This is a genomic window from Carnobacterium pleistocenium FTR1 (assembly GCF_000744285.1).
Lineage (GTDB): Bacteria > Bacillota > Bacilli > Lactobacillales > Carnobacteriaceae > Carnobacterium_B > Carnobacterium_B pleistocenium.
In genome coordinates this window covers 2018498-2076168 of sequence record NZ_JQLQ01000002.1, presented here as the reverse complement: position 1 = coordinate 2076168, position 57671 = coordinate 2018498, and the positions used below count along the sequence as shown (strand labels likewise).

General features: G+C 35.2%; 49 protein-coding genes, 3 rRNA genes, 2 pseudogenes and 1 other annotated feature (2 of these 55 running past the window's edge). Of the genes and pseudogenes, 43 read left to right on the top strand and 11 right to left on the bottom strand.

Annotated elements, in window-relative coordinates:
- The 6 genes from BP17_RS10120 to BP17_RS10095 all read left to right on the top strand — a co-directional run.
- Nucleotides 1-583, top strand: the 3' portion of a protein-coding gene (locus BP17_RS10120) for a DUF975 family protein (protein ID WP_035054070.1). 131 nt of this gene lie to the left of the window's left edge; the window shows 583 of its 714 coding nt (coding positions 132-714); the start codon falls outside the window, past its left edge; its stop codon occupies nt 581-583.
- Nucleotides 584-925: 342 nt separating this feature from the next.
- Nucleotides 926-1492 carry a DsbA family protein gene (locus BP17_RS10115; RefSeq protein WP_035054067.1) on the top strand — a complete coding sequence of 189 codons (567 nt, stop codon included), beginning with the start codon at nt 926-928 and terminating at the stop codon, nt 1490-1492.
- A gap of 636 nt (nt 1493-2128) precedes the next feature.
- Nucleotides 2129-3043: a PLP-dependent cysteine synthase family protein gene (locus BP17_RS10110; protein WP_035054065.1), complete on the top strand. Its 915-nt coding sequence runs from the start codon at nt 2129-2131 to the stop codon at nt 3041-3043.
- Between the two features lie 13 nt (nt 3044-3056).
- Nucleotides 3057-4214, top strand: coding sequence for a cystathionine gamma-synthase (locus BP17_RS10105; protein WP_035054063.1), 1158 nt, complete (start codon nt 3057-3059; stop codon nt 4212-4214).
- A 6-nt stretch (nt 4215-4220) separates the two neighbouring features.
- Entirely contained in the window at nt 4221-4865 is a 645-nt protein-coding gene (locus BP17_RS10100; RefSeq protein ID WP_035054060.1) for a class I SAM-dependent methyltransferase, read from the top strand.
- Nucleotides 4866-5107: 242 nt separating this feature from the next.
- Nucleotides 5108-5908 carry a formate/nitrite transporter family protein gene (locus BP17_RS10095; RefSeq protein WP_035054058.1) on the top strand — a complete coding sequence of 267 codons (801 nt, stop codon included), beginning with the start codon at nt 5108-5110 and terminating at the stop codon, nt 5906-5908.
- Between the two features lie 170 nt (nt 5909-6078).
- Here the strand turns inward: BP17_RS10095 and BP17_RS10090 are convergent, their stop codons facing one another.
- On the bottom strand, nt 6079-6678 hold the full coding sequence (locus tag BP17_RS10090) for a mechanosensitive ion channel domain-containing protein (protein WP_051910523.1): 600 nt from the start codon (nt 6676-6678) through the stop codon (nt 6079-6081).
- A 325-nt stretch (nt 6679-7003) separates the two neighbouring features.
- On the opposite strand from BP17_RS10090, the gene BP17_RS10085 reads away from it, so the two are divergent.
- Nucleotides 7004-8803 carry a DUF4153 domain-containing protein gene (locus BP17_RS10085; RefSeq protein WP_035054056.1) on the top strand — a complete coding sequence of 600 codons (1800 nt, stop codon included), beginning with the start codon at nt 7004-7006 and terminating at the stop codon, nt 8801-8803.
- A 49-nt stretch (nt 8804-8852) separates the two neighbouring features.
- Here BP17_RS10085 and rpoN read toward each other — a convergent pair whose 3' ends face one another.
- Nucleotides 8853-10202, bottom strand: coding sequence for an RNA polymerase factor sigma-54 (gene rpoN, locus BP17_RS10080; protein ID WP_035054054.1), 1350 nt, complete (start codon nt 10200-10202; stop codon nt 8853-8855).
- A gap of 187 nt (nt 10203-10389) precedes the next feature.
- Between rpoN and BP17_RS10075 the strand changes: the two genes are divergently transcribed.
- The 3 genes from BP17_RS10075 to BP17_RS10070 all read left to right on the top strand — a co-directional run bounded on the left by BP17_RS10075 (nt 10390) and on the right by BP17_RS10070 (nt 11893).
- Nucleotides 10390-10869 carry an LURP-one-related/scramblase family protein gene (locus BP17_RS10075; RefSeq protein ID WP_035055424.1) on the top strand — a complete coding sequence of 160 codons (480 nt, stop codon included), beginning with the start codon at nt 10390-10392 and terminating at the stop codon, nt 10867-10869.
- 103 nt (nt 10870-10972) lie between these two features.
- Complete coding sequence (locus tag BP17_RS13145; RefSeq protein ID WP_051910522.1) at nt 10973-11497, top strand: general stress protein; 525 nt, start codon at nt 10973-10975, stop codon at nt 11495-11497.
- 24 nt (nt 11498-11521) lie between these two features.
- Complete coding sequence (locus BP17_RS10070) at nt 11522-11893, top strand: YsnF/AvaK domain-containing protein (protein WP_051910521.1); 372 nt, start codon at nt 11522-11524, stop codon at nt 11891-11893.
- 50 nt (nt 11894-11943) lie between these two features.
- Here BP17_RS10070 and BP17_RS10065 read toward each other — a convergent pair whose 3' ends face one another.
- The 4 genes from BP17_RS10065 to BP17_RS10050 form a co-directional block, all read right to left on the bottom strand.
- Nucleotides 11944-12429, bottom strand: a complete 486-nt coding sequence (locus BP17_RS10065; protein WP_035054052.1) for a LapA family protein — start codon at nt 12427-12429, stop codon at nt 11944-11946.
- Nucleotides 12430-12878: 449 nt separating this feature from the next.
- On the bottom strand, nt 12879-14099 hold the full coding sequence (locus BP17_RS10060; RefSeq protein ID WP_035054050.1) for an MFS transporter: 1221 nt from the start codon (nt 14097-14099) through the stop codon (nt 12879-12881).
- 278 nt (nt 14100-14377) lie between these two features.
- A complete protein-coding gene (locus BP17_RS10055; RefSeq protein WP_035054048.1) occupies nt 14378-15193 on the bottom strand; it encodes an aldo/keto reductase in 816 nt (271 codons plus the stop codon).
- A gap of 479 nt (nt 15194-15672) precedes the next feature.
- Entirely contained in the window at nt 15673-16299 is a 627-nt protein-coding gene (locus BP17_RS10050) for a DapH/DapD/GlmU-related protein (protein ID WP_035054047.1), read from the bottom strand.
- A gap of 121 nt (nt 16300-16420) precedes the next feature.
- Between BP17_RS10050 and BP17_RS10045 the strand changes: the two genes are divergently transcribed.
- A complete protein-coding gene (locus tag BP17_RS10045; RefSeq protein ID WP_035054044.1) occupies nt 16421-17572 on the top strand; it encodes an NAD(P)-dependent oxidoreductase in 1152 nt (383 codons plus the stop codon).
- A gap of 312 nt (nt 17573-17884) precedes the next feature.
- Here BP17_RS10045 and BP17_RS10040 read toward each other — a convergent pair whose 3' ends face one another.
- Nucleotides 17885-18367, bottom strand: a complete 483-nt coding sequence (locus BP17_RS10040) for an ECF transporter S component (protein ID WP_035054043.1) — start codon at nt 18365-18367, stop codon at nt 17885-17887.
- A gap of 164 nt (nt 18368-18531) precedes the next feature.
- Between BP17_RS10040 and BP17_RS10035 the strand changes: the two genes are divergently transcribed.
- Both BP17_RS10035 and BP17_RS10030 read left to right on the top strand, forming a co-directional pair.
- Nucleotides 18532-19380, top strand: a complete 849-nt coding sequence (locus BP17_RS10035) for a pyridoxamine kinase (protein WP_051910520.1) — start codon at nt 18532-18534, stop codon at nt 19378-19380.
- Between the two features lie 164 nt (nt 19381-19544).
- The gene (locus BP17_RS10030; RefSeq protein WP_035054039.1) at nt 19545-20486 is read left to right on the top strand and encodes an NADP-dependent oxidoreductase; all 942 of its coding nucleotides are present in this window, start codon (nt 19545-19547) and stop codon (nt 20484-20486) included.
- A gap of 514 nt (nt 20487-21000) precedes the next feature.
- On the opposite strand, the gene BP17_RS10025 is transcribed toward BP17_RS10030, so the two are convergent.
- Complete coding sequence (locus BP17_RS10025; protein WP_035054037.1) at nt 21001-21852, bottom strand: DUF6544 family protein; 852 nt, start codon at nt 21850-21852, stop codon at nt 21001-21003.
- Nucleotides 21853-22431: 579 nt separating this feature from the next.
- Between BP17_RS10025 and BP17_RS10020 the strand changes: the two genes are divergently transcribed.
- The 10 genes from BP17_RS10020 to BP17_RS09975 all read left to right on the top strand — a co-directional run bounded on the left by BP17_RS10020 (nt 22432) and on the right by BP17_RS09975 (nt 37238).
- Nucleotides 22432-23766, top strand: a complete 1335-nt coding sequence (locus tag BP17_RS10020) for a murein hydrolase activator EnvC family protein (RefSeq protein WP_035054035.1) — start codon at nt 22432-22434, stop codon at nt 23764-23766.
- Between the two features lie 143 nt (nt 23767-23909).
- Nucleotides 23910-24674 (top strand): TrmH family RNA methyltransferase, encoded by a 765-nt coding sequence (locus BP17_RS10015; RefSeq protein ID WP_035054033.1) that lies wholly within the window; start codon nt 23910-23912, stop codon nt 24672-24674.
- A gap of 140 nt (nt 24675-24814) precedes the next feature.
- A complete protein-coding gene (locus tag BP17_RS10010; RefSeq protein WP_035054031.1) occupies nt 24815-25330 on the top strand; it encodes an HD domain-containing protein in 516 nt (171 codons plus the stop codon).
- 944 nt (nt 25331-26274) lie between these two features.
- Nucleotides 26275-27836, top strand: a 16S ribosomal RNA gene (locus BP17_RS10005).
- Nucleotides 27837-28060: 224 nt separating this feature from the next.
- A 23S ribosomal RNA gene (locus BP17_RS10000) occupies nt 28061-30981 on the top strand.
- 88 nt (nt 30982-31069) lie between these two features.
- Nucleotides 31070-31185 (top strand): 5S ribosomal RNA (gene rrf / locus BP17_RS09995).
- Together the 16S, 23S and 5S rRNA genes form the textbook arrangement of a ribosomal RNA operon.
- A gap of 366 nt (nt 31186-31551) precedes the next feature.
- Entirely contained in the window at nt 31552-31917 is a 366-nt protein-coding gene (locus BP17_RS09990) for a winged helix-turn-helix transcriptional regulator (RefSeq protein WP_051910519.1), read from the top strand.
- Nucleotides 31918-31988: 71 nt separating this feature from the next.
- Nucleotides 31989-32235 (top strand) — a binding site (T-box leader).
- Between the two features lie 79 nt (nt 32236-32314).
- Nucleotides 32315-33361 (top strand): phenylalanine--tRNA ligase subunit alpha, encoded by a 1047-nt coding sequence (pheS, locus tag BP17_RS09985; RefSeq protein WP_035054028.1) that lies wholly within the window; start codon nt 32315-32317, stop codon nt 33359-33361.
- A 4-nt stretch (nt 33362-33365) separates the two neighbouring features.
- Nucleotides 33366-35783 (top strand): phenylalanine--tRNA ligase subunit beta, encoded by a 2418-nt coding sequence (gene pheT / locus BP17_RS09980; protein ID WP_035054026.1) that lies wholly within the window; start codon nt 33366-33368, stop codon nt 35781-35783.
- 123 nt (nt 35784-35906) lie between these two features.
- Nucleotides 35907-37238: an APC family permease gene (locus tag BP17_RS09975; protein WP_035054024.1), complete on the top strand. Its 1332-nt coding sequence runs from the start codon at nt 35907-35909 to the stop codon at nt 37236-37238.
- Between the two features lie 69 nt (nt 37239-37307).
- On the opposite strand, the gene rnhC is transcribed toward BP17_RS09975, so the two are convergent.
- Entirely contained in the window at nt 37308-38246 is a 939-nt protein-coding gene (gene rnhC / locus BP17_RS09970; protein WP_035054021.1) for a ribonuclease HIII, read from the bottom strand.
- A gap of 156 nt (nt 38247-38402) precedes the next feature.
- Here rnhC and BP17_RS09965 point away from each other — a divergent pair, with 156 nt between their 5' ends.
- The 4 genes from BP17_RS09965 (at nt 38403) to trxA (ending at nt 42175) form a co-directional block, all read left to right on the top strand.
- Entirely contained in the window at nt 38403-38711 is a 309-nt protein-coding gene (locus tag BP17_RS09965) for a cell division protein ZapA (protein WP_035054019.1), read from the top strand.
- Between the two features lie 17 nt (nt 38712-38728).
- Entirely contained in the window at nt 38729-39274 is a 546-nt protein-coding gene (locus BP17_RS09960) for a CvpA family protein (RefSeq protein WP_232219616.1), read from the top strand.
- 124 nt (nt 39275-39398) lie between these two features.
- Nucleotides 39399-41765, top strand: a complete 2367-nt coding sequence (locus BP17_RS09955) for an endonuclease MutS2 (protein WP_035054014.1) — start codon at nt 39399-39401, stop codon at nt 41763-41765.
- A gap of 98 nt (nt 41766-41863) precedes the next feature.
- Entirely contained in the window at nt 41864-42175 is a 312-nt protein-coding gene (trxA, locus tag BP17_RS09950) for a thioredoxin (RefSeq protein WP_035054011.1), read from the top strand.
- A gap of 88 nt (nt 42176-42263) precedes the next feature.
- Here trxA and BP17_RS09945 read toward each other — a convergent pair whose 3' ends face one another.
- Nucleotides 42264-43151 (bottom strand): helix-turn-helix domain-containing protein, encoded by an 888-nt coding sequence (locus BP17_RS09945; RefSeq protein WP_035054008.1) that lies wholly within the window; start codon nt 43149-43151, stop codon nt 42264-42266.
- Nucleotides 43152-43459: 308 nt separating this feature from the next.
- Between BP17_RS09945 and BP17_RS09940 the strand changes: the two genes are divergently transcribed.
- The 10 genes and pseudogenes from BP17_RS09940 (at nt 43460) to BP17_RS09900 (ending at nt 52011) form a co-directional block, all read left to right on the top strand.
- Nucleotides 43460-43726 carry a hypothetical protein gene (locus tag BP17_RS09940; RefSeq protein ID WP_035054006.1) on the top strand — a complete coding sequence of 89 codons (267 nt, stop codon included), beginning with the start codon at nt 43460-43462 and terminating at the stop codon, nt 43724-43726.
- A 144-nt stretch (nt 43727-43870) separates the two neighbouring features.
- The gene (locus BP17_RS09935) at nt 43871-44593 is read left to right on the top strand and encodes an alpha/beta fold hydrolase (protein ID WP_035054004.1); all 723 of its coding nucleotides are present in this window, start codon (nt 43871-43873) and stop codon (nt 44591-44593) included.
- 306 nt (nt 44594-44899) lie between these two features.
- Nucleotides 44900-45547 carry a PAQR family membrane homeostasis protein TrhA gene (gene trhA, locus BP17_RS09930; RefSeq protein WP_035054002.1) on the top strand — a complete coding sequence of 216 codons (648 nt, stop codon included), beginning with the start codon at nt 44900-44902 and terminating at the stop codon, nt 45545-45547.
- Nucleotides 45548-45703: 156 nt separating this feature from the next.
- Entirely contained in the window at nt 45704-46960 is a 1257-nt protein-coding gene (gene uvsE, locus BP17_RS09925) for a UV DNA damage repair endonuclease UvsE (RefSeq protein WP_035054000.1), read from the top strand.
- 106 nt (nt 46961-47066) lie between these two features.
- Nucleotides 47067-47228, top strand: coding sequence for a UV damage endonuclease UvsE (locus BP17_RS09920; RefSeq protein ID WP_035053998.1), 162 nt, complete (start codon nt 47067-47069; stop codon nt 47226-47228).
- A gap of 305 nt (nt 47229-47533) precedes the next feature.
- Entirely contained in the window at nt 47534-48325 is a 792-nt protein-coding gene (gene heR, locus BP17_RS09915) for a heliorhodopsin HeR (protein WP_035053996.1), read from the top strand.
- Between the two features lie 801 nt (nt 48326-49126).
- Nucleotides 49127-49699 carry a general stress protein gene (locus BP17_RS13140; RefSeq protein ID WP_051910518.1) on the top strand — a complete coding sequence of 191 codons (573 nt, stop codon included), beginning with the start codon at nt 49127-49129 and terminating at the stop codon, nt 49697-49699.
- Nucleotides 49700-49859: 160 nt separating this feature from the next.
- Nucleotides 49860-50550 (top strand): annotated as a pseudogene (locus BP17_RS09905) (ABC transporter ATP-binding protein); the annotation flags it as partial.
- A pseudogene (locus BP17_RS13845) lies at nt 50550-50759 on the top strand (DUF4162 domain-containing protein); the annotation flags it as partial. The pseudogenes BP17_RS09905 and BP17_RS13845, both read left to right, overlap by 1 nt.
- Nucleotides 50752-52011 carry an ABC transporter permease gene (locus BP17_RS09900; RefSeq protein ID WP_035053991.1) on the top strand — a complete coding sequence of 420 codons (1260 nt, stop codon included), beginning with the start codon at nt 50752-50754 and terminating at the stop codon, nt 52009-52011. The pseudogene BP17_RS13845 and the gene BP17_RS09900, both read left to right, overlap by 8 nt.
- 49 nt (nt 52012-52060) lie before the next feature.
- Here BP17_RS09900 and BP17_RS09895 read toward each other — a convergent pair whose 3' ends face one another.
- Complete coding sequence (locus BP17_RS09895; protein ID WP_232219615.1) at nt 52061-52624, bottom strand: YslB family protein; 564 nt, start codon at nt 52622-52624, stop codon at nt 52061-52063.
- A gap of 220 nt (nt 52625-52844) precedes the next feature.
- Between BP17_RS09895 and racE the strand changes: the two genes are divergently transcribed.
- From racE to BP17_RS09865, 6 genes are all read left to right on the top strand, one after another.
- Entirely contained in the window at nt 52845-53663 is an 819-nt protein-coding gene (racE, locus tag BP17_RS09890) for a glutamate racemase (RefSeq protein WP_035053988.1), read from the top strand.
- A 41-nt stretch (nt 53664-53704) separates the two neighbouring features.
- Nucleotides 53705-55069 carry a ribonuclease PH gene (gene rph, locus BP17_RS09885; protein WP_035053986.1) on the top strand — a complete coding sequence of 455 codons (1365 nt, stop codon included), beginning with the start codon at nt 53705-53707 and terminating at the stop codon, nt 55067-55069.
- 53 nt (nt 55070-55122) lie between these two features.
- Nucleotides 55123-55641 (top strand): metallophosphoesterase, encoded by a 519-nt coding sequence (locus BP17_RS09880; protein ID WP_035053984.1) that lies wholly within the window; start codon nt 55123-55125, stop codon nt 55639-55641.
- Nucleotides 55642-55767: 126 nt separating this feature from the next.
- A complete protein-coding gene (gene cbpB / locus BP17_RS09875; protein ID WP_035053981.1) occupies nt 55768-56247 on the top strand; it encodes a cyclic-di-AMP-binding protein CbpB in 480 nt (159 codons plus the stop codon).
- Nucleotides 56248-56276: 29 nt separating this feature from the next.
- Nucleotides 56277-56978, top strand: coding sequence for a 2,3,4,5-tetrahydropyridine-2,6-dicarboxylate N-acetyltransferase (dapD, locus tag BP17_RS09870; protein WP_035053977.1), 702 nt, complete (start codon nt 56277-56279; stop codon nt 56976-56978).
- Nucleotides 56979-57067: 89 nt separating this feature from the next.
- Nucleotides 57068-57671, top strand: partial view of an N-acetyldiaminopimelate deacetylase gene (locus BP17_RS09865; protein ID WP_035053974.1) — the 5' portion only. 536 nt of this gene lie beyond the right edge of the window; only the first 604 of its 1140 coding nucleotides appear in the window; the start codon lies at nt 57068-57070; its stop codon lies beyond the right edge, outside the window.

Genomic DNA, 57671 nt, shown 5'->3' with positions numbered 1-57671 from the left:
GGGTTTAGTGTATATTTTGGCTAATAATGTAGATGCAAACTTTTGGGATTGGTTAATTAATTCTATGTCATCTGAAAATGGAAATGGAAACGGAACAAGTAATATTGGCGGTGGGATTTTATCGACTCTTTTTACAGTAGGTATTTCATTTACATTTCTAGATTGGTTTAGAAATCCTGAGATGGAAATTCGCCCCATAAAAAATGGATTACAAGCATTCTCAAAAAGATATTTTCTTAGAGTAGTTCTGATTTATATCTTATCCAGTATCTTCACTACATTGTGGGCTTTATTATTCATTATACCCGGTATTATAAAATATTATGCTTATTCACAAGCCTATTTAATTTATAAAGATCAATCAAGTCTAGTACCTAATGAAAAAGTTTCTTCTCTAGATTGTATCACAGAGAGTAAAAATAAAATGAAAGGCCACAAATGGCGACTTTTTGTTTTAGAGATAAGCTTTATTGGTTGGGGCATATTGTCTGTTTTATCTTTAGGAATCGGATTTATATGGTTAATGCCGTATCAAAATGCAACAAAGGTGGCTTTCTATGAAGACTTGATTCTATCTAAATAAATTTAAAAGTAAGGATGGATATCCAAGATTAACACCCTCGAGAAGTTAGAGTGAAATCTAATGTTTTTTGGGGTTTTTTTTAAATAATAGAAACGAATGTGTAGAAATGATGGAAATAAAGTAGTGCTTGAAGCAACTCAGCGGCTGCTTGTATTCTATTGGTACCCTTCTTAAACACGATGTCTATTTTGTAATAATATTGGAAGTTTTTAATTCAGTAGAAGTTTGAAATGATAGTCCCATTCCTTTTTTTATATAGTAATGAGCAAATAATTTTTTGTGCAAGCTAATTACTGTTATGGTGTAGATATAAGTTGATATGGAATTGAGGGGAATCACTTTATGGTAGAGGGAACTAAACAAGTTGAAATTTTTTTATTTATTAATCCAATCAGTAAAGCTTCACTGAAGATGGAAGAAGAAGTACTTAAGTTCATGGATGTTTATGAAGAAAATACACGAATGACCATTTATTCTTATCATAACACTTATACGCTACACCAATATTTCAAAAAAAATAATCTTCTAGCAGAAACAGCTTTATGGAATGCTTTGAACAATGATAGTTTTCATTTATCGTTAGCCTTTATTGCTGCTACTATGCAAGGTAAAAAAAAGAGCAGAGCATTTTTACTAGCTGTTCAAAGGAAAATGTTCAATAAAAAAAAGAACCTTTCAAAAAAAATATTACTTGAGTCAGCAGAACAGGCTGATTTGGATATGGAGATGTTTCTATTAGATTTACATTCTCCATTTGTTCAACATTTATTCACTCTTGATCAAGAAGTCGCAAGTGCTATGGGTGTGAGAGATACACCATCCTGTTTATTGGTAACAACAGGTGAAGATGAAAAAGCAACTTTAATTGAAAATTACATTACAGCAGAAGATCTGTATGAAATGGTTTAAAATAAGGTTGATTAAGTTTTGCTTTAATGATCTTCATTGAAAATGGTAACCTTTTTATAAACAAGTGGCTCTAGGTCAAATAGTGTGGATGCATCAAGTTGGAAATTTATTCTGGAATGTACGAGTTTATAATTCTCATTGAATCCAGTGCACGGCCACAAGCAATCCTATTCCTCCAAAAATTATATAAACCAAATAAGTTTATTGAAGAAACATGTGATTGGTTTGGATTTTTTGCTTCTTTAAATTTTAGTTGACAAATAAAAAAGGGATTGATAAGATGTGTCTACGCAGATGTAAGAGTTCTCTTACACTGAATTAAAAAATAAATTAAGAAAGGAAGAAGCCCTAATGAAAAAAATGAACTGTTTAGACGTGTGTTGTTGTTTATGTTGTATAGGCCACTCATGTCGACAAGTTTCATCTTTTAATAGGCTTTCTTCTTTTTTGTGAACCTAACTATTTGTTATCCTCTATGGACTGCTACGAAAAAAGTAGTCAATGATTAGGTGTATCGAGAATGGTTTTGATTGGAAGAAACTAAATTAAATTAGATGATTTGTGCATGAGTGTAAAATCTCATGCACTTTTTTTGTCCATTTTTCAAAGTGAGAATGAAGATAAGGAGAAAATAATATGTTGTTTAGAAAAACGCAAGATTTGATAGGAGATACACCCTTACTAGAAATACAGGGATTTGAATTGCCAAAAAATAGCAAAATATATGCAAAATTAGAAATGTTCAATCCTGGAGGAAGCATCAAAGATCGATTAGGAGTCAAATTAATAAAATCAGCTTTTGATGAAGGTCTAATTAATCAAAATACAACGATTATTGAACCTACTGCGGGAAATACGGGTATTGGTTTAGCCTTAGCGGCACAAGAGTTTGGTTTGAAAGTCATGTTTACAGTGCCAGAAAAATTTAGTCAAGAAAAACAAGAATTAATGAAGGCACTTGGAGCGCAGTTGATTTTTACACCGACTGAAAAAGGAATGATCGGTGCGATAGAAAAAGCTCGATTTTTGGCTGCAAGCATTACAAATAGTTACATCCCGATGCAGTTTGAAAATCAAGCAAATCCATTAACTTATTATGAAACCCTTGGACCAGAGATTATAAAAGATATACCTAGTCAGGCGATACACTCTTTTGTAGCTGGGGCAGGCAGTGGAGGAACCTTTATTGGAACTGCAGCTTATCTAAAAGAAAAAAATCCAGCAATTCGTACAACCATAGTAGAACCTGAGGGCTCAATTTTAGGTGGCGGAACGGCTCATGGACATAAAACGGAAGGGATAGGAATGGAATTTATACCCAAGTTTATAGATGAATCTTTAATCGATCATGTCTATACGATCTCTGATGAAGAAGCCTTTCACTATGTTAAACAATTAGCAGCAACAAATGGTTTGTTTGTGGGGAGTTCGAGTGGAGCAGCATTTGCAGCTTGTTTGAGAGAAGCACGTTTGTTACCAGAAGGAAGCACAATCGTTACAATTTTCCCAGATAGCAGTGAGCGTTATTTAAGTAAAAAAATATACCAATAGGAGAGTGTCAAAAATGAAAATGAAAACAAAGTTAATCCACGGTGGTATCAGTCATGACGAAGCAACTGGTTCGGTAAATGTACCCATTCATCAAACATCAACGTACAAACAAGAAAAAGTAGGCAAACACAAAGGGTATGAGTATTCTAGATCTGGAAATCCTACTCGCTTTGCAGTAGAAGAATTAATCAAAGAGTTAGAAGAAGGCGTAAAAGGATTTGCTTTTGGGTCAGGCTCAGCGGGTACTCATACTGTATTGTCTTTATTTTCTAAAGGAGACCACATTATTGTGGGAGATGATGTTTATGGCGGAACTTACCGCTTAATGAACAAAGTGCTTGTTCGTCTTGGCATAACTTTTACAGCGGTAGATACAAGTGATCTAAGCACGGTTGGGCCAGCTATTCGTCCAGAAACGAAAGCCATCTTTTTAGAAACACCAACTAATCCATTACTAAAGATAACCGATATTGAGGCTGTAGCTAGCATCGCAAAAGAATCTAACTTAATAGTTATTGTTGACAATACATTTGCTACACCTTATCACCAACGTCCACTTACGCTAGGAGCAGATATTGTCATTCATAGCGCTTCAAAATATTTAGGTGGACACAGCGATATTGTGGCTGGATTAGTGACAACAAATAATGAAAAACTAGCTGATGAAATTGGCTTCCTACAGAATGCGATTGGTGGAATTTTAGGGCCGCAAGATAGTTGGATTTTACAAAGAGGAATCAAAACTTTAGGCATTAGAATGGAAGAACATGAAAAAAATGCTCATGAGATCGTGCATTTTTTGGTCAATCATTCGAGTATTGAAAAAGTATATTACCCTGGATTAGAAAGTCATCCAGGACATGCAATTGCTAAAGAGCAAATGAGTGGGTTTGGTGGAATGATTTCATTTGAATTAAAAGAAGGGTTCTCAGCGAAAGACTTTGTCGAAAAATTAGACCTTATTACGCTAGCTGAAAGCTTGGGAGCAGTTGAAAGTTTGATTGAAATCCCTGCATTGATGACCCATGGTTCTATCCCGAAAGAAGTTCGTTTAAAATCAGGTATAAAAGATGAATTGGTTCGGTTGTCTGTAGGTTTAGAAGATGTAGAGGATTTAATAGAGGACTTGGATCAAGCCTTAACGTTTGTAATGAATAGCAAAGGAGAATAAAAAATCATGGGACGTGAATTTTTAGGTATTTTTACTGAATGGTCAAGTGATTACGATAATTTTGTTGAAGGAAACGATTCTGAATATAAAGCAGTTTTTGAAGGATACAGTAGTATTTTGGAAGAAATTGTTCAAAGAAGTGGAATGAACATTTTGGAATTTGGGATAGGGACTGGAAATTTGACTCAGCAATTGATTTTGGCAGGTAAATGGGTTTTTCCAATAGAACCTTCTAAAGAAATGCGTGAATTAGCTAAAAAGAAACTACCAAGTGGAGTTATTATTTATGACGGTGATTTACAACATTACCCAAAACCGACAAAATCGGTTGATACAATTGTTAGTTCCTATGTATTTCATCATTTGACAGACACCGAAAAGGAAACTTCTTTGAAAAAGTATGCTGATGAACTTGGAGAGGGCGGGAAGGTTGTTTTTGCAGATACCATGTTTGAATCGCAAGAAGCCCTTGAACAAAAAATTGAACAGGCTAAAGAAAAGAAGTTCTACGCATTAGCAGATGATTTAGAAAGAGAATACTATTCTCTTATTCCAACGTTACTAACTTTATTTGATCAAGCAGGATTTAATACTTCTGTCCAACAAATGAATGACTATGTATGGATCATAGAAGGAGTAAAACGGGGTTAACAAGTAAATAAAACAAACAAACGACACTGATTTAGTTAGTGTCGTTTGTTTTTGACAATTAAATGATTTTTCTGTCAATAATTCATTTATCCATTATTAAATAAAGGCAGTCGTGAAAGAAATTTGACATTTATTAAAAAATTGAGCCATGAAAACGTATTTCTTCCCAAAAATGTTTTTCAATGAAGTATAATGGTAATATTGTTAAAAAGATAACAAATTAAAAAGGTGGTAGGAAAGTAATGGAAACACAAAATACAGGTTTAATGTACAATATTGAAAAAAGTGTTATGAAAAAGCAAAGCTTATATGATAATAGCAAGTCACGTTATTTTGTCCGTGCAATGTTAGCTTGTTTATTCTTAACATTAGGAACAGCAGTTGCGGTTATGATTGGACAAGCAGGCGAAGAGATTGCCCCTGGATTAGGAAAAATGCTTTACGCATTTATGTTTAGTTGGTCGCTAGTTATGATTATTTATATGAATGCAGAATTAGGCACATCAAATATGATGTACATGACAATTGCAATGCAAAGAAAGTGGTTGAAACCTAAAAAAGCTTTAGCAATTTTATTTTATTGTGTATTATTTAACTTAATTGGTGGAATTATCGCAAGTTTAGTTATATCTTTCACATATAAGTTTCACGCATTGCCAAGCGACCATTTCCTGTTTACTGCGGTAGCCGGAAAACTAGCTAAAACGCCTATACAAGTCTTTTCAGAAGGTATTTTTGCAAATATTATTGTTAATACAGCCGTTTATTGTACGATACGAATGAAAGATGATGCTGGGAAAATTATTGCGATGATCTTCATCATTTTCATTTTTGCTTATCTAGGCTTTGAACACGTTATTGCCAATTTTTCTTCTTTTTCATTAGCCTTTTTTGCTTCTGGCGGAACAGTCCCTGGTATGACGTTTGGTGCTGTAACGGTAAACTTGATCGTGGCTTTTCTAGGGAATTATGTTGGAGGAGCATTAATGATTGGAATGCTGTACTCATGGTTGAATAAAAATCAAACAGATTACGTAGATTAAATAAATGAATCATATAAAAAAAAGACTGGGGAATTTCCTGGTTTTTTTTATATGATCAATTAATTTTTTTTTTCGTATCATATTTTGCCTTCCTTAATAAATCGTTCAAACTTATCAACAGATCAGTCTGGACACGCTGAATTTTCTAGAATTGTTAAAAATAATTTCAGTTACTTCATTTTCGTACTGCTACTAGAAAACACTTCAAGCGTTTCAGTTGCTATTTCTAGGCGTGCTCCTTCTTGTTTAAATCGTTGGAGGATTTCCGAAAAAAAATTTTCTTTTACGATACGGCGTTCTCGGTAATCAACTGCATACCGGAGGTTTATTTCTACCCAATTGTCTTTAAAAGAAAGAAAAACTTGACTATCTAAAGAAGCATTTTCTAGTTTGTAACGTCTCTTCATATTTCCCCAAGCAATAACAGCTTCTTTGTTATATTGTCCGGTATGCTTTTCCACTATTTCTAATAAAATAGTTTTGGCTAACTTCATATCACTTTCAAAGCGCAATGGAATCATGATTTCATCCCATAAAAACTTGAAATTAGCGGTATAGTTGTATACGGGCGAGCTAAAGATATAACTGTTTGCAACACGAACGATTCTACCCGTGTATTGATCACCATTTACCCATTCTCCAATTTCCATTAAGGTGGTTCGCAGTACACCGATATCCACGACATCGCCTTTGATTCCTCCTAAGAGAAAACGATCGCCTGTTTCAAAAAAATCACCAAATAAAATCGCAAACCATCCTGCAATGCTCATGATTACTTCTCGTAAAGCGTATGTAATTCCAGCTCCAGCCAGGCCGATTGCTGTCGAAAGTCCAGTAAGGTTCCTACCAAAGATATACATAGATAGGATAAATAAAATAAGGTTATTTAGCCAACGAGCAATTTTCCGATTAACGTACCGATGGGTAAACACGAAAAATGAACGCTACTATTAAAAAAAAGAAAGGGATATGTTCCGTCTTTTTATGTTTAAAAAGCACAGCTAATTGTTGACAGAAGATTGAGTATGGCTCCATAATAAGAGTAAGTAAGAATTAAGTTAGGTTAAAGAATTTTTTTAAAAAGGAGGGTCAATCATGAAATTAGTACAGATAATACAGGACAAATTTCAAGGACTTATTCAAGCAATCAGACGCTATCCACTTACTGTCATATTTTTAGTAGCTATTGCCGGGCTCAATGCTTATCTAATTCAACAAGAAACCAATGATTACACGAGATATTTGTATAGCTTTATTGTTGGTGTATTTTTAAGTGTGGTGGCACAACACCTATATGAACGTTTCTTTGAAAAAATGTATCAACGGGTAGTATTGATGTTCGGAACACTTCTTTTGACCGTTCTATACTATTATACTATTGGGACAACATCTGATTATGATCTTGAAATGTATGTAAAAACAGGCATTATTATCTTTATACTCACGATTGCGTTTATGTGGATCCCTACTATAAAAAATGAGGTCACATTTAATCAAAGTTATCTATCTGCGTTTAAAGCGTTGTTTATAACCTTGTTGTTTACGATGGTTTTATTCGCAGGTATTAGTTTGATTATTGTAGCTGTTGATCAATTATTGTTCTCAGTAAATGAAAAAGTAAATCTGCATAGCTTTAATTTAATTGGTTCACTTTTTTCACCTATTTTTTTCCTATCCTATACCCCATTGTATGTGGGCAAAAAAGACGAATCCACTCTAACGCCTGAAAAAATCACCGCTAAGCAGGAACAAATAAAAGAAGACATTTCCGTTCCTAAAGTACTTGAACTATTGATTTCATATATTATTATTCCGTTAACAGCAATTTTCACGATTATCTTATTAATCTACCTTTTACAGAATATCACAGGTGATTTTTGGACCAACAATTTATTAGAGCCAATGTTGGTTTCTTATTCGATCACCGTCATTGTCGTTTATCTTTTAGCTAGTAACATAGAGACTAAATCGGCTGTTCTCTTCAGAAAAATTTTTCCGAAAGTATTGGTCCCAATCGTGTTATTTCAAACCATTTCATCCGTTTTGAAGATCCAAGAAACAGGGCTGACACACGGTCGCTATTATGTCATTTTATTTGGATTATTTGCAGTAATTGCAGGATTGATTTTTAGTATTTTGCCTATAAGAAAAAATGGGTGGGTCGCGGTAGTGTTGATCGTACTTTCCATTATTTCCTTGATACCTCCAGTAGATGCTTTTACAGTCAGTCGGGTATCACAGACTAACTTACTAAAGGAAACACTTGAAAAAAATCAAATGTTAGAAGGAAATAGCATCATTCCTAATGCTGATATTCCTAAAGAAGATAAAATTAAAATCAGTCAAACCATTCATTATTTAACCAGCATGGACTATAGTAAAGAAATAGCATTTCTAGAACCTTACGATCAAGAACTGATCTATCAATTTGAAGAGGTGGTCGGTTTCAAACCAATATATGACGGAATCGATTTTGTAAGCAACCAGCTAACTCAAGACTCTTATCATGCAACATTGGATTGGAATGAAAATCAGCTAATTTCAATTGAGGGTTACGATAAAATGGTCGCGTACTCTTACTATGATTCAAATGAAATTTCAGCTATCGATTTCAAGGTTGAAGATTCATCTTATACAATTGGTTCCGAGATGGAAGATGAACAAACGAATCTCGTTTTAACTGATGAAAATGACAAAAGGATTTTGAGTATTGATCTTCAAGAGACGATGGAGCAAATCGCTACAACTACACAAACTAAAACTTTACTGACTGTAGAAGAAGCAACTGTAATAACCGGAAATGAACAAGCCGAAATGAAGTTGGTGTTTAGGGCAATTGATTTCTACAATAACCAGTACAATAGTGAGTTTTATCTATTCATTGATATTAAATAAATTAAAAAGCATGGAATCTATCCTCTAGTGGATAAATTCCATGCTTTTTTTAGTCAAATCGCTTTCGTTTTGGAGAGCTGGCAATAAAAAGAGCTTCACGATATTTTGTGACGGTTCGTCTTGAAATTTTAATGCCACTATTTTGTAAAAGATCTACAATTTTTTGATCGGATAGCGGTTTTCTAGTGTCTTCATTTTGAATCAATAGTTGGATTTCTTTCTTAATTTGGTTAGAAGAGATCATACCTTCCTGATCTCCTGAAGTAGTTGATAAAGCATTTGTAAAGAAGTGCTTTAGTTCAAACAAGCCAAATTCGGTTGTAAGGTACTTCCCATTAATGGAACGACTGACTGTCGATTCATGAATGTCCAACTCTTCAGCAATAGTTTTAAGCGTTAAAGATTGAATGGGATGATCCTCGGATAAAAAGAAAGCTTTTTGTGCATGAACAATAGCAATACCAATTTTAAGAATGGTATCTTCTCGTTGGATAAGTGTATTTTTTAACCACTCATATTCAGATTGCTTTTCTTTTATAAACAGAGCTACTTCTTTGTCCTTAATGACGCTTAATTCGTCATAATACTCTTTTTCGAAAACAATGACTGGAAGACCTGATTTTACAGAACTAACCACGATCTGTTGCTCATCGGTTACTTTGACAGATAAGTCCGGTCGAATGTACTGAGTAGGAGTATTTGAAAAAAGTGCTCCAGGGTGTGGTGTAAGAGTCTTGACAAAATCTGAAACTTCTTGAACTTCACGTAAGGATATGGCATAATGTTTTCCAATCTGTTCCCATTTTCGATTAGCAAAAGCTTCAAATTCTTCTTCGAGTATCAGATAGGCAAGATCAGGGGCTTCATCCTTTCGTTCTGTTTGAAGCATCAAGCACTCTTGCAAATTTCTAGCGCCTACGCCAGCAGGTTCCAATTGTTGTAAAAGAGTCAGTGCATCTAGTAATTGAAGCGGATCAGCTTGAGTTCTACTAGCGGCATCTTCTAAAGAAAGCGTTAAGTAGCCATTATTATCAAGGTATTGAGCCAACCAAATTATTAAATCTCGTAAAGAGGTTTCTCTAAAGGATAAATGAATTTGATCGATAACTGCAGCATAAAGAGAAGCTGCAGGGGTAGTTGCTAATGTATCCCAAACGGAACCGTGAGTTGATTGATTAGTTCTTGATTGATTGCTATTGTATTTTTGTGTTGAATTTCCTTGTGATTTTGGTGCCGATTTTACAGAAATAGAAATAAAAGGATTTTCTAAGGATTTCTGTTTTAAAAAATCAACTAAATCTTTCCGATTGTATTGCAGCATTTGAATGGATTGTTGCAATTGTGGGGTCATAGTTAATTGTTGTTTTTGTAATTGAGTGTAATTTTGCTCAAAATTCAAAATGATTTCACCTCTATTAACAATAAGTTTTGATATGTTCATCATAGCATATCGAACTTTAAATGAGAATATCATCTAAAAGAAAGTAAAAAAGAGTGAGAAAATAGCTATGACTAGCTTACAATCAACTGGATGATTATAATTAAGGAGAATACTATTCAATAAAATGAAAGTGGGTGTTTGTATAATGAAGCTTTACATTAAAGAAAAACGCTTCTCGTGGCGAGATCAGTTGATTGTACGAAATGAACAAGATGAATTAGTGTATAAAATTAAAAATGAACTTATTTCAATAGGGAATAAGGTGCATATCTATGATCATAATGAGCAAGAAATACTGGCAATTGAAGAGAAAAAAATGGGATTTTCTCCTAAGTATGCGATCTATCAAAAACAAGAAAAGTTGGCTACAGTAAAAAGAGAAAATAATTTTTTTGCATCGGATTATGAAATTGAAAAGTTGAATTGGAAAATCAAAGGCAATGTTGAAGAAGAAGATTATGAAATTAAAGCAGGGTTCAGTGAAATTGCTTCATTTAAAAAGAAATGGTTTTCTTATGGCGATTCTTATGTATTAGATGTTAAAGAGGAATCGGATGCTCAATTAGCTTTAGGTATTGTTATTGCAATTTGGTGTTTACAAATAGATGAACAACAGGAAAAGTAATGCTTCTTTACCTATAAGTGTTTTCGGTTGAGTATTGATTTTATAGTCCTTACAATAAAGGCATAAATGACTTTTTCAAATGATAACATGAGGAGGAATAAGAATGAAAAGACATGTTGTAGGAAGTTATGAAAGTCCGCAAGAGGCAGTTGATGCAGTCAAAAAATTACAAGGAAAGGGTTATCAAAAAGATGATATCACATTGGTTTCTAGCACGGAATCTAGAAATCTAATCTCCAATACTGCAGCTACAGATGTAGAGGTATCTACCGATGAGGCTGTCACAGATAGAACGTCTAAAAATGATAATACAGACGATCGCTCTGTTTGGGGAAAAATCAAAGGTTCTTTTTCTACAAGTGAACATGATGATACTGTATCTACAAGCTCTGACGATGATCCGTTATACTCTTACCAAAAAGACATAGCAAATGGGAATATAATTGTTATGGTTAACAGAGAATTAAAAGATATTGATGAAAGTAGTTCAAAAACTTCTGAAAATGCAACGAATCCATTAGATACAGATCCTATGTCTGGTAAAGATATAACGACAAATTCACAAACCACGATGGAACCGACTGTACCTGAAACGTCAGCTGATTTGGACAACACCAAACAAAACTAGTAGGAAGCTGGTGAAACCATTCAGTTGAAAGAAGAACAAATTGATGTAAATAAAAGAGAAGTACAAACAGGAGAAGTCCGAGCAACAAAACGCATAGTAGAAGAAACTAAATCAGTAGAAGTCCCTGTTAGACACGAAGAAGTAGTCATTGATCGGCATAAACTAACTAATGGCAGTAATTCGGATGGCATAGCAGAGGATGATAAAATAATTATTCCTATTTCAGAAGAACAAATTGAAATAACAAAACACCCAGTGGTTAAAGAAGAAGTTTCTATCAACAAAAAGGAAGTAGAAGATACAAAACAAGTAAGTGAAACGGTTAGAAAAGAAGATATCTATGTCGAAACAGAAGGCAACATTCACGTTAAAAAAGAGAATAAAAAGAAGCTCTAAATAAGAAATACTTATTTTAGAGCTTCTTTTACTTTATCGTTCTTGAAATCTTATTTTTTTGATTTGTCAGTCGTAGTACCATCTATATGATATTCTTCTACCAGAATATCTTTGCTAGCAGATGGATTGTTTTTAGCATTTGTTGTTTGTACCGTCGAAACTTTTTCATTTTTTTGGTTCGTTTGATTTTTTTCTAAAGAGGCTAAACGAGAATTAAGACCTTGGATCTCAGCTTCTTTTTTTTGCAATTCTAATTGAGCTTCTGATTCTTTTTTAACTCTATCTATTTCGTTATCTCTAAATTTTTCAGCTTTGTCTAACTCTTTGTTTTTATTTTTGATTACTTCTCTATTGCGGGCACCTTTAGATAATGCAAATAATGCTGCTACCAACATACCAATCAATAAAAAACCAACGAGAATCAGCCATAGTGGGAAATCAAAAGAGGCAAAATAAAGATTCAAAGTAGTCATTTCCATGTTTAAAAATGCCACAATACCAACCAATATCAATAATATAATCGCTATTACCATCATAAATTTCAAACTCCTTCCTAATGTATCTAGATTGAAAAACATTTGAAACGCTCTTATTAATAAAGTTGAAAACGGCATGAACAAGTTATTAGTAAATGGAGAATACAGAATTTTACAAATGACTAAAGAGTTAAAGTTGCAGTTATGGTTAAATAAGAAAAGAATCAGTAGAACATAAACCGATTATAATCGTTCAAGATAAAATAAAGAAATAATAGCACTCTAAACTAGAAAAAGCTGATGAACTAGTCAAACTAGCTCGTCAGCTTTCTCATTAGGCTTATTTAGTTTAGAAATGAAAGGTATTATTTATGATCAATTAATTTTCTAATATCCTATTTAAGCTGTATCTTTGTTCAACAAGAGTCTTTTAATAGAAAGAAAGTGAAACAAAAGCCCTTTTAAAAACGAGAAGTCAGTAAGATAGAATTTTCAAAAAATGAATCATCTTAAGGAGTTGATTTTTTGGTATCATATAAGCTTGAAACAACAAAATAAATACCGGTAATTCCTAGAATAATGATATATCCGCTGATCAAACCAGCTGTAAGATAGCCGCCTAAGGTTAAACCAACTGCTGCTATTAGCTGAGAGATTTGAAAAGAAAGTGAACCGAAACTTAAGTAAGAAGCTTGTTTATCTTCGGGAATCAAATCAACTTGTCGTGCAGTTAAAATAGGAGCTGAGGCTAGCTCTCCAAAGGTTGCCAAAATTGTTAAAGGAATCAAAAGATAAATACTATTTGCAGAAGCCATCAATCCGTATCCACTAATATAAATAAGTAAGCCCACAATAATAATTGTTCGCTCCGTTTTTTTCTCTGTAATTCTTGAAACAATAAAAGTGAAAAAGACAACCATAATAGTATTGATTACTTGCAAGATACTTAGCATTCTAACCCCATCAATGTTGACAGAGAAAAGAGTGATAGGATCAAACTCTTTTGATAAACGAATACCGGTATAGTTTTGTAAAGAAAATTCAGCGGCGCTATAAAGAGCGATACCTAAAACCAAAATAACCCAACGCTTGTCTTTGGCAGCGATGTAGTAATTAGTAAATAAATCATGAAAAATAGTTTTTCCCTTTGTATGCGAAACCGAATTTTTATAACTGAGTTTTTTTTGCAAAAAAGCAGAAACTGCAAATTGCAAAAGAGCCGCTCCAAAAAATAAATAAACTAGGTAATACTTAAACAAAAAACCAGCTATAGAGGCACCTAAAGCCATAGATAAATTAAATGACCAATATTCAATTTGGTAGACTTTTTTTCGTTCACTAGGAACAGTTGAATCGAGCAAGACGGCATCGAATGCAGAATAATACAAATTATAGGTGATGCCGCAAATAAGATAACCGCCGATCAACCAAAAATAATGTGGCAGGATGCCCATGAAATTTAAAGCAACAATAAATAAGGATACCCCATATAAATTTTGGAAGATCATTAAGATTTTTTTGCGTTGGAAATTATCGGCTAAATAACCACCAATAATACCAGCTAAAAATGAAGAGGCAACATTTATCATAACCAATACTCCAAGCGTTTCTGGGCTAAATAGACCGGCTAAATAAATAATAAGATAAGGAATGGTACAAGAATAAACTAAACTACTAAAAAAAGAGGTAACTAATGTTGTCTGAATATTTTTTGAAAAAGATGATAGCATAATGTACTCCTTATAAAATAAAAGGAACAACTGATAGTTTATTTAATCCGTGTCCTTATCTATTTTTGATTTATTCACTTATTTGACCTTGGAAGTATGATGTATAAACTAAAAGGTCTAAATAAGCTTAGTAAAAATAGAGTAGCATAATATTAGAAATATAAAAATAAAAATATTAGAAAAATTAATAAATAAAGGAAATACGGGTTATTTTAATGATTTATATCAAAAAAAGTACCGCGAAATTTCAGCAGTACCTTAAAGAGTATGATATAAAATTAGTTGCGTACGTCTTCCACAGCATTTAATTTTTCCACATCTTCTGGAGAGATGGTAAAATCTAATTGACTGTTTTCGATGATTCTTTCTTCATGAGTTGATTTTGGAAGTGGTAAGGTTTCACGTTCTAAACAATAACGAATACATAATTGTGCTGGAGTTACATTATATTTTTTAGCCATTTCTTTGATTTCTGGGCTATTCAATGTTTGACCTGTTGCTAATGGTGAGTAAGCTTCTACTACAATATTGTGTTTTTTACAAAAATCAAGAAGGTCTTCTTGATTATGTCCAACATAGAATGGAATTTGATTAGCCATAGGTACGATATCGCATGCGTCAATAAGAGCTTGAATATCGGATTCGGAAAAGTTTGAAACTCCGATTGTGCGAATCTTTCCATCATTGTACAATTTTTCCATAGCTTTCCAAGATTGAATGTTTTCTTCAGTATGGTCAGTGCCTATTGCATCCCAAGGCCAAGGAGCATGAATAAGGTAAAGATCTAGGTAATCTACGCCTAAATTTGTGATAGTTGTATTGAAAGCTTCTAAAGTTTCATCGTAACCTTTAATTTGAGCGGGCAATTTGCTGGTAATAAAAATTTCATCACGTGGTAAATCAAAATCTTTTATTGCTTTTCCAACGTTTTCTTCATTTTTATAAGCTAGCGCTGTATCAATATGAGTGTAACCATTTCTAAGAGCCATCGTTACTGCATCATAAGCTTCCTCATTTGGAATCTGCCATGTACCAAAACCAATATGTGGAATCTCAACGCCATTGTGAAAAACAAAAGATTTTTCTTTCATCATAAATTATTCCTCCTCATTTTTGAAGATGTTACTTTTCTATTGTAAGCTTTTTTTGAGGTCAAGTAAAATTTTTGTATGCGGTTTTTAGAACTACTTTTTATTTCTAAACATTAGTTATTTGATGAATAGTATGGATTCTTCAAAATGAAGTTATTTCTAGAGTCAAAAGAATTACCTGTAAGTCTTCTTTAGTGGGTAGTCTAAAAGCAGGACTAGACCTACTGTCTTCTTTAAACTACTGAAACTATAGCTTCACACTGTCATGAGACAACTTATGCTAAATTCTATGCTTTCAAAAATTTTGATTAAATAAGTTGAGTAATCTTGCAGCCCTAAAAAGTGATAGGCCCCACAAAGAGTGATTTTTATTGTACAATAGAAAAATCTGACTTTGTTTTTTTACATCTAATCAAGAACAACTACAAAGTAAAAAAACAAGTGTTTTTATCAAAAGTAATCGACATTATTAGTTAGGTATTTTAGCTTTTTGACCATTTTTCAACAAAAATCTCGATGGGTAATTTTAGATCCTCGTATCGCTCTTCTAATTCCTGACGAGTCCAGTTCCACCATTTAATTTGAGCTAGTTTTTCTTTAATAGAATCTGGAAAGCGATCTTTTAAATATTTTGCTGGCACACCGCCTACAATGGTGTAAGGCGGTATATCTTTGGTCACAACAGCTCCACTTCCAATGACTGCACCATCTCCCACCGTAACACCAGACTGGATAATTGCACCATGGCCAATCCAGACATCATTACCGATGTTTGTATAGTTCTTTCGTCTTTCTTCCAGAAAATCTGAATCCTTTTCTGGAAAGCCGTAGCCGCTTCCGTTATAGGCAAACATATGTTGAGAAGGACGATTATAAGGATGGTTTGTAGGGCCGATTCGAACCATATCAGAAATACTGATAAAACGACCTAGTTTTGAATTTTGAATAAAACAATAGTCTCCAGTATAGGTGTAGCTCCCAATTTTTGAATGGTCAATGGCATTTTGTTTGCCAATTTCATTATATTCACCGAATGTTGTTTCTTTGATTTGACTGTCTTTTCCAATAATAGGATGATCTTTAGATAATTTAATTGGTTCAATATGCATAATTTTAAACCTCTCAATCTTTTCTTTTAGTGTATCGAATGATAAAATAAATAGCAATAATCAAAATTTTTTATTGGTTACATATATGACTATAAGATTGTAGAAGAGATGAGGCTGAAAGATGTATAAGTTACGATTGATTGATCCAATTCCAGACAGGCTTATTGCCAGATTGCAAAAGCCGAATTTTGAAGTAAATCAAGAAGGGAAAATTAATGGGATCCTGGTTCGAAGTTCTTACGTTCCGGATAATTTTATTTCTGATGAATTATTAGTTATATCTCGATCAGGCGTAGGTGTCAATACAATCAATCTAGAAGCCGCTACTGAAAATGGAACAGCTGTTTTAAATACGCCAGGAGTTAATGCAAATGCAGTTAAAGAATTGGTTTTGGCTTGTCTATTTTTGACTGTACGCCAGGTTGCGAAAGCTGCAGAAATGGTTCAAACACTTAAAGGTTCGGATATACTGATTCAAGCAGAGTCTAAACGCTCAGACTACATTGGGCAAGAACTGCAAGGAAAGACAATTGGCTTGCTCGGTATGGGAGCTATCGGCACCCAAATTGCTAGAAATTGTTACGATTTAGGAATGGACGTATTGGGCTACGCTAGACGGGATCATGATATTGATTATGTAAATCAAGTCAATTTAGATGAATTACTCCGTCTTTCAGATTTTGTTGTCGTTATTCTACCGTTGACCAATGAAACAAAAGATTTACTAACGGAAGAAAAACTGAGTCTAATGAAAAAAGGAGCCTACTTACTCAATTTTGGACGAGAACCAATTGTGAATAGTAAAGGTTTGCTAAAGGTTTTAGATGATGAGATTTTAGCTGGTTACATTACTGATTTTCCTCAAGAAGAATACTTGGGGCACCCTAAAATCTTAATGCTTCCACATATTGGTGGAACAACTCAAGAAGCTTTAAAAGGTGGTGATCGTCTTGCAGTTAGAGCTTTACGCAATTTTTTATTGTTTGGGACGGTCAGAGAATCGGTCAACTTTCCAGCTACACGTCTTGTATTTCAATCACCCTATAGGATTACAATTTTTTATCGAAAAACAGGAAAGACATTTTCCAAAATTATGAAATATTTGGATCAAGAAAATCTTAAAATCGGTAATATGGTCAGTAATCGAAAAGATGCTCATGTTTATATGTTAATTGATTTAGAAGGGACCTTTGAACAAATAGAACTGGTTGCAAAAAGAATTCGAGATATTCCTTCTATTAAACGTGTACGTATACTATCTCGTCCTTACTAGAACAACTAATTTTCAGATGTCATCCTAACTTATTTTAATAATGAAACGCTTTGCTCTAACTAGATTAATATGATGATAATTTTCAGGGGAGATAGCAGAGCTATCAGGTTGTTTAAAGAGAAAAGAAGGGGCCGGGATAAAACTCCCAGCCCCTTCTTTATTTCTGAATAACTATTCTAGAACGTGCTCCAAAAAGCAGACCCAACGTCCACTTTGCGAATAATGCTCGATGGTCTGTGACCACACTGCGCTTATTTATTCCAGTGATTCGGGTCTGAACGCTTTTTGTTCCACTCCCTTTTTTAAATGCAATTATCTTTTTATTTTTGTACCGACACTTTTTTCTAATAAAACAGCACCTAATGCTCCAACAATTCCTTGAAGTAAATTTCCTGGAATTGAAACTGCTGCTCCAGCTAGACCGTACATAAAACTTTCAGCCACAAAATAACCAAAAGCCATAAAAAGACCAGCCGGAATAGTAGCTAAAAGAGGTTTATGATAACCTGTTTTTTGAAAAATCCAGCCACAAATATATCCTTGAAGTCCTTTTACTACAAATGTAATGGGAGCATAGAAAGCATAACCGACTATAATATCAGCCAAAGCACTTCCTAATCCGCCAATGAGAAAACCGGCTTTTTTTCCTAGAAAAAGGGCCGCAAACAATAAGACCATATCTCCTAAATTAATGTATCCACGAAACGTCGGAATACGAATGACAATCGTCATTACTATGGTCATAGCCATAAATAAAGCAATTGTTACAATTTTTTTGGTACTAATTTTCTCCATGGTCATCATCCTTTATATATATTCATAAAGTTATTTTATCTTTTTTTATAGACAATGTCATGATTTTTTTTAGAATTTGAAAAATAATAAAAAAGAACTAATTCTATAATGTGAAATATGCTAGACTAGACAGAGATATGAACCAAGCAAAAGAGGAGAAAAAGATGAAACAGCCCAGAATTTTAGTGATTCAAGATATTTCAGCAAGCTGTCGGATCTCAATGAATGTGGCGGTACCTATTTTAAGTTGTTTAGAAAATTGGGTGAGTGTCTTGCCAACAGCGTTATTGTCAACACATACCGGTAAAGGTTTTGAAGGATATACTTTTTTAGATTTAAGTGCTGAGATTTCAATTATATTGAATCATTGGCGTTCGTTAGGAATAAAGTTTGACGGAATAGTCATTGGGTATTTAAGTTCTGTCGAACAAATGAAAATGATGAAAACCATCATTACTCAGTTTACAACTGAAAAAGCTTTGATTGTGCTAGATCCAGTAATGGGAGATCATGGAAGTTTATATCCAGGTTTTACTTCTGAGCATGTCGAAGCAATGCGTGAGTTATGCCAATTTGCAGATGTGTTAATTCCAAATGTAACAGAAGCCTATTTGTTAGCTGGAATAACTTATCCAAACAAACCTCATACTAAAGAAATAATTGAACCAATTATTAATAAATTAACTAAAAAAAATAAACAAAGTATCGTGATATCTGGTGTGACAGGAACGGAAAAACAAGTAGGTGCTGCTTTTATTACCAAAGATAGTCTAGAAGTTTGTTATGTTTTTTCAGAAGCATACCCAGGACATTTTGATGGAGTAGGAGATTTGTTTACAAGCGTAATAGCAGGCTTTTTATTTCAACAACATAGCTTGAGAAGAGCCAATGAGGTGGCGGTAAACTATATTTCAAAAGTGGTTAAACGAACCATTGAAGATCAAGTTAATCCTTTATATGGTATAACGTTTGAGAAAGATTTGCTATATTTAATGGAAGAACTGAAAAAATAGACTTTTCAAAAAATACAACAACCAAAAGGTTTAGCTCTTGGTTGTTGTATTTTTTTTAAAGTGTTCAGTTAAAAGGCTAGTAATCTGTCAGTAGTTTAGTTATACTTCTTAATAGTAAGAAGAAGTAGTGAGAAACAACTAATATGTGTCTGGAGGAAAGCGAAATGAAAGCTGTTATTATAGAAGGATATGGTGGGAAAGAAAAGTTAAAAGAAGCAGAAGTACCAATGCCAATAGCTGGCACGCATCAAGTTATTGTAAAAGAAAAAGCAAGTTCAATTAATCCGATTGATTGGAAATTACGTGAAGGATATTTGCAAGAAATGATGCCATGGGAATTTCCTATTATTTTAGGATGGGATGTTGCTGGAGAAATCACTGAAATAGGTAGCGAAGTAACCGATTGGAAAGTTGGAGACCGAGTATTTGCCCGTCCCAACACAACACCTTTTGGAACATATGCTGAATATACAGCAGTTGATGATAACTTATTAGCGCATATTCCTGAAAACATTTCATTTGAAGAAGCAGCAGCTGCACCTTTAGCTGGATTGACCGCTTGGCAAGCACTATTTGATTATGGCAAATTGTCCGCTGGTGAGAAAGTCTTGATCCATGCTGGTGCAGGTGGCGTAGGAACATATGCAATACAATTAGCCAAAAATAAGGGTGCATTTGTTATTGCTACTGCAAGTGAAAAAAATCGTGACTTGTTGCTGAGCTTAGGGGTCGATCAATTTATTGACTACAAAAATGAAGATTTCTCAGAAATTTTAACTGATGTAGATGTTATTTTTGATACCATGGGTGGAGAAGTATTGGAAAATAGTTTTAAAATTGTTAAACCTCATACTGGAAGAATCGTTTCTGTCGTTGCGGATGCAGACAAAGAGTTGATTGCGAAAGCAGATGTTGCGTTTCATAATATTTGGTTAGATACAAATGGAAAACAATTAGCAGAATTAGCTGAGTTGATGGAACAAGGAAAAGTGAAATCAATTATTGGAGCAACTTATCCTTTGAGTGCAAAAGGAATCTATGATGCTCATGCAATGAGTGAAACTCACCATGCAGTAGGCAAAATCGTTATAAAAGTTGGCGAATAATAATTTTTGAATAGAAATTAGAGAAAGTGACTGAATTATTCAGTTGCTTTTTTTATTTCAGAAAAAATAGAAACAATTATGGAAAATGGTATGTTAAGACAAAGTATTTTAATCTGGAAATATCATAAACTATTTAATTACTAGAGTATTGATGTTTTATGTAGCGATACTTATTGCTAAACTAATACAACAAAGTGTTTCAAAAGAGGTAGTAAATAAATACGTACTTCAGAATTGATTTTGAAAGCTGAAATTACTATAGGATGAATTACTAAATTTATAATAATATGTTTACTAGACTTTTTAAGAAAAAACTTCCATTCATTACTTACTTAATTTTCGCAATGGTTTTAGCAAAATTCAACAAAAACTCGCAATACTCTAATTTTGATAATATATCGTATCCTTTCTATTTCCCCCTATTAATAAATTATTTCTACTATATTATTTAATCGTTTATATATATAAAAAATGATTGAACTGATTAGTTTATCAAAAAAAATCCATCACCAAACTAATAGGGTAGTGGTTTATTGTATTCAATTTCTGTAATTTCAAAGTTAAACCAATTAAAATCCCCAGTCTCTAATTTCCAGGTGACGTTACCTTTTGCAGGAACCTTTATTCCATCAAATTCTTTGTAATCACGCAAAGAAATTGACCATAACTCTAAGCTGAAATTTTTATTGAATTCTCCGTATCTTTCAGCCTCAAATTTAATAACCTCACCCTGATCATTAAACGTAAATACTCCTGAGGCAGTTATACCTTTGTAAGTCATAGTTGCTTTTGCATGATCATTGTCTACTTCATCCCAGGTTAAGTATTCGTTTAAAACGGCAGTAGGAAACCATACCATCTCGGCAAGATATCTTAACAAAGTACCTTGGTTGATTTCTTTCCCTTTGGAATCAGCAACAGTAAATAATGAAAGGAGTTTAATGAGCATACTCCCTTTTCCGTCCCAGTATTTATCTCTTCCTACAATGTGAATTAGAGGTGCTGCTTTAATACTGGCCTTCCAAATAAAGCCGGGTTCATCTGTGGTGAAATATTGATCTGCTTGAACGGGCATCCATTGCTTGTCGTTGTCTAATCTCATAGTTGCTTTTTGTTTTAAACGAACGGCTAGAATTTTTTTCTTTCCAATAATCCTGGAGTATTCAAGCCACTTTTGAACATTTTTGGGTAGTACTTCTATGTCCGCCTTGGTTACAATTTCACTTGAGCTTTCTATCTTGCTAAAAAGTGTTTTAATTTCATATTTTATATTTTTATTAAATAAAAGTTTTCCTATAAAGGAACCTGTTACAAATGAAACTAGAAGTATGATAATGCTAATTAACATAAAAATGATTGTTGACATATTAACCCTCCTAAAAAATCTGAATTACGTTTATATATTCTTTTTAAACTATCTTTTATTATTTTTTCTATCGAAATTCTATTTCAGCCTCGTTAGATAATTTTTTTTAGCTAATATTAGTCAAACCTCTTTTCCATTTTGTTCCTACTTTAGTTTAACAAGTAAATTAAAATATTTATTATATTGTCTAATATCCCTATACCAAAAGTATAAGAGCATGAAAATCTGTTGCTAATAATAATGATATCTTTAGAATCTTTGTTAATTATCCTCAAGGCATTACTTGAAATATCAATTTAAATCAATTTTTTCGAACCGTTTAAAATTGATAGAAATGAAGTATCTCTATTTGTTTATAAATACACATAAGTAATTCGTTAAATATGTACAAAGTATGGCTAAATATGCAAAAGGGTTCTTTTTTAAACTAAAAACAATATGTAATCGTTTGCAGAAATGAAAATGTAATAAAGTAGGTAGTTTTGTTAACTGAATTATACCATTTTCTGAAAATTTGTATGCTATACTAACGAATGTGAGAAAAATAAAAAAGGTATAAAAAACCACGGAGGGTATGCTTTGAAAAAGAAATTAATGGCTGGAATAATTGTAACTCTATTATTTGCTAGTCCTATCGTAATGCCAACTATTACAGAGGCAACGAGCGTCGAAGAGCTTGAAAGCCAAAAAGCTGAACTAGAAAATAAATCAGCTGACTTAAACTCAAAAATCCAATCACAAGAAAATACATTAAATAACTTAGAATCTGAAAAAGCAAATCTTGAATCAGAAGTTGAAAAATTACAAACAGATATTGATGCAGTAGTGTTAGAATTAAAGGCACAAGAACAAAAATTAGCTGATTCAGAAGCTAAAATCGAGAAATTAAAAGCTGAGATTGAAAAGCTAAAAGATCTGATTGCTAGACGTGAAGAAAAATTAGAACATCAAGCAAGAACAGTTCAAACAGATGGCAGCAGTTCTGATATGGTTGAATTGGTTTTGTCTGCAGATAGTTTATCTGATTTAATCGGTCGAGTTGGTGTTGTAAATCAACTAGTTTCAGCAAATAAAGATATTGTAATTCAACAAGAGAGTGATAAAAAAGAAGTAGAAAAAAATGAACAAGCAGCTCAAGATGAAAAAGTAGCTATTGAATCATTAAAAGCTGAAATTGAAGTGAATAAAAATAACTTGGTTGCTCAAAAAGCAGAATTAGACGATAAAATTATCCAAGTGGCAACTAAATACGATATGACAGAATCTGAAAAAAATCAATTTGTTAAAGAGCAAGCTGTTGTGGCTACTCAAACAAGTGTTTTATCTAGCGAATTACAAGAAGAACGTCAACGTATTATTGAAGAAGAAGAAAAAGCGCAAGCAGCTGCTAAAAAAGCAGAAGCTGAGGCAGAAGCTAGAGCAGAAAAAGCTGAAGCAGAAGTTGCAAAAGCTTCAGCTTCAGAAGTTAAACAAACGAGTAAGTCTAGTACTACATCAAGTAGTTCAACAAGCAGCACAACTTCTTCAAATAGTTCTGGATTTATTAATCCAAGTGGAGGATATAACACTTCTTCTTATGGCTACCGAATTCACCCCATTACAGGAGTAAATAAATTGCATGGGGGTATTGATTTTGGTGGTGGTGGTCCAATCGTAGCAGCTCAAAGTGGGAAAATTGTTTTCGCTGGTTACCACAGTTCTTGGGGCTACTACGTGAAAATTGATCATGGAAATGGAGTCCAAACGCTTTACGCGCATATGGTTTCAGGAAGTTTACTTGTTTCTCCTGGACAACAAGTTTCTCAAGGTCAACAAATTGGGACAATGGGTACAACCGGTTCTTCCACAGGAGTTCATTTACATTTTGAAGTCTATGTAAATGGTTCACGAGTTGATCCTGCAAATTACCTATAACATGAAAAATTCCGTAGCAAGTTGATTTTAATACGGCAACTTTACAAATTTTAAATATAGAATAGCTGAAGTCCGCTCTTTAAAAGAGCGGACTTTTTTAGTAGAATGAATAAGAAGTAGAAGAAACGGGTGGAGGATGACAAATGGAAGTAATTTTATCCACAAAAAATGAGCGCGTAAAGAATTGGAAGAAGCTTCATTCTAAAAGAGGTCGCCAAAAAGCAGGCGTCTATTTAATCGAAGGTTTCCATTTAATAGAAGAAGCTTTAAAAAATCATGCGATAATTTTAGAAATGATGATAAGTGAAGAAATCGCTAATGAAGATATTCCGCACTTTGATGAAGGAAAACAAGTTGAAATTTCTATTGAAATTGCAAAAATCTTAAGTGAGACAGAAACTTCTCAAGGTATTTTTGCAGTTGTTCAAAAGGTAGACTTAATTGATGAACCGGTTTTAACTAAACCATTTTTATTGCTCGATAATGTTCAAGATCCAGGAAACGTTGGAACGATGGTTCGTACAGCAGATGCTGCTGGTTTTGGTGGAGTGGTTTTAGGGAAAGGATCTGTAGATCTTTACAATAGTAAAGTATTACGTTCTATGCAAGGCAGTCATTTTCACTTGCCTATCTATCAAGGCGATTTAAATAACTGGTTTGATTTGTTCTTTAAAAATGGGTTTTCGGTTTATGGAACGGAATTAAATGAAGAAGCCGTTTCTTATCGAGCAATTGAACCCCAATCTGTTTACGGATTGGTCATGGGGAATGAAGGTAATGGAATGTCTGCTGAATTATTAAAACGAACAACTAAAAATCTTTATATTCCAATTGTCGGGCAAGCAGAGTCTCTAAATGTTGCGGTAGCGGCGGGGATAGTGATGTTCTGGTTAACAAAAGTAGAATAGTTAGGAGTGTAAAACTGTATCGAAAAAATTCCTAAACTTTCTTTAAGTTATGCCGTTTTCCTTTAAAAATAAAAAATTACGATGTATGATTGTAATTAGATAGAAAATATTATAAATATTAATACGAAGGAAGTAATGTAATGACGGAGCCAAAATGGAAGCTAGATTTAGAATACTTTGCTCTTATTGAAGATTTATTAGAGTTTGAAGAAGTAAAAAAACTGGATGACTACACGCAACATCATTTTACTACCAGACTAGAACATTCAATTAGTGTATCGTATATCAGTTATTGTATTGCCAAAAAGCGTGGCCTAAATGTTAGAGCAACGGCTCGTGCGGGATTGCTTCATGATTTATTTTATTATGACTGGAGAATAACAAAATTCGAGGAAGGTTCTCATGCCTATGTCCATCCACGCATGGCTTGTGAAAATGCAAAAAAATTAACAGAGTTAAGTGAATTAGAATGCGATATTATTATTAAACATATGTGGTTAGCCACAGTAGCTCTTCCAAAGTACAAAGAAAGTTACATTGTAACGTTTGTTGATAAATATTGTGCAGTGAAAGAAGTAGCGGTTCCATTGACTGGAAAAGTGAGAACATCTGTTAAAAATGCTTGGGCTCGTTTAAAACCTGCTGCAGCTCAATAAAATTAGTATGTACTAATGGTTTTTATAACTATCTATTTCATAATCAATAAAAATTAAAAAAATCAGCCACTTTTAAATTGCACCTCAATAATTAGCGGAAAGCAGCTAACTTTCGGGGTGCAATTTTGTGGGGTAATTTTTTATAAGAGATTTTTAATCAGTATGATCAAAAGAATCCACTGCAAACTGCCGAAATGAATAGAGTGATGTGTAATTACTTATAGTATGGAATGAGAAATAGCCAAGTAGTTAGTTGTGAAAATAGGTTTAAGAGTCTGAAATGCTGCATTATGAGTAACAATGCTTAAGTTTATCTTGGTTGTTAGTGCTAAAGTTAAGTAGAGTAACAATACTAACAAAGCTTTAGATAATTTTGTAACGCTTAACAAGTAAACTCATCTGGCCTAGAAAATATGTTTGAACACTAACCCATTAATCAAATAACCAAGAAAGTGGTTAATTGATTCTTTATTCATCAATAATCAATTAAGTTTAATTTTTATTAATTATTTTTGAATAATTATTCTTTTGAGATGTAACGGATATTTTGTGTCAAACCATTAAAAAGGTTCGTTTCTAATAGCTGAAATCGCGTATAGGAAGTAAAAAAATAATGAATGTTTGTAATTGTAAAAAATATTAATTTTATGTAAAAAAATCATTGACGATGATTATGATTCCTGTTATATTAATACATGTCGCTGAGACAGGTTGAAAAAACCGACACAGCGACAAAGAAAAAATTAAAAAGTTGTTGACAGACGATTTGAGACATGATATTATATATAAGTTGTCACAAACAAACAACACACTTTAGACCTTTGAAAACTAAACAAAGTAAAACGAACAAAATGTGAGGGTGACTTAGCAGTGCTAAGTCAACAGTAACAAAATTAGTGAATAATTATTCGCTAGCAATTCAATAATGAGCTTCAAGCATCATTTTATATGAGAGTTTGATCCTGGCTCAGGACGAACGCTGGCGGCATGCCTAATACATGCAAGTCGAACGCTTTGATTTCACCGGGTGCTTGCACCCACCGAAGTCAAGGAGTGGCGGACGGGTGAGTAACACGTGGGTAACCTGCCCATAAGAGGGGGATAACATTCGGAAACGGATGCTAATACCGCATATTTCTAAACGTCACATGACGAATAGAAGAAAGGTGGCTTCGGCTACCGCTTATGGATGGACCCGCGGCGTATTAGCTAGTTGGTGAGGTAATGGCTCACCAAGGCGATGATACGTAGCCGACCTGAGAGGGTGATCGGCCACACTGGGACTGAGACACGGCCCAGACTCCTACGGGAGGCAGCAGTAGGGAATCTTCCGCAATGGACGAAAGTCTGACGGAGCAATGCCGCGTGAGTGAAGAAGGTTTTCGGATCGTAAAACTCTGTTGTTAGAGAAGAACAAGGATGAGAGTAACTGCTCATCCCCTGACGGTATCTAACCAGAAAGCCACGGCTAACTACGTGCCAGCAGCCGCGGTAATACGTAGGTGGCAAGCGTTGTCCGGATTTATTGGGCGTAAAGCGAGCGCAGGCGGTTCTTTAAGTCTGATGTGAAAGCCCCCGGCTCAACCGGGGAAGGTCATTGGAAACTGGGGAACTTGAGTGCAGAAGAGGAGAGTGGAATTCCACGTGTAGCGGTGAAATGCGTAGATATGTGGAGGAACACCAGTGGCGAAGGCGACTCTCTGGTCTGTAACTGACGCTGAGGCTCGAAAGCGTGGGGAGCAAACAGGATTAGATACCCTGGTAGTCCACGCCGTAAACGATGAGTGCTAAGTGTTGGAGGGTTTCCGCCCTTCAGTGCTGCAGCTAACGCATTAAGCACTCCGCCTGGGGAGTACGACCGCAAGGTTGAAACTCAAAGGAATTGACGGGGACCCGCACAAGCGGTGGAGCATGTGGTTTAATTCGAAGCAACGCGAAGAACCTTACCAGGTCTTGACATCCTTTGACCACCCTAGAGATAGGGCTTTCCCTTCGGGGACAAAGTGACAGGTGGTGCATGGTTGTCGTCAGCTCGTGTCGTGAGATGTTGGGTTAAGTCCCGCAACGAGCGCAACCCCTATTATTAGTTGCCAGCATTCAGTTGGGCACTCTAGTGAGACTGCCGGTGATAAACCGGAGGAAGGTGGGGATGACGTCAAATCATCATGCCCCTTATGACCTGGGCTACACACGTGCTACAATGGATGGTACAACGAGTCGCAAGGTCGCGAGGCCAAGCTAATCTCTTAAAGCCATTCTCAGTTCGGATTGCAGGCTGCAACTCGCCTGCATGAAGCCGGAATCGCTAGTAATCGCGGATCAGCACGCCGCGGTGAATACGTTCCCGGGTCTTGTACACACCGCCCGTCACACCACGAGAGTTTGTAACACCCGAAGTCGGTGAGGTAACCCTTTTGGGAGCCAGCCGCCTAAGGTGGGACAGATAATTGGGGTGAAGTCGTAACAAGGTAGCCGTATCGGAAGGTGCGGCTGGATCACCTCCTTTCTAAGGAATATAACGGAAACCCACACATTCGTCTTTACTTTGTTTAGTTTTGAGAGGTCTAATCTTCTCAAACGCTTGAATGTAAAAATTGTTCTTTGAAAACTGGATAAAGTTAAAAATCGTAATTAAGTAAGAAACCAGAAACACACCGAAAAGTTTTAAAAAAATAAGTTTTTTAAGGTTCTCATCGAAAGATGAGTATTAAACATTAACGATTAACCATAGGTTAAGTTAATAAGGGCGCACGGTGAATGCCTTGGCACTAGGAGCCGATGAAGGACGGGACTAACGCCGATATGCTTTGGGGAGCTGTAAGTGAGCTTTGATCCAAAGATTTCCGAATGGGGGAACCCAGCATCTTTGATAGGATGTTACTGCTGACTGAATACATAGGTCAGTAGAGGTAGACGCAGAGAACTGAAACATCTAAGTACCTGCAGGAAGAGAAAGAAAAATCGATTCCCTGAGTAGCGGCGAGCGAAACGGGAATAGCCCAAACCAGAAAGCTTGCTTTCTGGGGTTGTAGGACTGAACATATAGAGTCATAAATGAAGTTGGTAGGAGAAGCGACCTGGAAAGGTCTGCCGAAGAAGGTAAAAGCCCTGTAACCGAAACCAATTTCACTCTGATCAGTATCCTGAGTACGGCGGAACACGAGAAATTCCGTCGGAATCCGGGAGGACCATCTCCCAAGGCTAAATACTCCCTAGTGACCGATAGTGAACCAGTACCGTGAGGGAAAGGTGAAAAGAACCTCGGAAGAGGAGTGAAATAGCCCCTGAAACCGTGTGCCTACAAATAGTTAAAGCCCGTTAATGGGTGATAGCGTGCCTTTTGTAGAATGAACCGGCGAGTTACGATCACATGCGAGGTTAAGTTGATGAGACGGAGCCGTAGCGAAAGCGAGTCTGAATAGGGCGAATGAGTATGTGGTCGTAGACCCGAAACCAAGTGATCTACCCATGTCCAGGTTGAAGGTGCGGTAATACGCACTGGAGGACCGAACCCACGTATGTTGAAAAATGCGGGGATGAGGTGTGGGTAGCGGAGAAATTCCAATCGAACTTGGAGATAGCTGGTTCTCTCCGAAATAGCTTTAGGGCTAGCCTCGGAATTAGAATCATGGAGGTAGAGCAACTGTTTGGACTAGGGGCCCTTCTAGGGTTACCGAATTCAGATAAACTCCGAATGCCATTGATTTATATCCGGGAGTCAGACTGCGAGTGATAAGATCCGTAGTCGAAAGGGAAACAGCCCAGACCACCAGCTAAGGTCCCAAAGTTTATGTTAAGTGGAAAAGGATGTGGAGTTGCTTAGACAACTAGGATGTTGGCTCAGAAGCAGCCATCATTTAAAGAGTGCGTAATAGCTCACTAGTCGAGTGACCCTGCGCCGAAAATTTACCGGGGCTAAACATAACACCGAAGCTGTGGATAGAACCATTGGTTCTATGGTAGGAGAGCGTTCTAAGGGCGTTGAAGCTAGATCGTGAGGACTAGTGGAGCGCTTAGAAGTGAGAATGCCGGTATGAGTAGCGAAAGACGGGTGAGAATCCCGTCCACCGAATGACTAAGGTTTCCTGGGGAAGGCTCGTCCTCCCAGGGTTAGTCGGGACCTAAGTCGAGGCCGAATGGCGTAGACGATGGACAACAGGTTGAGATTCCTGTACCAGTTTGTTTTGTTTGAACAATGGAGGGACACAGTAGGCTAAGGAATACGTGCTGTTGGATATGCACGTCCAAGCAACAAGTTTTGAAGTGAGTCAAATGCTTGCTTCTTTAAGAACAAGTTGTGATGGGGAGGGAAATTAAGTACCGAAGTTCCCGATGTCACACTGTCAAGAAAAGCTTCTAGTTAGAAACAAACTGCCCGTACCGCAAACCGACACAGGTAGTCGAGGAGAGAATCCTAAGGTGTGCGAGAGAACTCTCGTTAAGGAACTCGGCAAAATGACCCCGTAACTTCGGGAGAAGGGGTGCTGACCAATTGGTCAGCCGCAGTGAATAGGCCCAGGCGACTGTTTATCAAAAACACAGGTCTCTGCAAAATCGTAAGATGACGTATAGGGGCTGACGCCTGCCCGGTGCTGGAAGGTTAAGAGGAAGGGTTAGCTCTCGGGCGAAGCTCAGAATTGAAGCCCCAGTAAACGGCGGCCGTAACTATAACGGTCCTAAGGTAGCGAAATTCCTTGTCGGGTAAGTTCCGACCCGCACGAAAGGCGTAACGATCTGGGCACTGTCTCAACGAGAGACTCGGTGAAATTATAGTACCTGTGAAGATGCAGGTTACCCGCGACAGGACGGAAAGACCCCATGGAGCTTTACTGCAGTTTGATATTGAGTGTTTGTACAGCTTGTACAGGATAGGTAGGAGCCAATGAAGCCAGGACGCCAGTCTTGGTGGAGGCGTTGGTGGGATACTACCCTTGCTGTATGACCACTCTAACCCACAGCCCTTATCGGGCTGGGAGACAGTGTCTGACGGGCAGTTTGACTGGGGCGGTCGCCTCCTAAAGTGTAACGGAGGCGCCCAAAGGTTCCCTCAGAATGGTTGGAAATCATTCGCAGAGTGTAAAGGCATAAGGGAGCTTGACTGCGAGACCTACAAGTCGAGCAGGGACGAAAGTCGGGCTTAGTGATCCGGTGGTTCCGTATGGAAGGGCCATCGCTCAACGGATAAAAGCTACCCTGGGGATAACAGGCTTATCTCCCCCAAGAGTCCACATCGACGGGGAGGTTTGGCACCTCGATGTCGGCTCATCGCATCCTGGGGCTGTAGTCGGTCCCAAGGGTTGGGCTGTTCGCCCATTAAAGCGGTACGCGAGCTGGGTTCAGAACGTCGTGAGACAGTTCGGTCCCTATCCGTCGCGGGCGTAGGAAATTTGAGAGGAGCTGTCCTTAGTACGAGAGGACCGGGATGGACACACCTCTGGTGTACCAGTTGTTCTGCCAAGGGCATTGCTGGGTAGCTATGTGTGGACGGGATAAACGCTGAAAGCATCTAAGCGTGAAGCCCCCCTCAAGATGAGATTTCCCATCACGTAAGTGAGTAAGACCCCTGAGAGATGATCAGGTTGATAGGTTGGAAGTGGAAGTATAGCGATATATGGAGCGGACCAATACTAATCGGTCGAGGACTTAACCAAAGAAATAACCGGTGTACGACGGATTCAGAACAAAAACGATTTTTACCTTATCCAGTTTTGAGAGAACAATGTTCTCTGATTGAAATTGTGTGGTGATGATGGCAAGAAGGTCACACCTGTTCCCATGCCGAACACAGAAGTTAAGCTTCTTAGCGCCGATGGTAGTGAAGGGTTTCCCTTTGTGAGAGTAGGACGTTGCCACGCAACTAGAAAGACATCATCTTCGGATGGTGTCTTTTTTTACAGTTTTTAAAAGAAATATTTTTGGAGGAATAGGGTTGCTTGTAGCCAAAATTTTATATTGAAGCATCCACACTATTTGTTGAACAACCTTAAGATTTAGGTTAAATTTAGAGTATGTTTTATTGGTTCTAGTAACGCAAGGTCAATTTTTCGTTTGATTAGTTGTAGTTGGCTGATTAAATTACAAGGATAGTCATTTGCTTTTTAAAATTGACATGATTTTATCTAAGTAAGACAATTTTTTAAATAAATGGTTGACAAACGACGATGGATTACTTACTATTTATAACCAATGATGTTATAATGATAAAAAGAGGTGATGAAGATATGATAACTATTAAAAATGAAGAAAAAAGTGTCTCTAATGAAACTAGGCAGAAAACAATTTGCCCTAAATTCGAACATACATTTACTATTTTAGGTAAAAAATGGATGGGACTTATCATTGAAGTGTTATTAGAAGGTCCTCAACGATTTAAAGATATAGCTGCTACTATTCCAAATGTAAGCGATCGTGTATTAGTAGAGCGATTAAAAGAACTTGAACAAGAAGGCCTTGTGGACCGTACAGTAGATCCAGATGCGACGATGAGAGTAGCTTATAGTCTAACTGAAAAAGGTCAAGGCCTAAAAATAGTAATGGATGACGTTCAAAACTGGGCTGATAAATGGATATGTGTGACAGAAGACTAATCTTATTGAAAAGTACTTGACCTTTAAGTCGAGCTTACGTTAAACTAAGCTTGTATGTAAAAAAATACTAAATAAATACAATGATGGAAAAAAAGTAATTTGGGTAATCTAAATAAGAGAGCAAGTGGCGTTGGCTGAAAACACTTGAGTAGAAACCAAATGAACATTCACTTCCTGAGTTGACTTTGGGAATTACACTAAGCTCTTTAAAGGTAATGAATAAAGTTCCGGTCTACGCCGTTATGTAAATGAAGTGTGGATTTAGTGCAAGCTTAATTCAAACAAGGGTGGTACCGCGAATGTAGCCTCGTCCCTTTTTAGGGATTGGGCTTTTTGTGTGCTAAAAAATAGCTCGAAATGAAAGTAAAAGTATAAATTTATTTAAAGGGGAATAAGAATGGACTTAAAAAATAACCTACACTTATTAAGTAAAGAAGCTGTAGAAAAAATCGAAGCGGTACAAGATTTAAAAGCATTAGATCAAGTACGTGTAGCCTATTTAGGGAAAAAGGGTCCGATTACTGAAATTTCAAAAGGAATGAAGAGCGTTTCTCCTGAAGAACGTCCGATTCTTGGTGCACTTGTAAATGAAGTGAGAAATGAGATTAATTCACACTTGGAAGCAAAAAAAGCAGTGTTAGAAATGGAAAAAATTAATCGAGATTTAGAAAGCGAAGCAATTGATGTGACATTACCGGGTAGCCAAGTAGCTGTAGGGCAATCACATGTATTGACTCAAATAATGGAAGAAATTGAAGACTTATTCATTGGGATGGGGTATCGAATTATAGAAGGACCCGAAGTTGAAGAAGATAGCTACAACTTTGAACGAATGAATTTGCCTAAAGAACATCCAGCTCGAGATATGCAAGACACATTCTATATTACAAATGAAATCCTGATGCGTACACATACATCACCGGTTCAAGCTCGTACAATGGATAAACATGATTTTTCAAAAGGGCCGCTAAAAATGATCAGTCCAGGGAAAGTTTACCGTCGTGATAGTGATGATGCAACTCATTCACATCAATTCCATCAAATGGAAGGACTAGTGGTAGCAAAAGATATCACAATGGGAGATTTAAAAGGGACCTTAGAAGTATTTGCTAAAAAGCTATTTGGAGCAGAGCGTGAAATACGCCTACGTCCAAGTTATTTTCCCTTTACTGAACCTTCTGTAGAAGTAGATGTTAGTTGTTTCAAATGTAGCGGAAAAGGTTGCAATGTTTGCAAACATACAGGCTGGATCGAAATTCTAGGTGCCGGCATGGTTCACCCGAACGTGCTTGAAATGTCTGGAATAGATGCAACTGTTTATAGTGGTTATGCCTTTGGTTTAGGACCAGACCGTGTAGCAATGTTAAAATATGGAATTGATGATATTCGTCATTTTTATCAAAATGATAGTCGTTTCTTAAATCAATTCAAGGTAAAGGAGTAGGAGCATGAACGTATCTTATCAGTGGTTAAAAGAATATCTAGATTTATCAAATGTAACACCGGAAGCATTGGCAGACAAGATGTCACGAACGGGGATTGAGGTTGAAGACGTCAATATACCAGAAACCGGTTTGAAAAAAATTGTTGTGGGGCATGCGGTTGAAGTAAGTGATCATCCTGATTCTGATCACTTACATATTTGCCAAGTTGACATTGGTGAAGAAGAGCTATCTCAAATCGTTTGCGGTGCACCTAATATTGCAACAGGTCAAAAAGTTATTGTGGCTTTACCTGGTGCTCGTATTACTGGAAATGCAAAAATAAAAAAAGGAAAGATGCGTGGCCAAGTATCAAACGGAATGATCTGTTCATTAGGCGAATTAGGTTTCTCTGAAAAAGTAGTTCCTAAAAAATATGCGGATGGTATCTACGTATTGTCAAAAGATGCTGTACCTGGTAATTCTGTATTTCCTTATCTAGCAATGGATGATGCAATTCTTGAATTATCGATCACACCTAATCGTGCAGATGCTTTGAGCATGCGTGGGGTTGCTTATGAAGTTGGAGCTATTTACAATCAAAAACCTGTATTTTCTTCTTTTGAAATAACAGAAGATGAAAAAGATTCAGTACATGACTACATTAAAGTTGCTGTAGAAAATAGTGAAGATGCGCCAAGCTATAATGTTCGTATCGTTAAAAATGTAAAAGTTGCTGAAAGTCCGATGTGGCTTCAAACGAAATTAATGAATGCAGGTATTCGTCCGCTGAATAATGTAGTAGATATCACAAATTATATTCTGCTGGAATATGGACAACCTTTGCACGCTTTTGATTATGATCAATTACAATCAAAAGAACTACTTGTTCGTCATGCTAATAATGGTGAATCTTTAACGACTCTAGATGGTGAAGAACGCTTATTGACTTCAGAAGATATTGTGATCACAAATGGTTCTAAACCACTAGCGTTAGCAGGAACAATGGGCGGAATTGATTCAGAAATTGAAAAGGATACTGTAACTGTTGCAATTGAAGCAGCTGTCTTTAATCCAATTTCAGTTCGCAAAACTGCTAAAAGATATAATTTGAGAAGTGAATCAAGTTCGCGTTTTGAAAAAGGAATCAATCCGGCTACTATTATAACGGCAGGAGATCATGCAGCAGCTTTAATAGCTGAACTAGCCGGAGGAACAGTAGTAGCAGGAATCGCTTCTGAAACAGTTTTAGAAATAAAAGATAGTGTAGTCCCTATTACATTAGACCGTATCAATCGTTCATTAGGAACCTCTATTACAAATAAAGAAGTAAAAGTTATTTTTGAGCGACTTGGTTTTAATGCTAGTGAAAAAGAAGGCTTGTTTGAAGTCGTAGTTCCACCACGTCGTTGGGATATCGAGATCGAAGCTGATCTAGTGGAAGAAATTGCTCGTATTTTTGGTTATGACAATTTACCTTCTACTTTACCAGTAAGTGTAGCTCAACCTGCAGCATTAGATGACAAACAACGTCTCATTCGTCATACACGCCGCTTTTTAGAAGGAGCAGGCTTATCACAAGCCATTAGTTATGTGCTCACTACTCCAGAAAAGGCTGCTCAGTATATGATGCGTGAAAGTGAAGCGACTCATTTAGAAATGCCTATGAGTGAAGAACGCAGTACATTACGAATGAATTTATTGAGTGGTTTATTAGATGATATCAGTTATAATAAGGCGCGTAAAAATAAAAATGTCGCCCTTTATGAAATCGGTCGTGTATTTTATAAAGATGCAAACCAAACGCTGCCAATTGAAGAAGAGCATTTGGGAGGAGTAATGACCGGATCTTTATTAGAAAAAGATTGGAAAGGTCAACCTCGAAAAGTCGATTTTTTTGTTATGAAAGGCATATTAGAAGGATTGTTAGCTGCTTATGGCCTAACAGAGGTCATAACGTTTGTTTCGGATAACAAACGTGAAGGGATGCATCCGGGACGTACAGCTACGCTTTATTTAGGAGAAAAAGAGATCGGATTTGTTGGTCAAATTCATCCTTTAGCTGCGAAAACATATGAGTTAGATGAAACATATGCTTTCGAATTGAATGTACAAGCAATTGTGGAAGCAGAAAAAGAACCGACTGTTTATGAGGCTATTCCAAAATTCCCAGGAATGACAAGAGATATTGCTTTATTGGTAGATGAGGCCATTACAAATCAACAATTAGTGGACTTGATTTATAAAAAAGGCGGTAAGTATTTGATTAGCGTTCGTTTGTTTGATATTTATCAAGGTCAAAATATCGAAGAGGGCAAAAAATCAATGGCTTATACCCTGTCTTATTTAAATCCTACTGCAACAATGGTAGAAGAAGAAGTTTCAAAAGCTTTTGATAAAGTAACAAATGCGTTAGTGGAAGAGTATCAAATAGTTGTACGATAACTTTTATTTATTCAAATAATAAAAAAAAACAAAAAGTGTCTTGCTATAAGCAGGGCACTTTTGTTATGCTAACAAGTATTAATCTTGTAAAGATTAATAAAAAGGCTATTCAGGGGGAACAACATGGGAAATAGAGAGTTGAAAAAAGAGGTCAGCGGTATTACAGCTTTGACCGTTGTAGTCGGTACGGTTATTGGAGCAGGTATATTTTTTAAACCAACGGCTGTTTATGGTGCGGCAGGAGCGCCAGGACTAGGTTTGTTAGCATGGTTTGTTGCGGGAATCATTACGATTGCTGGTGGATTGACAGTAGCAGAAATTGGAACGATCTATCCTCAAACAGGCGGTATGATGATTTATCTAGAAAAAGTATATGGAAGATGGTTGGGCTTTTTGGTTGGTTGGGCTCAGATGATTATTTACTATCCAGCTAACATAGCTGCTTTAGCTATCATTTTTGCTACTCAATTTGTTAATTTATTTACTCTATCTGATACAATGATTGTACCAGCTGCTATTCTAACATCTGTTTTTTTGATGGGTGTGAATTTTTTAGGCACAAAATACAGCGGTCGAATACAGACAGTTGCGACTATTTTGAAATTGATCCCTCTTATTGTAATCATTATAGCAGGACTGTTACATCCTGGTGGTGGCTTAATTCGTTTAGTACCCTTTTCGGTAGAGGCTAATCCAGTCTTAACCAGTTTTGGATCAGCTCTTATTGCTACACTATTTGCCTATGATGGCTGGATAAATGTAGGAACGCTTGCTGGAGAAATGAAAAATCCTGGTAAGATGCTTCCGAGAGTTATTATCGGTGGTTTATCGATTGTTATGGCTGTCTATTTACTGACTAATATCGCGTATTTATTTGTACTAGATAGCACGCAGTTAGCCGGAACGGACACACCTGCTGCTTTAGTTGCTTCTAATCTTTTTGAAGGAATTGGCAGTAAGTTAGTTACGATAGGAATACTAGTTTCCGTATTTGGAGGAATAAATGGGTATATGATTTCAGGTTTAAGAGTGCCTTACGCATTAGCAACCCAAAAAATGCTGCCTTTTAGTGATTGGTTTGCTAAAATCAATCCCAAAACAAGTTTGCCTATCAATGGTGGAATCGTTATGTTAGCTATTTCAATTTTGATGATTTTAACAGGTCAATTCAACCAGCTAACCGATTTAATTGTTTTTGTTATTTGGTTCTTTATTACCTTAACGTTTATTGCAGTACTCATTTTAAGAAAGACCCATCCGAACATTGAACGACCGTATAAAGTTCCTCTTTATCCGATCATTCCTGGTATTGCTATCATAGGAGGATTATATATTATCCTTAATACCCTGATTGTTCAGCCGGGAAATGCGTTGATTGGTATCTTCTTTACCCTTATTGGGATACCGGTTTACTTTTATTGTAAAAAGAAATATGGCGTACCTGATAAAGATTAAACGATAGTAAAGAACCTACATTAACGGTGGAATATCAATCCGTTAATGTAGGTTCTTTTAATTAGTCAATCAAGAGATTCCGCTAATTCGTTTAGCTTTTTCTGTATTCGCAAAGTGTAACTTAGCGTAATTTCTCAGTAAAGTAATCCCACCTTGTTTTAAAAGCTTTGCTGCAACCAAATCAACATTGCTGCCAGCTCCAGAGGGTATTTTGATACCTGCTGTTGCCGTTAACTCGTCTAGTCCTTTTAAGAAAGCATAACGAGCAATAATTGAAGCTGCGGCTACGGCCAGATGATGGCCTTCTCCTTTTGTTTGAAAATAAACGGTTTCTTTGATCTGATTTGGTTGATCGCTAATGTGTTTAAAGTAAGTTGTTGGAAGTTCAAATTGATCAATTAAAATCCCAGCTGGTTTTTGTGGTTTGATTTTTTCAAGGACATGTCCTAAAGCTTGATTATGTAAAACAGCTTTCATTTTTCCTTGTGTCATCGTAGGCTGAATAGTATTGTATTTTTCAGGCATGACATTTAGTAAACTGTGAGGCAAGAAAGTAATCAAGTCTTTTGCGACACGAATAATTTCAGGGTCTTTCATTTCTTTTGAATCACGTACACCTAATTCTTTTAATAAAGCCAGCTGCGATTGATCTACATAAGCTGCAACGACTGTTAAAGGACCAAAATAACTACCTGTCCCAACTTCATCACTGCCAATAACCGACCAATTACTAAAACCTTTTGGTAAAGGGGTATTCAAAGATGAAGCAGATGATTCTTTTTTTTTTGGTGGGACAATTGATGAGTTAGATTTCCAATTAGCAGCCTCTTTTTCAGAATCTGCACCTTGAAATAAGACTTTGCCAGAATTATATCCTGTTATATTAACAGCACCTTTTTTAGCAGCAAAAAAACTACCAGGAGGGGTATTCGGCTTTAAATAAGGAGTGTAATGCTGTTTCATATCCATTAATGTTTTTTTGGAAACTAGAAGTACTTCATTAGACATTTTGTCACTCATTTCTTATTATTGATGAACCAACTAATAGTTTACCATATAATTTGAAATATTATAGGTGTGTTATTAAAATGAAATGAAAAAAAGTGCAACTAGTAGATGATTCATGGTAAAATATAGGAAATGTAATTTTTAGGAGGGGCGGCCATGTCAAAAGGGAAAATTCGGTATAAAACTACAATAGCAGGAAGACCCTACACGATTATAGGAGCTAGACCCGAGGAGCATATGCGATCAGTGTCTAAAATGGTAGATGAGCAAATGCAACAGATTGAATCATTATCAAAAGGCCTAGACCCCGAACGTAGAGCTGTTTTAGTAGCGGTTAATGCTATATCGGATCAAATTGAAATGAAAATAAAATTAACGACTTTGCAAAAGCAGATAGAAGAGTTAGAAAAGAAATTAGAGAAAGATCAGGAAATAAGATTAAGTGAAGAGCAAGTTCCTGAATAAAGGTGATAAGTATGTTAATGACAGTCCTTATAGTAATTATTTTGGCCATTGGAGCTTACGGTGGAGCTAGAAGAGGTTTGATTCTTCAATTCGTTTTGACGGTAGGTTACTTTGTTTCATATCTAGTGGCAAGTAATTATTATCAAATGCTAGGATCTAATTTAGAATTGATCGTTCCTTATCCTTCAGCGTCTGAAAGCAGCCAATTCGTTTTTTATGATCAAGCACTAGCGTTTAACTTAGATGGCGCTTTTTATAATGGTGTTGCATTTATGATTATCTTATTTATTGGATGGCTGATTACCCGATTTATTGGCGGGTTATTAAATGTTGTAACAGTTATTCCTGTAATAAAGCAGTTAAATGCTTTAGGTGGAGCATTATTGAATTTTATGGTTTCTTATGTTGCGGTATTTTTAATTTTACTTTTATTAACAATGCTTCCAGTGGATGCAGTCCAAGAGGCATTTAGTAATAGTTGGTTGGCACGTAAAATCATAGAAGATACGCCGATCATATCAGCGCAATTGTATGACTGGTGGATAGCAACATCGTTAAACTGATAGTCAGATAAATAGATTAAAAAATCGTTTCTCTTAAATTAGGGAGACGATTTCTTAGTATTCAATAAAAATTAGTCCGAAAAAAATGGATCAATTAACAAAAATTAAGCAAGAGGTGAAATAAATGAATAAGAAGATCCTTCAAACACTAGAATTCAATAAAATTATACAAAGTGTTGCAAATCTTGCTGCCTCTGATTTGGGGAAAGAACAAGTTTTAACTTTATCTCCCTCCATTAATAAAGAAGAAGTAGAAATATGGCAAGATGAGACAGAAGATGGAACAAAGATTTTGAAATTACGGGGTAGAATGCCGATTCCAAAATTACAAAATGTTCGTCCTCATTTAAAGCGTTTGGACATTGGTGCCAGTTTAAATGGATTAGAAATTGCACAAATCGGAAAAATTTTACGCACAACTTCTGAAATAAATCGTTTTTTTGAAAATTTAAAAGAAACTGGTATTGAAATGAATCGTTTATATGATTTAGCTGAAAATTTCATCACAACTCCTACTTTGAATCAATTGATTCGTGAAACAGTTGATGAAGACGGTCGTGTTATGAATGATGCAAGTCCTGCTTTGAAAGGGATTCGCACAGGTATCAAGCGAGGAGAAAATAATGTTCGTGAGAAACTAGATGGCATCATTCGCGGGAAAAGTGCACAGTATTTAAGTGATACAATCATTACAATTCGTAATGATCGTTACGTTATTCCAGTAAAACAAGAATACCGTAGTCATTTTGGAGGTGTGATCCATGATCAAAGTTCGACAGGTCAAACCTTGTTTGTAGAGCCACAAAGTGTAGTGGAGTTAAATAATCGCTTACGTCAGCTTCAAATTGAAGAGCGCCTTGAAATTGATCGTATCTTAGCCGAGATTTCAAACGAAATTGCTCCTTACAGTAAAGACATTTTAAATAATATGTTTCTTTTAGGAAAATTAGATTTTATTGGTGCAAAAGCAAGCTATGCAAAAAATATTGGAGCTAATCGTCCAATCATTCATGATAAAAATGAAGTGAAGTTACTGAATGCTCGCCATCCTTTACTGGATCCGGAAACAGTTGTGGCAAATGACATTTTAATTGGCGGAGAAAATCAAGCAGTTATTATTACAGGTCCAAATACTGGTGGAAAGACCATCATCTTAAAAACATTGGGATTATTGCAATTGATGGGACAATCAGGCTTACAAATACCGGTTGCTCCAGATAGTCAAATCGGTTTATTTACTGAGATATTTGCGGATATTGGGGATGAACAATCGATTGAACAGAGTTTGAGTACTTTTTCTTCACATATGACAAATATTGTTTCTATTCTAGACCGGATGGACAATAAAAGTTTGATCATTTTTGACGAGTTAGGAGCAGGAACAGATCCTCAAGAAGGTGCAGCTCTTGCTATTGCTATTCTTGATAAGGTAGGTACTGTTGGTAGTTACGTTATGGTAACATCGCATTACCCTGAACTGAAAGCGTATGGCTACAATCGTCCACAAACGATCAATGCCAGTATGGAATTCGATGTAGATACATTAAGTCCAACTTATCGATTGTTAATTGGTGTTCCAGGTCGCAGTAATGCTTTTGAAATTTCTAAGCGGTTAGGACTCGGTGAAGAGGTTATTGATTCAGCACGTCAATTGATTGATGGAGAAAGTCAAAATTTAAATGAAATGATCACCGATTTAGAGAATAGACGTAAAATGGCAGAAACCGAATATCTTGAAGTACGCTATTATGTAGATGAAGCTGAGCAACTATATGTTGATTTACAGACTGCTGTGCAGCAGTTTTACACAGAACGTGAAGAGTTAATGAAGAAAGCTCGTGAAAAAGCCAATAGTCTTGTAGAAGAGACAGAAGAGACAGCTAATCAAATTATTAAAGATCTACGTAAAAAACAAATTTCAGGTCAGTACGAAAGTGTTAAAGAACATGAATTGATTGACGCTAAAATGCAATTATCTGGATTAAGACAAGAAGAAGCTTTAGCTAAGAATAAGATATTGAAAAAAGCCAAAGCAAAACAAGTCATGAAAATTGGCGATGATGTCATGGTTCAATCATTTGGACAAAAAGGAACTTTAATGGAACATGTAGATAAAAATCATTGGGTCGTTCAGATGGGTATGCTGAAAATGAAACTTAAAGAAAGTGATTTAACGTTGACTGAGCCTGAAAAAGAACCGAATCGTAAAATGATTACATCAGTACGTTCAGAATCAAGCAGTCATGTTTCGCCTCAACTAGATCTAAGAGGTGAAAGGTACGAAAATGCTTTAGCAGAATTAGACCGTTATTTAGATTCAGCTCTCTTAGCTAATTATCCGCAAGTTACGATTGTACATGGAAAAGGAACTGGAGCTATCAGGCAAGGAGTGACAGATGCTTTGAAGAGACATCCTTCAATAAAAGAATTCCATTATGCCCCACCTAATCAAGGGGGAAATGGTGCAACAATCGTAGAATTTAAATCTTAGGCATTTAGGTAGATTTTAAAAGGAATTTTTGATATAATAAATTTATAATATAACTTACTATTAATAAGTTATAAAAACAGTATTTAGGAGGAATAATAATGGTACAAGCAGTAACTGATGCAAATTTTGAATTAGAAACTAAAGATGGTTTATCTATCACAGATTTTTGGGCAACATGGTGTGGCCCTTGTCGTATGCAATCACCAGTATTAGAAGAATTAGATGAAGAAATTGGTGATACAATAAAAATCGTAAAAATGGATGTTGATGCTAATCCTGAAGTACCAAGCTCTTTTGGGATTATGAGTATTCCTACTTTGTTAGTTAAAAAAGATGGAGAAGTTGTTGAAAAATTAATTGGTTACCATAATAAAGAACAAATCGAAGAAGTTATTGCAAAATACAAATAACCATAAAAAATAAAAGTAGGATTGGGGCATTGGTTCCAATCCTACTTTTATTTTTTTATGATCAGACTTTAAAATCTTTTGTTCGTTATCATTCCTTTTTTAAAGAATGGTTTAGATAATAAAGAATTTCTTTTTTGAGCTCTTCTTTTAATGAAAAATCTTCAAGAGCTTCCAATAAATTAAATCCTTTTTGAATCCATATTTTTGAATCGGCTTTATTCAATTTAGCTAAAATAATGCCCTTTCGTACATACAGTACACCAAGCATGCGGTACTTTCCGTTTTTTTTACTTAATATTATCAAAGAATCGGCTCTTTCAAGAGCCTGGTTATAATTTCTATTTTCCATTAGCAAGTAAATTAAATTCATAGTATATGCTAACTTTAATTCTGTCGCCTCATGAAAATGATTATAATTTTCTAATTCTACTAAAGCACGTTTCGAGATGAGAAGAGAAGTATCAAAATCAAAGAAGAAGAGGATATTGTTCAACAAATGCAATTCTGTTAAATACCACTTATCTAGCTGAGCAATTCGATGCCAAACTTTTGCAGCAAAAGGTGCAGCTTGTGTTAAGTCATTGGTTTTTGAAAGTATGATAAGAGCATTACAAATATTAAAGATATCTTGTACAACATTATCTTTATGTTCATCTAAATAGGCCATCGTCGTTTCTTTTACGTTGATAAGGTTGTTTAAATCACTATTTACAGCAATAGCCCTGAATTGATAGAGTATTGCACCTTTTCCTTCTAAATGATAATGGTTATGAATATAATTGAATTCTTCATGACTCATATCTAAGTTATTTAAAACTTCAAAATATTTAGTGATAGTTGGAACAATACTGCCCGTTTCAAACTTGGTATAAGTTGAGCGTGCCATGGCACCATTTGCGACATATTGTTGCGTGTAATTTTTATTTTCTCTTATTTTTTTAAAATCTTCACCAAATTTTTGACAGATTTGTGTCATTTAGAGACCTTCTTTCAAAAAAAAATGTGATTATATGAACATTATATAAGATAGTATAAATCATTTGCTATAATGAAGTCAAAGTGAGGAGGGATTACATGAAAGGGATGTTGAAAAAATTAGTAACATTTTTACCAGTAATCTGGTTCGTTGGCGGTGGGGGCTAAAAAATTTTGATCTAGTCCTTCTTTGCCTCAACCCTTAACCATTTTAATAAAAGAGTAAGAGCCTGTTAATTTAGTAGCTGACCCTTATTCTTTCTTGGATCATAATAAAGATGCTCTTGTTTTGAGTGAAGGAGGAGCAGTATGGAAACGAATGTAATAGAATCAAAAAATAACTATGCTTACATTCTTGAGGGTGAAAATATTTTCAATACATTACTTGTAGATGAAGATGACCTGATTGAAAATGCTGATGGAATTCTTGATTGCCCTTTTGATGGGGTGCTTAGAAAATATAAATTAACGCTAAGAGATTTAAACGAAATGAAAACCACAAAATTATTATTTGTAAAACTAGAAGGTGAGAAGACCATCGTTTTGAATACGATCTGTCTTAACTTAAACATGTAAACACTCAAAACTAAATAAAGGTCCTTTCAAGCGTTGATACGAAATTGACGCTTTTTTAACTATTTAATAAAAAATTTGATATACTCATGTAAAATACAAATATGTTGTTTTCTTATAGATAAAATTATTAAAGGTGGTCATTAAATGAGAGCAATGTATATTCGAACAGAAGATGGGAACCTCTATTGTAGAGTTTTAGGGGCTGGTGAACCGTTGTTATTGCTACATGGGAATGGAGAAGACCATCAAATATTTGAAAAACAGCTGTCCTATTTCAGCAAAAAATTTCAAGTGATTGCATTAGATACAAGAGGACATGGAAACTCAGATCATGGAGGAAAACTATTAACGTTCAAAATAATCGCCCAAGATATTTTGATTGTTCTACGCTACCTCAACATACCTAAAATAACCATTATGGGTTTTAGTGATGGAGGAAATGTGGGACTTTATTTTAGTAGTCATTATCCAGAAATGATGAATAAACTTATTGTTATCGGTGCTAATTATAAAGTAGATGGATTAAAAAAAGAATCATTAAGTGAAGTGAAAAGAGAGTATACTTTATTGACTATTTTGGGTAGGTTTTTTTTGAGAGCTGAAAAAAAGAAACAGGTTATTGATTTGATGTGGCATCAATTAGATTTAGAAGCTGCTGATTTGATGACTATTAAAACACCCACACTAGTAGTAGCAGGTGGAAATGATGTTATTGAAGAAAATCATACTAAAGAATTACATAATTTGATCAGAACTAGTGAGTTAGTTATTATACCAGAAGCAACTCATTTTTTGATGGTTGAAAAATATAAAGAATTCAATCAACTTGTTGAAGATTTTTTGTCAGATAGAGACGAATTTTATTAGCATATTTACAGATGTAGAAAAGTAACTGCCTATTTTATAGAATAACAGAATGGATTCCTTGAATATCTGCTATGGTATAAATTATACTAATGATACAGCATTATTAAGATGATTTGTTATCAAGTGAAGGTATTCTTAGACAATTTTTTTTGAACTAGTTTTGATAACTAGGTTGAATGGTAATAAAAACTGTGTTATCATAATGTTAAATAAAAAATCAATTTATTGCTATTAGAAGAAAATAAATGACAAAGACTTTTACAGTAATGTTACTCATTTACATAGTTCTTCAAGGAGGAGATAGAGATGAAAGAACAAATGGTATACACAAAGAAATATTTAGTGGCTAATGAAGTTTTAAATGCCGTTACTCATGGCGTGGGCGTTATTTTAAGTATTGTAGGAATGGTATTGCTTATTATGAAAGCTTTAAATACAGGAACTACTTTAGAATTAGTTTCTTATTGTATATATGGATTCTCACAATTTTTACTTTATTTAAGTTCAACGCTTTACCACAGTCTGATTTTTACACGTGCAAGAAGGATTTTCAAAATTTTTGATCATAGTAGTATCTTTCTTTTAATTGCTGGAGCATATACACCTATTTCTCTGATTACGATTGGTGGAAGAATAGGCTGGACCTTGTTTGGAATCGTTTGGGCAATTGCTATTTTCGGAATTATTTACAAATGTTTTTGGATTGAAAAATTTAAAAATATGTCAACTTTTTTATATATTGGTATGGGATGGCTCAGTATGTTTGCTGTCAAACCCATGTTTATCGGATTAGGTTTTGGAGGATTTGCCTTATTATTAGCTGGTGGGCTCTCATTTACAATTGGAACTATTTTTTATAGTATGCGAAATGTTAAGTATATGCATGTCTTATGGCACCTATTTGTCTTAGCAGGTACTGGATTTATCTATTTTTCAATCTTACTATATGGGTAAAAAATAGGTTTAAGGAAAGCAATAGGCTTCCTTAAACCTATTTTTTTGTTAGATGACGGCTATGTCTTTAGGTAGTCGTTAAAGCTTTTTTTGTATTTAACTAAAAAAAAGTTGTATAATGAGACAGCTGAATAAAGTTAAGTGAGGGGGAAAGAAATGAGTATTGGTTATGCTTGTTTAACAATAGGGATTCCAGAAACAAGTTTCAGAACTTGTCGGAAAATAAATGCAACGGAAGAAAATCTAAATGAATTGATTCTTTTTAACCTGCAGTCACTTGAAAATATTATAGATTACAATATAAAAAACGGGATTAAATTATTTCGTATTAGTTCAGATATCATTCCTTTTGGTTCAAGTCCGGTTAATACATTGGCATGGTGGGAACTATTTAAACCTCGATTTGAACAAATTGGACAAAAAATAAAATCTAGTGGAACACGGGTATCGATGCATCCTGGACAGTATACAGTTTTAAATTCGCCAGATGAAGAGGTTGTATCGAGAGCGGTTGAAGATTTAAATTACCATACACGGTTTTTAGATAGCCTTGGAGTCGGGTCTGAACATAAAATAGTGTTACATGTAGGTGGTGTCTACCAAGAAAAAGAACTTGCTGTAGAGCGTTTTATTAGTAGCTATCAAAATTTATCAGATGCAATAAAAAAAAGATTGGTAATTGAGAATGATGATCGGTCTTATACCGTTTCTGACGTATTATCTATTAGCTTGGCGACAGGAGCTCCTGTTATTTATGATAATCTTCATAATGCTATCCATACAAGTGATGTCTCAAAGGATGATGCTTATTGGATCGAACTAACCCGGAAAACATGGAAGCCTGAGGATGGTTCTCAAAAAATTCACTATTCTCAACAAAGTGCTATGAGTCGGGTAGGAGCTCATACGCGAACAATTTCGCTTGATCCCTTTATGGATTTTTATCATCAAGTTTCAAGAGAAGATTTGGATATTATGTTAGAAGTAAAAGATAAGAGTCTTTCCGCTATAAAGTGCATCACTGCTACAACGCCGCATCAGCATATTAAATTACTGGAAAAAGAATGGGGTCTGTATAAATATAGTATTTTAGAAAGATCACCAAAGTTATATGATGCGGTACGTCAATTATTAAAAGATAAAAATAGTTTTCCGGCACTAGATTTTTATCGTCTACTAGATCAAGCATTGGCAATGGAAGTGACAACAGGAACGTCGGTGAATGCTGCTGCTCACGTTTATGGTTATTTTAAAAACAAAGCAACAGAAAAAGAAAAACTCACTTTTTTTAAACAATTAGATAAAGTGGAAAAAGGTGTGGGCTCGTTAAAAACATTGAAAAAAGTATTATGGAATTTAACCGTAAACTACAATGAGCCTTATTTACTTCAATCATACTATTTTATACTGTGAAATAAAATAGTTTCTAGGAAGTGATTGATGGTGAATAAGAATTGCGGTATACTGTTTTATTGTAATAGGAAAAAATTATTAATTCACATATGAAAGAGGATAAAATATGAATATACAAAAAATTATTGCGTTAGCTATTTTGATTTCAGGAATTATTTTACTCGTTTATGGATTTATAGAAAGCAATCAAATTTCATTAATTACAGGAATTATCCTAATTGTGATTACGATTCTAGATTATATGAAATTAAAAAATAAGGAAAAATGACTGTAATAAATCAATAACTATTAATTAATTGCAAAAAAAGCCGATAAATGCTAATAAGACAGCTTTTATCGGCTTTTTTTAAGATTAACTTTTTTCAACAGTAGTATGTGTACCGCGATTTATTTTTTGTGGGGCATTATAGCAAAATAATGAAATAGTGGGGTGAAGTGCACTTAGTGAGAAAGTCATTTCGGTAGAAATAACCATCCGGATAGAATACAATAGAGTTAATAAATAGATAGCGAGCGAGCGGTCCACATTTGCTGGAGTAGCTTTTATTTTAAAAGAGAAAGGGGTTTTAACTGATGAGAGAGATTACACATGCTAAATTAAGAAAATTCAACATGATCATGGGAGGCCTTCATTTGCTTCAAGGGATTGCGATGCTTTTTTTGGCGACGAGCGTGATCCAACAAATTGGAGAATTTGCGCCAGAAATCACACAAAATTATTTGGCATTCAATCAAGAGACAAGTTCACTTGAACTGGAGTCGAAAGTATTATTTGACTTGCCATTCGGTATTTTAGTGGCTTCGTTTTTAATCATCTCCGCTGGCGCACATGCACTTATTTCGATACCTAAAAAGCTAAACGATATTTACAATTCAGATTTGGAAAAAGGGATCAATAAATTCCGCTGGTTTGAGTACGCAATTAGTTCTTCGATTATGATTGTTTTGATTTCTACTTTGTTCGGTATCTACGATATTGCATCGCTTGTATTGATATTCGTAGTCAATGCGACGATGAACTTATTCGGTTTGGTCATGGAACAATTGAATACTGGGAAATCAAAAGAAAATATCATTTGGGGTCCATTTATTTGGGGTTCCATTGCCGGAATCGCACCTTGGATAGCCATTCTGCTGTATATGTTCGGCAACGGTAATTTTGATCAGGTCCCTTGGTTCGTTTGGGCCATTGTTGGAACGTATTTTGTGGCATTCAACACATTCCCTGTCAATATGATTTTACAGTACAAGAAAATTGGGAAATGGAAAGATTATGTTTATGGTGAAAGAATCTACATCGTCTTAAGCCTTGTTGCTAAATCTATCTTGGCTTGGTTAGTCCTTTTCGGAGCGATGCAACCCTAACTTATAAAGATTGAAAATCGTTCTTTTTGGCATCTGATATGATTTTCAAAGACTGCTGTGATGAATTTAAAGGCGCAATATTTGAAGTCCTTTCAACAAAAATTTGAAAAATAGTGAAAGAAAATAGAAATAAAGACCCGTCATTTGATAGGTCTTTATTCCTATTTTTAAGTTCTAAGTTATTTTTCAGATAGATTAATGCTGAAAGTTCAAGTTCTATCTATCAATTAGCGCACATAAAATAAAGTAATTAGTGCTTTTAAGTACTAAGTGTGGTATGATATTGGATGTAGATGTACGTGGTGTTTCACTTTTTAGAGGTCAAACGATTGTTTTTTCTTGTGTTTAAATAAGGTATAGGTTCGAATCCTATCTTCTACATTCTTGATTACCTTGATTAAAGGTAGTCTTTTTTATTTGTCAGGAATTATCGACTCTAAGTCAAATAGTGTGGATAATTCAATATGAAAAATCTTCTGGAATGTAAGGGTCTGTTAAGGAGCCAAGGGAACGTCTGAAACCTAAAAAGAATTCTTACAGACTTTCAATTTTCAAACAAACCGTAATTGCGCTAAAGCGCCAACGTTTTGTCATTCTCACTGAATCCAATGCACAGCTACAAGCAACCCTATTCTTCCAGAATTTTTGGATGAGTCATTTAACTTATTTATTCACATCAAAAATTAGACAGCCGAAATATTATGTCAGTGTGCAAAATTTATAAACTTATTATTTGGGAACGCCTTCTTTATTTGGTACTATTATATTGTAAAATTAAATATGATAGGAGGACAAATAAGTATGGTGAAAAAATTCAAAGGTGCTTATCAATCGGTTGAGGAGGCTACAGCTCAAGTTGAACATTTGATTACAGAAGGTTATCAACCTGAGGATGTAACTGTTGTTACTCATAAAGAAAACAAAGGTACGATTGAAAGTTTGACTATTGCAGAAGTGGACCCTGTTCTTAACAAACAGAATAAAGCAATATGGGATCGCGTCAGAGACACATTTAGTGAATCAGAAGTTGAGAATCCTCTTAAAAAATATAAATTAGATATCGGGATTACTGAACGATACAATAAAACTATCAAACATGGTGGTTATGTCATCATCACTGAAGAGACAGAGGCAAACCAAACTAGTTACAATTCAAATAATAAACCGATAAAAAATAAGAACAACCCTATTTTATCGACTATTGGTGAGGTATCAGAATCCGTTAAAGGAAAAATTCCAACTAAAAGTAGCGAAGCACCTTCAATAGAAGGTATTCCTTTAAAAGAATCGGATGGAACATTCGGTGGGAATCATCCAATCGATAACCCAAGTATGCCTAGAGCACCCGGAACAGATTTACAACGGGATATTTGAGTAGATAGGAGCAATATGCGAAAAGCGAATTGAGGCAACTGTCTTAATTCGTTTTTAGCTCTAATTAGGTAAAACAAAGTTTACTTAGTTATTGATAGTTTATTAGTGGAAGGTCTGTTAGACTTAATGTCTAAATACATAGATACAAGGAGGAAAAGATATGCTAGAAGTTAAGAATTTGAAAAAAACTTTTGGAGCACTTACGGCTGTTGACGATATCAGTTTTACGATTCCGGATGGTCAAATTCTAGGTATGATCGGTCAGAATGGAGCAGGTAAAACAACAACTTTTCGACTGATATTAAATTTTTTAACAGCTGATTCTGGGGAAGTTTTATGGAATGGACAGCCTATAAAAAAAACGGATTATGATATTATCGGCTATTTACCAGAGGAACGTGGGTTATACCCTAAGGTTTCAATAGAAGATCAAATAATTTATTTTGCACAATTGCGAGGAAAATCTAAAAAAGAAATCAAGCCTCAAATAGATAAATGGATGGAAAAATTTCAAGTTAAAGGAAAGAAAACAGATAAAATAAAGTCGTTATCTAAAGGTAATCAACAAAAAGTTCAATTGATTGCTACACTGATCCATCAACCTAAACTTGTCATCTTGGATGAACCGTTTAGCGGATTAGATCCTGTTAATGCTAGCTTATTAGAAGCAGGTATCAAAGAATTGAAAAAACAAGGAGCTTCTATTATCTTTTCTAGTCACAATATGAATAATGTTGAAGAAATCTGTGATCATTTAGTTATGTTACGCGATGGTGAAATGGTATTAGATGGAACAGTTCGTGAGATCAGAGAGCAATTTGGTCGAAAAAAATTATTTTTAGAAACATCATTTTCTATTGATGAATTAAAAATGATGCCTGGAGTGATAAAAGCTGAAACTACAAAAGACGGTTTAAAAGTTCTTGATTTAGCAGATCCAGAAGATGGAAAAGCCATTTTTAAAAAGGTTACACAAGATGGGTATATTACTACCTTCAGCCAACAGCCACCAACGATAGAAGAGATCTTTAAAATGAAAGCAGGTGAACTGCATGACTAAATTTTGGGTGATCGTGACTGATGTCTATAAAAAAAATGTTAAGTCTTTTGGTTTTTTAACAATGGTGTTATCGCCTATCGTGATGCTCTTGATAATCGGTGGTATTGTCTACTTTATTAGCCAATCTGAAAATGATACGCCTGAGATTGCTATTTTAACTGCTGACCAAGAGGTACAGACACTATTAGCGACAGAAGATGATCAATTCACCATTAATTCAGAAATTACGACTAAGGAAGCTGCAGAGGAAGCTATGGAGCAAGAAGAATTAGATGGTTATCTGGAAGTTAACTCTGAAAATCAGCTTGTTACCGCTAAATATGTGGATACATCATCTAGCGATAATTTGGATTTAACTATTTTAAGGAGCCTCTTGACCGCTATCCAATTAAACAGAAAAGCTACGGAATATGGATTAACACAACAAGAAGCAACGGAATTAATCTCTCCAGCTAATGTATCAACTGAAACCATTAATTTTGAAAATGGTGCAGCAACTAGCCAAGATAGCACAGCTGAGACTATTAAAATGTGGAGTTCTTATATTGTTGGAATAGCTATTTTTATTTTTATTATTAATTACGCAAGCATTATTGGGACAGAAATTGCGTCTGAAAAAGGTACCCGAATCATGGAAATAATTTTATCAAGTGTTTCTTCAACGGTTCACTTTTTCGGAAAATTATCAGGTATTTTATTAGTTTGTCTGACACAAATTATTATCTATGTCGTATTGGTTTTAATTGCTTATCCTTTTGTCAAAAATATGAATTTTATCCAAGAACTTTTGCAAGGTATCGATCTTGGAACATTGTTAAGTAGTTTTATTGGTGCAACACTTATTTACTTTGTATTAGGGATCATTTTATATGCTGGTTTAGCAGCTTTCTTTGGTTCATTAGTAACCAAAATTGAAGATGTCAATAAAGCTGTCACACCGCTGATTTTCTTGGCAATGATTGGATTCTATGGTGGATTGTTTGCTTTTGCTAGTCCAAATCAGCTTATTGTTAAGATTGGTTCCCATATCCCTTTCTTCACGCCTTTCATTATGCCATTTAGGGTAGCGAGTGAAACAGTCTCCACTGCTGGGATAGTGATTTCGATTATTGTGATGATTGTCTTCACCATCCTTTGTACCTTGTTATCATTAGTGATGTATCGTTCAAATGTACTAGTTTACTCAGATGCCGGGATGATAAAAACGATGAAAACATCTTTAAGTATTTTAAAAAATGAACAAAGAAAATAGTATTAAAAGAGGACTTGGATATTAATATCCAAGTCCTCTTTTAATTTAGTTATCGTTCATATTTTGAAGATCTTGAAGGTAAAATCGATTCACCTTGTTCAAAAAATTTGTTTTTTTTATCTTTAGTATCATTCAGAATAAAATGAGTTAAGGGTTCTTCAATCGATAATCGGTCTTGGGTGTCCGATTTTACAATAAAGGTAATGATTTTTGTTTTTATGTTTACTTCAGTTAACGCTTCAGTATACAAATTGTCTTGCATTTGAATTTGTTCAGCTAAAAATCCAGCTTCTAAATTAAAACTAGGTTGTACATGTTCTAAACGAGCTTGCACAATTTCACCAGACAAAGTATAAACTTGTTTAGTGCGTTGATCTTTACTCAATTCTATTGAACCAAAACCTGCCTTATCAAAAAAAAGAATAATATCTTGCCTGTTTTGAAGTGGGTACTGTCTAGCTAATTCTTTGCCAGCCCAATATAAAATTTCATGCATATCTGTTCCTAATAAATTTGGAATCAATATATCTCTAATCAATTCGTATCCAAATAAGGAAGGTGCATCATTAAATTTTTCTAGGTCTACCTGTTGTTCATTCTTATTTCTACTCACTTGCTCATTCACCTCTTCTGTCATTCACAATTTATTATAACGTGATTTGAAACAGAAACCTATCTTTTTAAAATAAATTACTGTTTAGTCATTTTAAACGAATAAAAATGAGTTATTCAAAAAATTATTAAAGTTAATTTCCTTAATCCCTTGAAATTAAGTGTGAAAAAAGGGAAAATAAGAAGAGTATACAAATGAAACTAAATTGAGGTTGTTAAAAATGAAAAAACAAGCGATAGGTTTTATAGATTCAGGAGTCGGCGGATTAACTGTAGTAAGAGAGGCTATGCGACAACTCCCAAATGAATCCATTTATTATGTAGGAGATACTGCCCGCTGCCCCTATGGCCCAAGACCTGAAGAGCAAGTCAAACAGTTTACTTGGGAAATGACGCACTTTTTATTGAATAAGGATATTAAACTGCTTGTAATTGCTTGCAATACAGCTACTGCAGTGGCTTTAGAAGATTTAAAAAAGAAATTAGCTATACCAATCATCGGTGTTATCTTACCTGGAAGCCGGGCTGCGATCAAGGCAACAAAAAATAATCGGATCGGAATCATTGGAACGGAAGGTACGGTAAATAGCGATAAATATAAAAAAATGATTCAATCAAAGGATTTTCTGGCATCTGTGAACAGCTTGGCCTGTCCAAAATTTGTCCCTTTGGTCGAAAGTAATGAGTACAAAAGTGCAATTGCAAAAAAAATTGTCGCAGAAACGTTAAAACCAATCAAAAATAAAAAAATCGATACATTAATTTTAGGCTGTACTCATTACCCTTTATTGAGACCTATTATCCAAAATGTGATGGGAGATTCAGTGACACTAATTGATTCAGGTGCAGAAACAATTAGTGAAGTGAGTACTATTCTAGATTATTTTAATCTTGCAGAATTAAGTAATAACAAAGAAGTTTCTGAACGAAAATTTTTCACCACAGGATCTACTCAGATGTTTAATGATATAGCTTCTCAATGGTTAGGCGACGAGGCATTAGACATTGAACATATTAAATTAGGAACAGAAAAATTTTAAACTAGAGTTGAAAGCTCGACAAAAAAAAGTGAGGTTCAAGTATGCGCACAGATGGTAGAAGAAATGATGAAAATCGATTAGTGACAATAGAAACCAATTATTTGAAACATCCTGAGGGATCAGTACTGGTTTCTTTTGGAGATACGAAAGTAATTTGTAGTGCATCAATCGAAACAAACGTCCCACGCTTTTTAAAAGGAAAGGGAAGTGGCTGGGTCCATGCAGAATACAGTATGTTGCCTAGAGCTACTAATACGCGAAATATTCGCGAAGCGGCCAAAGGAAAATTAAGCGGACGTACAATGGAAATTCAACGATTGATTGCCCGATCACTACGCTCAAGCATCGATTTAGAAGCATTAGGGGAACGTTCTATTACTGTAGACTGTGATGTGATCCAAGCGGACGGTGGAACGCGTACTGCTAGTGTTACAGGCGCATTTGTAGCTTTGAAATTGGCTATCCAAACATTATTAGATAGCGGTGAATTGACTTTTAGTCCGATAAAAGAAAATGTAGCGGCTATAAGTGTAGGGATTTTAGCGGATGGACAAGCAGTATTAGATTTGAATTATTTAGAAGATAGTGCAGCAGATGTGGATATGAATTTAGTTATGACTTCTGGTGGACAATTTGTTGAAATTCAAGGTACAGGTGAAGAAGCTACCTTTTCTGCTGACCAACTTTCGGTGTTATTAGAATTTGGAGGAAAAGGAATCAGGGAGTTGATTCAAGTGCAAAATGATGCCTTTGATCAAGCTATCGCTTTAAAAAATGAAGAAGAGATTGTTTATCCGGTAATTGCAAAAGATGAAATTTTAATTGCGACAAGTAATGTTGGAAAAGCAAAAGAATTCGAAGCTTTGTTTGCTAAAAAAGGATTTAAAGTAAAAACGTTGCGTGATTTCCCAGAGATTCCTGAAGTTGAGGAAACGGGAATGACATTTGCGGAAAATGCGTTATTAAAAGCAGAAACGATTGCACGTGCACTTAATATGGTAGTTTTAGCCGATGACTCAGGTTTGAAAGTTGATACATTAGATGGTGCACCGGGAGTATTTTCTGCTCGCTATGCAGGAGAATTTAAAAGTGATGCTGCGAACAATGCGAAATTATTGCATGAATTAACAGGCGTACCAAAAGAAGAGCGGACAGCTCAATTTCATTGTACGCTTGCACTTGCGGTACCGGGAAAAGACAGCCTAGTCGTTGAAGGCGAAGTTGAAGGATCTATCTTGACTATTCCTAAAGGCGATAATGGTTTTGGCTACGATCCGTTATTTTTTGTTGAAAGTAAAGGTAAAACAATGGCCGAATTGTCTCAAGAAGATAAAAATATTTTTAGCCATCGTGCAGTAGCAGTAGAAAAATTAGATGAAGTATGGGATGAATGGATAAATAGATAAATAGATAAATAGATAAATAGTTAGAGTAAGTCGTCATCACTGGGGGAAAAAGTGTGAAAGTATTAGTTGTAAGTGATAGTCATGAGGATCGAGAAATTTTAGTTGAACTAATTGAACGTTACAAGGATAAAGTGGATCAAATCTTTCATTGCGGCGATTCTGAATTGGAAGCAACAGATTCAGTTTGGGATTCAATGATGACCGTTAAAGGAAACATGGATTTTACTGATGAGTATAAGTTGACTCAAGTTGTTGATGTGAAAAATGAACGCATATTTATGGCTCATGGGCATCTCTTTGATGTTAATTATAGTATGCAAGAGTTAGTTTATGCAGCTAAAGAAGAAAATGCAGATTATGCATTTTTTGGCCACACTCATCAAGCTAAATCTGAAAAAATAGATAGTATCGTAGTATTAAATCCTGGGAGTATTTCAGAGCCTAGAGGTCACTATTTAGTTCCAACTTATGCTATAGTAGAAAGTGATGAGTTTCAAATAATAGTCACTTATTACAATCGAGCACATAATGTCATTAAGAATCTAAGCTGTCAGTTTTCCAAAAATAGTTAAAAGTGTAAACCTGTATGCTAGTTTATAATTTTTTGTTTATTTCCATTGTGTTGCTAATCTTTAACAGCTTTTTTTAACGTAGAATAGTACTTGGATATAGTAATCAAAGGAAAGGAAATGAAACGAATGATAGGAAAAGAAATTGGTGAGATGCTACTGGAAAATAAAGAACATCTTTTGATTCCAGCAGACAGAGTTGCCCATGTTCAAATGAAGAATCGATTGGATCATGCATTATTAGTTCTTACCAAAATAGGGTATTCAGTTATTCCAGTTTTAGATAATGATTATAAAATTAGAGGACTTATTTCTATGCCTATGATCATTGAAGCTATTACTGGGTTGGAAGATATCAATTTTGATAAATTAGGCGATATATTAGTTTCAGATGTTATGACCACTGATTTTGCTTTGGTAGCCGATCCTTATGACTTGGAAGAAGTTCTTCATTTATTAGTGAATAACGCCTTTATATGTGTAGCAAGTGAAGATGGAAGTTTTATTGGGATCATCACGAGAAGTGAAATTTTAAAAGGGACAAATCGGATTGCCCACGAATTTGAAAATAAATATGATGTGATTCGGAAAGCAGAACGTTTACATTAAAAAAATACTAATGAGTAAGGAATGATAAAATGAATGCAAATGAAATTATTGAATTTATATCAAAAAGTGAAAAAAAAACACCGGTAAAAGTTTATTTAAAAGGTCAATTAGATCAATTGAATTTTCCTGCAACAATTAAAAATTTTACAACTAATGAAGTAGGGACTATTTTTGGTGAATGGAACGTCATTGAACCCTTTTTAGAAGAAAATAAAAAGTGGATCGAAGATAAAGTGATTGAGAATGATCGCCGTAATTCTGCTATCCCATTAGTAGATATGAAGAAGTTTAAAGCTCGAATTGAGCCAGGTGCTTTTATACGAGACCAAGTCGAAATTGGGGATTCAGCCGTTATTATGATGGGCGCTGTTATTAATATTGGAGCAATCATTGGTGAGGGAACTATGATTGATATGGGTGCTATATTAGGCGGACGGGCAACAGTTGGTAAAAATTGCCATATTGGTGCAGGTACTGTTTTAGCAGGGGTCATTGAACCGGCTAGTGCTCAACCCGTTGTTGTGGAAGATAATGTTTTAATTGGAGCTAATGCTGTTGTATTAGAGGGTGTTCGAATTGGAAAAGGCGCTGTTGTTGCAGCAGGAGCTATTGTTATTCAAGATGTTGAACCTTATACTGTTGTAGCGGGAACACCGGCTAAAAAAATTAAAGATATCGATGAAAAAACAAAAAGTAAAACAGGTATAATTGATGCTTTACGCGAACTATAAAAAATAAAAGAAGACAAAATCAAAGGAGCGTGAACAGAAAGAGAAAAAACTTTCTGATTCATCTCCTTTTTTAGAAGAGAGTGAAGAAAATGATACAAGAGAATCCTTTCATTCAGATGAGAAGAGAATTACATTTGATTCCTGAAATTGGTTTAGAAGAGTACAAGACGCATAGTTATTTGATGACTAAAATCAATGAGTTGCCACAAGATAATTTAGAAATAAAAACATGGGAAACGGCTATTGTTGTTCGAGTAAAGGGGAGCATTGGTGAAAAAACGATTGGTTGGAGAACGGATATAGATGGTCTGCCTGTGGTAGAAGAAACTGAATTGCCTTTTCAATCCACTCACGAGGGAAGAATGCATGCGTGTGGTCATGATATGCACATGTCGATTGCATTAGGGTTATTAACCTATTTTAGTTCTCATCAAACAGTAGATGATTTAGTGTTTATTTTTCAACCAGCTGAAGAGAATGTGAGTGGAGCAAAAATCATTTATGATAGTGGTTTTTTAAATGGTTATATGCCAGACGAAATTTATGCACTGCATGTCAAACCAGATTTGCCTGTGGGAACTTTAGGAACAAAGGTTGGAACATTATTTGCTGGAACCTGCGCTATCAATGTAGAATTTCGCGGTAAAGGTGGGCACGCTGCATATCCACATGAATCGAATGATATGATAGTAG

What these genes read in the sequence shown, in the direction of transcription:
- BP17_RS10115 (WP_035054067.1), top strand. Translation starts at nt 926, where the DNA reads ATGGTAGAGGGAACTAAACAAGTTGAAATTTTTTTATTTATTAATCCA.
- BP17_RS10045 (WP_035054044.1), top strand. Translation starts at nt 16,421, where the DNA reads ATGTATAAGTTACGATTGATTGATCCAATTCCAGACAGGCTTATTGCC.
- trxA (WP_035054011.1), top strand. Translation starts at nt 41,864, where the DNA reads ATGGTACAAGCAGTAACTGATGCAAATTTTGAATTAGAAACTAAAGAT.
- BP17_RS13145 (WP_051910522.1), top strand. Translation starts at nt 10,973, where the DNA reads ATGAAAAGACATGTTGTAGGAAGTTATGAAAGTCCGCAAGAGGCAGTT.
- rph (WP_035053986.1), top strand. Translation starts at nt 53,705, where the DNA reads ATGCGCACAGATGGTAGAAGAAATGATGAAAATCGATTAGTGACAATA.
- BP17_RS10060 (WP_035054050.1), bottom strand. Translation starts at nt 14,099, where the DNA reads ATGCTATCATCTTTTTCAAAAAATATTCAGACAACATTAGTTACCTCT.
- BP17_RS10065 (WP_035054052.1), bottom strand. Translation starts at nt 12,429, where the DNA reads ATGATGGTAATAGCGATTATATTATTGATATTGGTTGGTATTGTGGCA.
- BP17_RS10025 (WP_035054037.1), bottom strand. Translation starts at nt 21,852, where the DNA reads ATGTCAACAATCATTTTTATGTTAATTAGCATTATCATACTTCTAGTT.
- BP17_RS09965 (WP_035054019.1), top strand. Translation starts at nt 38,403, where the DNA reads ATGTCAAAAGGGAAAATTCGGTATAAAACTACAATAGCAGGAAGACCC.
- dapD (WP_035053977.1), top strand. Translation starts at nt 56,277, where the DNA reads ATGAATGCAAATGAAATTATTGAATTTATATCAAAAAGTGAAAAAAAA.
- trhA (WP_035054002.1), top strand. Translation starts at nt 44,900, where the DNA reads ATGAAAGAACAAATGGTATACACAAAGAAATATTTAGTGGCTAATGAA.
- BP17_RS10030 (WP_035054039.1), top strand. Translation starts at nt 19,545, where the DNA reads ATGAAAGCTGTTATTATAGAAGGATATGGTGGGAAAGAAAAGTTAAAA.
- BP17_RS10110 (WP_035054065.1), top strand. Translation starts at nt 2,129, where the DNA reads ATGTTGTTTAGAAAAACGCAAGATTTGATAGGAGATACACCCTTACTA.
- BP17_RS10085 (WP_035054056.1), top strand. Translation starts at nt 7,004, where the DNA reads ATGAAATTAGTACAGATAATACAGGACAAATTTCAAGGACTTATTCAA.
- pheS (WP_035054028.1), top strand. Translation starts at nt 32,315, where the DNA reads ATGGACTTAAAAAATAACCTACACTTATTAAGTAAAGAAGCTGTAGAA.
- BP17_RS10035 (WP_051910520.1), top strand. Translation starts at nt 18,532, where the DNA reads ATGAAACAGCCCAGAATTTTAGTGATTCAAGATATTTCAGCAAGCTGT.
- BP17_RS10090 (WP_051910523.1), bottom strand. Translation starts at nt 6,678, where the DNA reads ATGAGCATTGCAGGATGGTTTGCGATTTTATTTGGTGATTTTTTTGAA.
- BP17_RS10100 (WP_035054060.1), top strand. Translation starts at nt 4,221, where the DNA reads ATGGGACGTGAATTTTTAGGTATTTTTACTGAATGGTCAAGTGATTAC.
- BP17_RS09990 (WP_051910519.1), top strand. Translation starts at nt 31,552, where the DNA reads ATGATAACTATTAAAAATGAAGAAAAAAGTGTCTCTAATGAAACTAGG.
- pheT (WP_035054026.1), top strand. Translation starts at nt 33,366, where the DNA reads ATGAACGTATCTTATCAGTGGTTAAAAGAATATCTAGATTTATCAAAT.
- BP17_RS09900 (WP_035053991.1), top strand. Translation starts at nt 50,752, where the DNA reads ATGACTAAATTTTGGGTGATCGTGACTGATGTCTATAAAAAAAATGTT.
- BP17_RS09955 (WP_035054014.1), top strand. Translation starts at nt 39,399, where the DNA reads ATGAATAAGAAGATCCTTCAAACACTAGAATTCAATAAAATTATACAA.
- BP17_RS10105 (WP_035054063.1), top strand. Translation starts at nt 3,057, where the DNA reads ATGAAAATGAAAACAAAGTTAATCCACGGTGGTATCAGTCATGACGAA.
- BP17_RS10050 (WP_035054047.1), bottom strand. Translation starts at nt 16,299, where the DNA reads ATGCATATTGAACCAATTAAATTATCTAAAGATCATCCTATTATTGGA.
- BP17_RS10075 (WP_035055424.1), top strand. Translation starts at nt 10,390, where the DNA reads ATGAAGCTTTACATTAAAGAAAAACGCTTCTCGTGGCGAGATCAGTTG.
- BP17_RS10040 (WP_035054043.1), bottom strand. Translation starts at nt 18,367, where the DNA reads ATGGAGAAAATTAGTACCAAAAAAATTGTAACAATTGCTTTATTTATG.
- BP17_RS09940 (WP_035054006.1), top strand. Translation starts at nt 43,460, where the DNA reads ATGGAAACGAATGTAATAGAATCAAAAAATAACTATGCTTACATTCTT.
- uvsE (WP_035054000.1), top strand. Translation starts at nt 45,704, where the DNA reads ATGAGTATTGGTTATGCTTGTTTAACAATAGGGATTCCAGAAACAAGT.
- rnhC (WP_035054021.1), bottom strand. Translation starts at nt 38,246, where the DNA reads ATGTCTAATGAAGTACTTCTAGTTTCCAAAAAAACATTAATGGATATG.
- BP17_RS10010 (WP_035054031.1), top strand. Translation starts at nt 24,815, where the DNA reads ATGACGGAGCCAAAATGGAAGCTAGATTTAGAATACTTTGCTCTTATT.
- racE (WP_035053988.1), top strand. Translation starts at nt 52,845, where the DNA reads ATGAAAAAACAAGCGATAGGTTTTATAGATTCAGGAGTCGGCGGATTA.
- BP17_RS10055 (WP_035054048.1), bottom strand. Translation starts at nt 15,193, where the DNA reads ATGATGAAAGAAAAATCTTTTGTTTTTCACAATGGCGTTGAGATTCCA.
- heR (WP_035053996.1), top strand. Translation starts at nt 47,534, where the DNA reads ATGAGAGAGATTACACATGCTAAATTAAGAAAATTCAACATGATCATG.
- cbpB (WP_035053981.1), top strand. Translation starts at nt 55,768, where the DNA reads ATGATAGGAAAAGAAATTGGTGAGATGCTACTGGAAAATAAAGAACAT.
- BP17_RS09935 (WP_035054004.1), top strand. Translation starts at nt 43,871, where the DNA reads ATGAGAGCAATGTATATTCGAACAGAAGATGGGAACCTCTATTGTAGA.
- BP17_RS09945 (WP_035054008.1), bottom strand. Translation starts at nt 43,151, where the DNA reads ATGACACAAATCTGTCAAAAATTTGGTGAAGATTTTAAAAAAATAAGA.
- BP17_RS10015 (WP_035054033.1), top strand. Translation starts at nt 23,910, where the DNA reads ATGGAAGTAATTTTATCCACAAAAAATGAGCGCGTAAAGAATTGGAAG.
- BP17_RS13140 (WP_051910518.1), top strand. Translation starts at nt 49,127, where the DNA reads ATGGTGAAAAAATTCAAAGGTGCTTATCAATCGGTTGAGGAGGCTACA.
- BP17_RS09975 (WP_035054024.1), top strand. Translation starts at nt 35,907, where the DNA reads ATGGGAAATAGAGAGTTGAAAAAAGAGGTCAGCGGTATTACAGCTTTG.
- BP17_RS09960 (WP_232219616.1), top strand. Translation starts at nt 38,729, where the DNA reads ATGACAGTCCTTATAGTAATTATTTTGGCCATTGGAGCTTACGGTGGA.
- BP17_RS10095 (WP_035054058.1), top strand. Translation starts at nt 5,108, where the DNA reads ATGGAAACACAAAATACAGGTTTAATGTACAATATTGAAAAAAGTGTT.
- BP17_RS09920 (WP_035053998.1), top strand. Translation starts at nt 47,067, where the DNA reads ATGAATATACAAAAAATTATTGCGTTAGCTATTTTGATTTCAGGAATT.